The sequence below is a fragment of the Leifsonia virtsii genome (assembly GCF_030433675.1).
Lineage (GTDB): Bacteria > Actinomycetota > Actinomycetes > Actinomycetales > Microbacteriaceae > Leifsonia > Leifsonia virtsii.
On sequence record NZ_JAROCB010000001.1, the window covers coordinates 1 to 56563 of the forward strand.

Here is a 56563-nt window from a genome sequence, read left to right on the forward strand (position 1 = left end):
GGCAGAGTAAGCGCGAGGTCACAGTGTTTTTAGCTTCGAGCTTTGCGTAGGTTGGACGCTTGCTGCGGCGCGCGATGCAAGACGCCGATTCCCGGGCGCATCGAGTGAAGAGAGCAATCCTTACCGACGAGACCATTCACGAATCGGTCCTTCTCGCACGCCGACTGAGACGACGGTCCCGTTCCGCTCGACGACGACGCCGCCGGCGGCTGCGCCGGGCACGCGCTCTCTCCACCCTGGTGCTCGTCGCCGGACTCGCCGGGCTCGTCGCCGGCGCCGTGGTCGCCGCCGAGACCGGCGCGTGGCTGCTGGCCGGGCTGTCCGGCGCGGCCGTGCTGCTGTCCGGCTGGATGCTCGCGCGCCTCGCGCGCCCGCAGCGTGCGGCGGTCGCGGCGCAGCCGATCGTGCGCACCTCGCAGGTCTCGCCCGAGCTGTACGACGACGCTCAGCACGACGTGCCCGTGCAGGAGCGGCTCCGCCAGAGCTGGACGCCGCGACCGCTCCCGAAGCCCCTTCACCTCTCGCCGGGAACGGTCGCCGCGGCCGCCATGGCATCGGTGGATGCCGCCGCAGAGCTCCGCCGCGCCGCCGCGCGCGCCGAGTTCGAGCGCAAGGCGGCCGAGGTCGTCGCTCCCGCTCCTGCGCCCGTGCCGCTGCGGCCCGTGGCGCCGGTCGCTCCTGCAGCAGCGGTGGCGCCTGTCGCGTCCGTCGCGGCTGCTGCTCCTGTGGCCGAAACGGCCGCTCCCAGCCGCTACGCGAGCATGGGCGTGCTGGACGAGGTGGGCGCCTCCGGCATGGACCTGGACGCGGTCCTGCGCCGCCGCCGGGCCGCCAGCTGAGCCGCCCTCGATTTCGACTCGACCGCGGTCAGGTGCTATTGTTTCTAAGCAGTTCCCCGGGGCTATGGCGCAGTTGGTAGCGCGCTTCGTTCGCATCGAAGAGGTCAGGAGTTCGAATCTCCTTAGCTCCACCGGTACCGGAAAGGCCGCCCGCTCGGGCGGCCTTTCTGCTTGTCCGGCGCGACTCTCCCGCAGCGACTGCGCCCTCGCGGAACGTCCGCGGGTGCGCGATCGGCCGCATTCGTTCCGAACCGCCGCAGTCGCGGGCATCCACCGGTGTCAGAGCACCAGTAGGACGGCCAGCACCAGCATGAGCACGGCGATGCCGCCGTCGAGGATGCGCCACGCGACCGGCCTGGCGAACACCGGTGCGGCGAACCGTGCCCCGAAGCCCAGCAGCGAGAACCACAGCAGGCTCGCCGTGGCAGCACCGGCGCCGAACACCCAGCGGCCGGGATCGCCGTGAGAGGCGGACAGCGAGCCGAGCAGCAGGACCGTGTCCAGGTACACGTGCGGGTTCAGCCAGGTGATGGCAAGACATGTGCCGACCGCAGCAGCGAGCGAGCCTGCGACCGCGCCGGCCGCATTCAGCGCCTGCGGCCGGAACGCCCGCCGTGCGGCGAACACGGCGTAGCCGAGCAGGAACGCGAAGCCCGCCCAGCGGACGATCGTCAGAGCGACTGGAGCCTGCTTCACCAGCACGCCGATCCCTGCCACGCCCGCGGCGATGAGCACCGCGTCGCTCAGCACGCAGATCAGCACGACCGGGAGGACGTGCTCGCGGCGGAGCCCCTGGCGCAGCACGAACGCGTTCTGCGCGCCGATGGCGATGATGAGGGAGGCGGCCGAGCCGAGGCCCGTGACGAAAGTGGCGAACACCCTTCGACGCTAGGGACGCGTTCCCGCTAAGTACAGCTCATCTTTCTTACCGAGCATTAGGGTTGCTTAGGTGTCCGCCAACGCCGATCAGCTGCGCGCCCTCGCCGCCGTGGTGGACGCCGGGACCTTCGAGGCTGCGGCCGCAGCCCTGCACGTCACACCGTCCGCGGTGAGCCAGCGCATCAAGGCGCTGGAGGAGCAGAGCGGGCGCGTGCTGGTGCGGCGGAGCAAGCCGGTCGAGCCGACGGAGGCGGGCAGTGTGCTGCTGCGCCTCGCGCGTCAGCTGGCGCTGCTCGAGAGCGAGGCGGAGGCCGCGCTGGCGGGACAGCACGAAGCGGTCGGCGCGGTCGTGCCGCTCGTCGTCAACGCCGACTCGCTCGCGACCTGGGTGCTCCCGGCCCTGGCGCGTGTGGACGGCATCCGGTTCGAGCTCGTGCTCGACGATCAGGAGCACACGCTCGACCGGCTCCGCGACGGCACCGCCATGGCGGCGATCGGCTCCGACCCGGAGCCGGTGCAGGGCTGCATCGCCCGCCCGCTGGGCGAGATGGTCTACCGGGCGACGGCCGCCCCGGCGTTCGTCGAGCGGTTGTGCCCCGACGGCTGGACACCGGAGGCTGCGGCCGAGGCACCCGTGCTGGTGTTCGACCGCAAGGATGCGCTGCAGGACCGCTACCTGGACGGGTTCGCGCCCGGCGCGCGTCCGCCGCGGCACTACATCCCGGCGTCCACGCAGTTCGTCGACGCCGCCGTCCTCGGACTCGGCTGGGGGATGCTGCCCGACCTGCAGGCGGACCGGCTGGTGGCCGAGGGGCGGCTCGTCGTGCTCGACCCCGTCCGGGTGGAGCGGGTACCGCTGTACTGGCACCAGTGGTCGCTGCGGTCGGCGGCGCTCGACGCCGTCGCCGAGGCGATCGCGGCCGAGGCGGCGCGGGCGCTCGTGGCCCCGCCCGGCCCGGCGGCTACAGCGTCGCCAGCACCAGATCGAGGGCGTCCACGAAGCGGTCGGCGCTCTCGTGCGTGATGCACAGCGGCGGCTTGATCTTCAGCACGTTCTTGTAGTCGCCCGTCGGCTGCACGATGCAGCCCTCGGCGAGCATCCGGTCGCACACCAGCGCCGCCTCGGCCGTCGCCGGCTTCAGCGTCTCACGATCGAGCACCAGCTCCATGCCGAGGTAGAGGCCCATGCCGTGCACCGCGCCGACGAGGGGATGCCGGTCGCCCAGCTCCCGCAGCCGGGCGGCGAGGTGATCGCCGACGGTCGCCGCGTTCTCCTGCAGGTGCTCATCGCGCATCACGTCGAGCACCGTCAGGCCGACGACCGACGACACCGGGCTTCCGCCGGCGGAGGAGAAGAAGCTGCCCTCGGCCGCGAACGACTCCGCGATCTCCCGCCGGGTGATGACCGCGCCCAGCGGCTGCCCGTTGCCCATCGCCTTCGCGATCGTGATGACGTCGGGCACGGCGCCCTGCTGCTCGGTGCCCCAGAAGTAGTGGCCGAGACGGCCGTAGCCGACCTGCACCTCGTCGGCGATGCAGACGCCGCCACGGGCACGGATGCGCTCGTACACGCCGGCGAGGTAGCCGTCGGGCAGCATCAGTCCGCCCGCGTTGCCGAAGACCGGCTCGGCGATGTAGCCGGCCACCTCGGCGCCGGCGGCGTCGAGGGCGGCGAGGTCCGCATCCAGATCGGCCAGGTAGGCGGGCGCCGAATCGGGGCCGAGGTGCTTTCCGCGGAGGGAGTTGGGGGCGGCGACGAGCTTCACCCAGTCGGGACGCGTCTCCAGCGCCCGCGGGTTGTCGCCGAGGGAGGACGACACCGCATCGGAGGCCATCGTCCAGCCGTGGTAGGCCTCCGTCACCGCGAGGATCGTGCGCCGGCCGGTGTGGATCTGCGCCAGCCGCAGGGCGAGGTCGACCGCCTCGCTGCCGCTGTTGACCAGGAACACGGTGTCGAGTCCCTCCGGCGCCAGCTCCGCCAGGCGCTCGGTGAAGCGGGACAGCTCGTCGTAGTGGAACCGCGAGTTGGTGTTGAGCCGCGCCCACTGGTCGCGCACGGCCTCTACCAGGCGCGGGTGCCCGTGGCCGATCTGCGTGACGTTGTTGACCATGTCGATGTAGGTCTGCGCCCGGGTGTCGACGAGGTGGTGGCGCCAGCCGCGCTCGATGAGCGGTGGATGGGCGAAGTAGTGCTCCTGCACCTGAGCGAAGGTGGCGTCCCGCCGGGCGAGGGACGCCTCGGGGTCGGGCGCGGCCACGGCGAGGTCAGCTCCGAAGAGGGCCGACGGGTCGGGGGAGACGGCCGACCACGCGGAGAGCGGGAGGGCCGGGGTGACGAAGGCCGGCGGGCGGTGACCGGAGAGCGTGCTCAGCTGGGCGGTGAGCCGGACCGCGGTGCCGATGACCTCGCCGGCCGCGACGGTGGCGGTGGTGAGGGGACGGACGAGGCCGTCCAGCCAGAGCTCGGTGCGGGTGCTGCTGCCGGTTCCTCGCAGGAGCCATGAGCCCTCGACGAGGGCGAGTTCGCCCGCGAGCGGAGCCGTGACGTCGAGACCCGCGGGAACGTCGACCGTGACGGCCAGGGCGACCGTGGCGTCCGGGAGCGAGCGGTCGGTGGTGCTACGGGTCAGCCGGGCCTCGCCGTAGCGCGTGACGGCGTGACCGTGCTCGCGGCAGACGCGGGCGAGCACCACGTCTTCGGCATCCTCGCGCAGCCAGGCGCCGGCGTCGAGGTCGCGCGACTCCACGGAGAGGTCGGCGAGGTGGGCCGCAGTCGTGGTCAGCGGGACCAGGCGGCCGAGCGGTGTGGATGCGGGCGCCGGCGCGCTCGCCAGACGGGCGCGGATGAGCGTCTCGAACTCACCGGCGTCGAGCCGCCGGGCGACGTCGAAGGCGACCCACTCGTGGGCACGGTTCTCGTCGGCGTAGACGTTGTCCGCCTCGAGGGCGACCTGCTGCTCGCCGCTGACGACGAGTACCGCGCCCCGCAGCACGACCAGCGGCCAGAGCGCGGCCAGGTCGGCGTCGTCGAGCGGCGCCTCGGCGTGGAAGGCCTCGATCACGTCCAGCACGGCCAGCGGCTCGTCCGGAACGTGGTGCAGGGCGCTTGTGACCGTTGCGGCCAGCTCGGCGACGAGCCAGCCGTCGGACACGTCGCCGAAGTCGATCACGCCCGGTCCGTCATCGCCGAGCACGATGTTGTCGTCGGTGACGTCGCCGTGGACGGCCTGAACGCGGAGGCGCTGGCGCAGGGGCTCCAGCCGCGCGAGGGCCGCATCCGTCGCCTCGCGCACGATCCGGCGCTTCGCCGGCTGCTCGACGTGCTCCAGGAGCAGGTCGACGACCTCGCCGCCGATGCGGGCGTCCCACTGGGTGGTGCGGTCGAGGCCGGGATGCGTCAGCGCGGCCAGCCCTCCGGCGACGCGGCCTGCGAGGGCGCCGAGGGTGCGCAGCTGGTCGCGGGTCGGCCGGCCGACGCCTGTGAGCGGCTCGCCGTCGAGGTAGCGGAGCACGCGCGCGAGGAGCGTGCGGCCGGCGACCTCGACCTCCACCAGTTCGGCGCCGTCGACCGAGGCGACGACCTCGGGGATGCGGATGCCGGAGCCGGCGAGGGCCGCGAGGGCGGCGTTCTGCGCCAGGAGCTCGTCGGCGGAGAACACCGGGTTGGCGAGCTTCAGCACGAAGCGCTCTCCGCCGGTGTCGATGCGGAAGTTGCGATCCTGGTTGCTGCCCAGCTCGACGATGTCGCCCTCGAGCCCGAACCGGGCGGCCGCGATCGCCGCCGCGTGCTCCACCGTGACCTCGGGTCGGGGGAGCGCGGGCTGGGTGAGGAAGTCGAAGTTCGGCAACGGGGCTCCAGGGCTCGGCGGCGATTTCGAGGTCAGTCTAGTGAGCGGGCGCCGACGCCGTGTCGAACGGGGAGCGCATCTGTGGACAACCTGCCGATTGTGCATCACAGTCGGTATCAGCACGGCTTCCGCCCAGCGAACGTACGGGAGCCTCCGCGTAGCCTGGGGCGTGTGAAGCCTTGGAGGACCGCGCTCGTCGCCTTCGTCATCGACGCGGCCTTCGTGACCCTTTTCGTGCTGATCGGGCGTCGCAGTCACGGCGAGACCACGTCCGCCGCCGGAGTGCTCGACACGCTGTGGCCGTTCCTGGTCGCTCTCGTGGTCGGCTGGCTCGTGACCTGGGCGTGGCGGCGTCCGCTGGCCATCGTGTGGCCGGGCGTCCCGGTGTGGCTGATGACCGTTGCGCTGGGGATGCTGATCCGCACCTCCGCCGGTCAGGGCGTCGAGCCGTCGTTCATCGCCGTCGCGGCGGTGGTGCTCGGCGCGTTTCTGGTGGGATGGCGTCTGGTCGCCCTCCCGTTCGCCCGGCGGCGCCGGATCGCCCGGACGGCCGCGGCGGCGGCCGTCGCGGTCGACCGCAGCGTGCGGTAGCCGCTGCGTAGCCGCACCTCGGGCGGTCTCAGCCGACCAGGTGCAGCTCCCGGCTGGAGTTGTTGAGCCGGTGCGCGCCGTCCTCCGCCGCGACGACGATGTCCTCGATCCGGACGCCGAAACGGCCCGGCAGGTAGATGCCCGGCTCGATGGAGAAGCACATCCCCGCCTCGATCGGCTGCTCCTCTCCCTCGACCAGGTACGGCGGCTCGTGGGTGGTGACGCCGATACCATGGCCGACCCGGTGGATGAAGAACTCGCCGTAGCCGGCCTCGCGGATCACCCGGCGAGCCGCCCGGTCGATCTCCTGGCAGGGGACGCCGACCGCGACGGCCTCGAAGGCGGTCTGCTGCGCCTGCTTGACCACCTCGTACACCTCGTGCTCCTCGTCGGTGGGCTCGCCGACGTGGACGGTCCGGGTGGTGTCGGAGCCGTAGCCCGCCAGCAGGCCGCCGAAGTCGAGGACGACCGTGTCGCCCTCGGCGACGATCCGCTCGCCCGGCTCGTGGTGCGGGTCGGCGCCGTTCGGACCGGACGCGACGATCGTGAAGTCGACCTGTTCGTGACCGTGCTCGCGGAGGAGCCGGTCGAGCTCCGCCGCCAGCTGACGCTCGCTGCGACCGGCGAACGGCAGGCGGAGCACGTCTTCGAAGGTCGCATCGGCCGCGGCTCCCGCGGCCGCGAGACGATCGACCTCGTCGCCCGTCTTCACCGCCCGCAGCATCGGGAGCGCGTGCGAGAGGGCGGCGAATCGGGCGCTCGGTAGCTTCTGCTGGAGTCCGAGCAGATGCATCGCCCACGTCGCATCGGAGATCGCGTAGCGTCCCTCCGCACGGAGCAGCCGTGCGGCCGGGACGTATTCGTCCTGACCGTCGGCCCAGTCGACGAGCCGGATGGCCCCGGACGCCCGCGTCCCGGCCGCGCCGCCGTGCTCGAGCGCAGGCACCAGCATCGTCGGCTCGCCGTCCGCCGGGATCACCAGCATCGTGATCCGCTCGGTCGTGACGGGGAGGTAGTCGGCGAAGTAGGCGAGGTCGGGTCCCGGCGCGATGATGAGCCCGTCGAAGCCGGCCGCGCCGGCCTGCCGTGCGCCGCGCTCCAGCCGCTCGGCGAAATGCCGTGCCGTGATGTCCTGCATGTCCGCTGCCCTTCTCGTCGTGCCGTCTGCCTGCTGGGGGTCGCATCCCGGGTGCGGCCGCGATCACTCCTCGACGGGTCCCAGCCACGCGGTGGCGACGGTGTTGTGCGCCGACTCGGCGTCGGACGGGTGGAAGATTCCGGCGAGCACATCGCGGTATAGACGACCGAGCTCGCTGCCCGCGAAGAACGTCGAGCCGCCCGAGACCCGGACCGCCTGGTCGACCACGCGTCGCGCGGTCTCGGTCGCGCGGATCTTCAGCCCGACGAGCTTCGGGAACCACAGGCCGCCGTGCGACGCGAGGGTGTCGACGTCGCGGGCGAGCGCATCCAGCTGGGGGAGCAGGGCATCCTGCTCGATCGCGGCCTCGGCCACGCGCCACCGGATGTCGGGGTCGTTCGCGTAGCTCCGGCCGTCGTTCTTGAGGCTGGTGCGCCGGTGCGCGGCCTCGACGGCGAGCTCGAGCGCCCGCGCGCCGATACCGGTGTAGACGGCGGCGAGCAGGATCTCGAAGTTCGCGAAGATCGCGAACACCAGCGGGTCGGGGTTGGGCCCGGGGTCGAGCCGCCGGACCACCCGGTCGGCCGCCGCCCGTGCTCCGTCCAGCACGGTGGTGTTGCTCTGGGTCGCGCGCATCCCGAGCGTGTCCCAGTCCTCTCGGATCTCGAAGCCGCCGCCCGTGCGCTCGATGAAGCCGTACACGATCTTCGGCGCGTCGGGGCTGGTGCTGTCGAGGCCCATCGTGCCGAGCCGCGTCCACGCGGGAGAGAGGGAGGTGAAGATTTTGCGGCCGTGGAACCGGTACGAACCGTCGGGCTCCGGCCGCGCCTCGGTCGTCGAGCCGAACAGCACCAGGTCGTTGCCGGCCTCGCTGAGCCCGAACGCGAAGACCTCGCCGGCGCCGGCCTCGCGGAGCACGAACTCCAGCGAGTCGTCGCCGCGGTCGCGCAGCGTCTTGGCGATGCCGGTCCAGACCAGGTGCATGTTGACGGCGAGCGCGGTGGCCGGAGCAGCGCCCGCCAGCCGGACCTGAAGGCGCGCCGTCTGCTCCAGACTGAGGCCGAGACCCCCGAACTCCGTCGGCACCAGAGCCTTGAGGTACCCGCCGTCGGCGAGCTCGGCGAAGTCCTCCGTGAAGAAGCGGTTCTCGCGGTCGTACTCGGCGGCGCGCGAGCGGATGCGGGACAGCAGCTCGTCGTTCAGCGGGTCGGCGGGGGTGAGGTCGGCGGAGTGCGGGTCAGAGGCGGGGTCGTGCTCGGTCACGCTCCTCACACTAGGGGAGCGTGACCGGGCACGGGAGCCCTCACGGAAAGGTGTGGAAAGTCCCGCTTCTGTGGACGATCACTGGGCGGTGTAGCCGCCGTCGACCAAGTGGTAGCTGCCCGTGATGAAGCTGGCGGCGTCGGAGGCGAGGAACGCGACGAGCGCGGCTACCTCCTCGGGCTCGCCCAGGCGGCCGAGCGCGTGCTTGCCCTCCAGGAAGCTCAGCGTGTCGGCGTCGAGGTTCGAGGCGACCAGGGGCGTGCGGATGAAGCCGGGGCCGACCGCCGTGACGCGCACGTTCTTGCCGGCGTACTCCAGTGCGGCGTTCTGCGTCAGGCCGAGGAGCGCGTGCTTCGCCGTCACGTACGCGGACGAGTTCGCGAAGCCGACGCTGCCGAGGATGGAGGCCATGTTCACGATGGCACCCCCGCCGTTCGCGGCGATCGCGGCGAGCTGGGGCTGCATCCCGTAGAACACGGCGTTCAGGTTGACCTCGATGACCTTGCGCCACGAGTCGAGCGGGTACTCGCCGACCGGGGCGGACGCCCCACCGATGCCGGCGTTGTTGACGGCGATGCGCAGAGGTGCGAGCTGCGTCGCCGCAGCGACGCTGGCCTCGGCGAAGGACGGGTCGGTCACGTCGCCGGCGAGCGCCGCGGCCGTGCCGCCGGCCGCCTCGATCTCGGCGACGACCGCCTTGCCGTGCTCCTCGTTCAGGTCGGTGACGAGGACGGAGGCGCCGCTCGCCGCCAGGGTGAGGGCGATGGCGCGGCCGATGCCCGAGCCGCCTCCCGTCACGATCGCGGAACGGTCGGCGACGTCGTACTGAGCCATGAAGATCTCCTTTCGTTATCCGACAGCTGTCGGATAAGTCATTGTACGATCGTTCGGTGGATGCGAGGCAGCAGAAGACCTATGCCCGGCTGAGTGCGACGGTGCTCGACCTCGCGACCCGGGGGCCGGTGACCGAGATCACCGTGTCGGCGCTGGCCGCGGCCGCGGGCGTCCATCGATCGACCGTGTACGAGTACGCGACGTCGCCCGCCCACCTGCTGGAGCAGGTGCTTCGGGGCGAGCTCGACGACCTGCGCGCGCAGTACCTCGTCGACGTCGACCCGGCGGACGCGGCCGCCGCGGTGGTCGGCGTCACCCGCGCCGTCCTCCGGCACGTCGACGAGTACGACGCCGTGTACCGCAGGGGCCTCGGAGCAGAGAGCGGCGCCGCCAGCCTCCACGCGATGCTCAGCGAGCACTTCCAAGCGTCCATCGACCTGCTCCTCGACCAGCACAGCCTCGTCGTGCCCGCCGACGACGAGGTCGAGCGCCGGGCCGTCGCGCGCTACCTCGCCGACGGCACCATCGGAGCGATCGACGTCTGGCTCACCCGACCGCGCCCGCGCGACGTGGACGCCTTCCTCGCCCTGGTCGGCCGGCTCACCCCGGCGTGGTGGCCATGAGGCGACGCGGAGGGGCCCGCCACCGAGGCGTCGGCCGACCCGGCATAAGGTGGGCAGCATGGAACAGCGCATCCTCGGAGGGACCGGCCGCGAGGTCTCGGTCGTCGGACTCGGCACCTGGCAGCTCGGCGCGGACTGGGGCGACGTAACGGAGGGCGACGCCCTCGCCGTGCTCGAGGCCGCGGCGGAGTCGGGCGTCACCTTCTTCGACACGGCGGACGTGTACGGAGATGGCCGGAGCGAGCAGATCATCGGGCGGTTCGTGACCGAGCATCCCGAGCTGCCGCTGACCGTCGCCACGAAGATGGGGCGGCGCGAGGCTCAGGATCCGGCAAACTTCACGCTCGCGAAGTTCCGCGAGTGGACGGACCGCTCCCGCCGCAACCTCGGGGTCGACCGTCTGGACCTCGTGCAGCTGCACTGCCCTCCCACGCCCGTGTTCTCGAGCGACGCCGTCTACGACGCGCTGGACACGCTGGTCGAGGAGGGGGCGATCGAGAACTACGGCGTGAGCGTCGAGACGGTCGACGAGGCGCTTGCCGCGATCGCCCGGCCCGGCACGGCGACGGTGCAGATCATCCTGAACGCCTTCCGCCTCAAGCCTCTCGACCGGGTGCTTCCGGCCGCGCGGGAGGCCGGCGTCGGGATCATCGCGCGGGTGCCCCTCGCCTCCGGGCTGCTGAGTGGGCGCTACACCACCGACACGACCTTTGCGGCGGACGACCACCGCACCTACAACCGTCACGGCGAGGCCTTCGACGTCGGAGAGACCTTCTCGGGTGTCGACTTCGAGGAGGGCGTCGCCGCCGCGCGCGAGTTCGCGGAACTCGTGCCGGACGGCGTGACGCCGGCGCAGGCGGCCATCGCCTGGATCGTCGCACAGGACGGCGTCAGCACGGTCATCCCGGGCGCCCGCTCGCCGGAGCAGGCGCGCGCGAACGCCGCCGCAGGCGCCGTTCGCCTGCCCGCGGGCTTCGACGAGGCCGTCCACCGCATCTACGACACCCACTTCCGCGCCGCCGTCCACCCCCGCTGGTAGCCGCCCCGCCGAGTTGCACGTGTGGCGGCTATTCGGCGCGAGTAGCCGCCACCACGTGCAACCCGGCCAGTCATGAAAGACACAGGAGGCGGCGGAGACGACGCACGAGGGTTTCGGGATTCCGGAGGTCGGAGGCCGTGACCCGGACCATCCGCCATCCCAGATCCTCGACCTGCTCGCGGCGGCGGATGTCCTTCATCCAGGTGTACCGGTCCACGCGGTGGACGTCTCCCTCATACTCGAGCGCGACGCCGGCGGCCGGGTACGCCATGTCGACGCGCGCCACGAAATGGCCGGTTGCATCGCGCACGTCGAGGTTCAGCACAGGCTCGGGAAGTCCCGCGCTCACCAGAAGTAGGCGGAGCTGCGTCTCGCCCGGAGACTCCGATCCCACCCGCACCCGTTGGAGCGCCTCGCGCACGCGGGCGATCCCACGCCGTCCCTGCGATTGTGCGATCGCATCGCGAAGCTCGGCGGGCGTCGTGCGCCCGACCTTCGCCCCGACCAAATAGTCGGCGGCGACGATGAGCTCCGCCACCGACAGTAGGGGAGCAAGGTCGAGCCAGGTCTGCACCGGGGTCGTGACCGGCAGTCCGTCCACGTCGATCGTCTCCCAGCGCCGGAGCTGATGCCCGACGAATCCCCGGACAGCCGGCGCTCGCCCGGGCGCACGCACGCTGACGTGGATATCGGTCGGTGTGTTCAGGGGCAGCGGGATCCCGTGCAGTCGCGCCGCGGTGAAGTGGCTGAACGCGAAGTCCAACCGCCGGTGCATGGCGTAGGCGCGCAACCGTGCCATTAGGTCATCGTCGTCGCGGTGAACACGAAATCCGCGGAGAGGGCTGACGACGTCCGCCGCGCGCATCCGGCTCCGCGTCGCTCCATGGGCGCCGCCGGTTCGCGTTGAGAATGGCGCTCCTCGGAGCGCCGGATCGAGTGCCTCCAACTTTCGTCCCATGCCGACACCGTGCCGCACGTCTCGCCCGGCCGGCCCCTTATCCACAGGCTCATCTTCAGCGAGTTGCACGTTGAGGCGGCTATTCGGCCCGAATAGCCGCCACAACGTGCAACTCGGTCAGGAGGGCTGGACGGGGACGGGCTCGGTGTCGGGGATGGGGGAGGCGTCGCGGCCTCGCAGGTCGGGGTGGATGCGGTGCGCAAGGGCCGGGACGACGAAGCCCACCAGGGCGAACGCGCCGGCGACCCAGAACGCGCCGACCGGCCCGACGCCGTCGATGAGGAAGCCCGCGAGCGCGGAGCCGAGGGCGGCGCCGATGAGCTGGCCGGTTCCGACCCAGCCGTACGCCTCGGCGGTGTCGGAGAACTTCACGCTGGCGGAGACGATGGCGAACAGCACGGCGAGGGCCGGTGCGATGCCGACGCCGGCGATCAGCAGGGTGATGGAGAGGCCCCACCACGACCACAGCATGAACGTCGAGAGCACGACGCCGACGAAGACGATGAGCATGCGCCGCGCCGTCGCCCAGGGCCCGATCGGGATGTGGCCGAGCGCGAGGCCGCCGACCAGCGATCCGAGCGACCAGATGGCGAGCACGATCCCGGCGAGCGGCGACCCCTCGCCGAAGGTGGCGACGACACCGGCCTCGACAGCCGAGCACGAGCCGATCAGCAGGAAGCCGACGACCGTCGCGAGCAGCACGGGAGGCCGCGTCAGCACCGTCCCGAACCGCCGCTTGCTGCGGGGGATGCGCACCCGGCCGACCTCGGGGGAGGAGATGAACCAGCAGCCGCCCGCCAGCATGATGGCGACCGACATGAGGATGCCCTCGACCGTGCCGATCTGGGTGGAGACGAACGTGATGGCGACGGGGCCGGCGATCCAGATGATCTCCTGCGCGGAAGCGTCGAGCGAGAACAGCGGGGTCAGCTGCCGCGAGTTGACCATCTTGGGGTAGATGGTGCGCACGGCGGGCTGGATGGGCGGCATGCTGAGGCCGGCGAAGAACGCGATGGCCATGGTGACCGGCACCGGCATGACGAACAGGCCGATGGCCGCGACGGCCGCGGAGCAGAGGGCGAGCGTCGTCCAGAGCACCGTGCGCATGCCGAGCACACCCATCAGCCGGCTCGTCATCGGGCCGGCGATCGCCTGGCCGATGCTCATCGCGCCGAGCACGAGACCGGCCGCGCCGTAGGAGTGGTGGACGCGCTCGATGTGGAGCAGGAAGGCGAGCGAGAGCATGCCGAAGGGGAAGCGCGCGGTGAGCTGAGCGGCGATGATGCGGGCGACGCCCGGCGTCTTCAGAAGGCTCGAATACGTGCTCACAACAGTCAACACTAGTGGTCCTGAGGGGCTCGTCCAGAGGTCTCCACAGCGGCTCGTGACGTGTTCGGGGGGGTGTGGAAACTGTGCATAACTTCTCCCCATCTGTGGACGACACGCCCACTAGATGTGGGGGGATGGAAATGTCGGACCCCCGCTATATAGTGGTCGAGCACGAAGGGCCGGACGAGCGTCTCAGACGCCCGACGTCGCGGTTCCGTGGGGTTTTCCGCCGTCTGATCGGCACATCGAAGAGGGAGAGACAGTGGGTATCACAGTCGTCAAGCGCAACGGCGAGCGGGAGCCGTACGACGCCAACAAGATCAACCTGGCCATCGAGAACGCGGCCCAGGGTCTTGACGAGAACATCACGTGGGTGACGCAGATCGCGAGCGAGCTCGAGCTCACGCTGTTCGACGGCATCACGACGCAGCAGCTCGACGAGGCGGTCATCCAGGTCGCGCTCCAGAACGTCAAGGACGACCCGGCGTTCGACACTGTCGCCGCGCGCCTGCTGCTCAAGACGATCTACAAGCGCGTCCTCGGCGACTACCAGTCCCACGACGAGCTGGTGAGCCTGCACGCGGAGCGCTTCCGCCCCTACATCGAGCGCGGCGTCGCCGAGACCCTGCTCGACGGCCGCTTCACCACCGCCTTCGACCTCGACCGCCTCGCGGGCTACCTCGACCCCTCGCGCGACGAACTTCTGAAGTACATCGGCGTCGTCACCCTCAACAACCGCTACGGCATCAAGGCGCGCAACGGCGACTCGCTCGAGGTGCCCCAGTTCTTCTGGATGCGCATCGCGATGGGCCTCTCCCTCAACGAGGCCGACCCCACCAGCCACGCCATCGCGTTCTACGACAAGATGTCGAAGCTCGAGTACCTCGCCGCCGGCTCCACGCTGGTCAACGCGGGCACCGCATACCCGCAGCTCTCCAACTGCTTCGTCATGGAGATGCAGGACGACATCGAGCACATCGCGAAGAGCGTGCGCGATGTCATGTGGCTCACCAAGGGCACCGGCGGCATCGGCCTGTCGGTCACGAAGCTCCGTGCACAGGGCTCGCCCATCCGCTCGAACAACACGACCTCGACCGGCCCGATCCCGTTCATGCACACGATCGACTCGGTGCTCCGCGCGGTCAGCCGCGGCGGCAAGAAGTTCGGCGCCCTCTGCTTCTACATGGAGAACTGGCACATGGACTTCCCGGAGTTCCTGGACCTGCGCCAGAACTCGGGCGACCCGTACCGCCGCACCCGCACCGCCAACACCGCGGTGTGGATCAGCGACGAGTTCATGAAGCGCGTCCAGAACGACGAGGACTGGTACCTCTTCGACCCGCTGGAGGTCGCCGACCTCAACGAGCTGTACGGCAAGGCGTTCTCGGAGCGCTACGCGCACTACGTCGCCGAGGCCGAGGCCGGCAACCTCAAGATGTTCAAGAAGATCAGCGCCCGCGCGCAGTTCAAGGACATCCTGATGAGCCTGCAGACCACCAGCCACCCGTGGCTGACCTGGAAGGACACGATCAACAACCGTGCCCTCAACAACAACACCGGCACGATCCACCTCTCCAACCTCTGCACGGAGATCACGCTGCCGCAGGACCGCGACAACGTCTCGGTCTGCAACCTGGCCTCGATCAACCTGAGCCGTCACCTGATCGACGGCAAGATGGACTGGGAGCGCATCGAGGCGAGCGCCCGCCAGGCGGTCCGCCAGCTCGACAACCTCATCGACATCACCGTGTCGAGCGTGCCGGAGGCCGACTACTCCAACCAGCAGAACCGCGCCATCGGCCTGGGCGTCATGGGCTTCACCGACATCGTCGAGAAGCTCGGCCTGAGCTACGAGAGCGAGGAGGCGTACGCCCTGATCGACGAGATCATGGAGCACGTCTCGTACGCCGCGATCGACGAGAGCGCCGACCTGGCCCAGGAGCGCGGCGCATACCCGAACTTCGAGGGCTCGCGCTGGTCGAAGGGCCTCGTGCCCTACGACTCGATCGCGCTGACCGAGGCCGACCGCGGCACCCCGATCACGGTGGACCGCACCATCCGCCTCGACTGGGACCGCCTGCGCGAGAAGGTCAAGGGCGGCATGCGCAACGCGACGCTCATGGCCATCGCGCCGACCGCGTCCATCGGCCTCGTCGCCGGCACCACGCCCGGCTTCGACCCGCAGTTCTCGCAGATCTTCAGCCGGTCGACCTCGTCGGGCAAGTTCCTCGAGGTCAACCGCAACCTGGTCGAGACGCTGCAGGAGCGCGGCATCTGGCAGGACGTCCGCGAGGCGATCCTGCGCTCGCAGGGCGACATCCAGAACATCGCGGAGATCCCGGACGAGGTGAAGGCCACGTTCAAGACGAGCTTCCAGCTCTCGCCGTACGCCTTCATCGAGGTCGCGGCCCGCGCCCAGAAGTGGATCGACCAGGCGATCAGCCGCAACATGTACCTCGAGACCCGCGACCTCGGCGACATGATGGACATCTACTACGCGGCCTGGGAGAAGGGCGTCAAGACGACGTACTACCTCCACATGAAGCCGCGTCACCAGGCCGAGCAGTCGACCGTCAAGGTCAACAAGGCCGAGGAGATCTCGGGCGGCCGCAAGGGCTTCGCGTCCGTCGGCGCCGGCGCTCCGGCCGCCGCACCCGCGGTCACCGAGACGGCACCGGCCGCCGCCCCCGCCCGCCGTGGCTTCGGCTTCGGCGGCCTCACCTCGAACAACGCCGCGGGTGGTGAGAACAAGTGAACAGCACCAAGATCGAGGACTACTACGTGCCGGTCGACCCGATGGACGACCTGCAGTGCGAGTCCTGCCAGTAACCCGGCCCTAGAAGCAACGAGGAGAACGACACCATGGGGATTCTGGGCACCGGAATCGAAGAAGGGCTTCTGCTCAAGCCCGTGAAGTACCAGTGGGCGATGGACCTGTACGACCAGGCCGTGGCCAACACGTGGTTCCCGAACGAGATCCAGCTCGGCGAGGACATCGCCGACTTCAAGAAGATGACGGACGAGGAGCGCCACGCCGTCACCTTCCTGATGAGCTACTTCAACCCGAACGAGCTGCTGGTCAACAAGGCGCTGGCCTTCGGCGTCTACCCCTACATCAACGCGGCCGAGGCGCACCTCTACCTCGCGAAGCAGATGTGGGAGGAGGCGAACCACTGCATGTCGTTCGAGTACGTCCTCGAGACGTTCCCGATCGACCGCGAGCAGGCGTACAACTCCCACGTCGACGTGCCGTCGATGGCGAAGAAGGAGGAGTTCGAGGTCCGCTTCATCAAGCGGATGACCGAGCAGGCGCTCGACATCACGACGACCGAGGGCAAGCAGGACTTCATCCGCAACCTGGTGGCGTACAACGTCATCCTCGAGGGGATCTGGTTCTACTCGGGCTTCATGGTGGCGCTGTCCTTCCGCCAGCGGAACCTGCTGCGCAACTTCGGCTCGCTGATCGACTGGGTGGTGCGCGACGAGTCGCTGCACCTGAAGTTCGGCATCAACCTCATCCTGACGGTGCTCGAAGAGAACCCCGACCTGCAGACGCCGGAGTTCGCGAACGAGATCCGCCAGATGATCCTGGACGCCGTCGAGATGGAGGAGCAGTACAACCGCGACCTGCTCCCCGGCGGCATCCTGGGGCTCAACGCCAACTACATCAACCAGTACGTGAAGTACCTGGCCGACCGCCGTCTGGAGGAGCTGGGCTTCGAGGCCGAGTACAAGGTCGCGAACCCGGCCAAGTGGATGGCGACGGCCAACGACACGCTGGAGCTGGTGAACTTCTTCGAGTCCACCAACACCTCCTACGAGTCGAACGCCAAGGCGTCCACCGGACGCTGAGATGACCTCGGAGGCTTCTCCGCTGATCACCGCCGCCGCGCTGGATGTCGCTCTCGGGGCCGAGTCCCTGTGGAGCGGCGCCGGCCGGCGGCGTTCGGCGTGGCGCGTGCTCGATGTCCGCTGGAAGCTGGGCGGCCCGCCCGGCCGTGAGGAGTTCGAGCGCGGCCACATCCCGGGCGCCGTCTACGTGGACCTCGACACCGAGCTCGCCGGCCACGGCGAGCCCACCGACGGACGGCACCCGCTGCCGAGCGAGCAGGACTTCCAGGAGGCCGCGCGCCGCTGGGGCCTCGACGACGGCGACGCCGTGGTCGTCTACGACGACGCGTCCGGCACGTCCGCCGCGCGGGCCTGGTGGCTGCTGCGCCACGCAGGCGTGCGCGACGTCCGTGTGCTCGACGGCGGTATCGCGGCCTGGCGCGACGCCCGGCTGCCCCTCGCGACCGGCCCGGCGCCGGCCCCCATCCCCGGCGGCCTGCACGTACGCTTCGGCGAGCTGCCGACGCTCGACGCCGATGCGGCGGCCTCCCTGGCCGCCGACCCGGGCGCCGTCCTGCTCGACGCGCGCGCGGGGGAGCGCTTCCGCGGCGAGGTCGAGCCGGTGGATCCGCGACCGGGACACATCCCGGGCGCCGTCAGTGCTCCGACCACCGGCAACCTCGACGACACCGGCCGGATGCTCCCGCCCGCCGACCTGCGAGACCGGTTCGACGCGCTCGGTGTCGGCTCCGACACGCCCGTCGGCGTCTACTGCGGATCCGGCGTGACCGCGGCCCACGAGGCGCTCGCGATGGTCGCCGCCGGCCTCCCGATGCCGTCCCTGTACGCCGGCTCCTACTCGGCCTGGTCCAACGACCCAGCGCGGGCCGTGGCGACCGGGAACCGATAGCCAAACGAGACCCGCGCGCTCCGGCCTCCCCACGGCCTCCCGTTCCGCCGCCAGAACGGCGTCGAACGGTGGATTTCGCCGTCCAGGCGGCCGAAATCTTCCGGAAACCTCCGCGAAAAACGCTGTTCCCTGCGCGAATTAGTGTTGAGGGGCGGCCACGCCGCTGGGGTATCCTCCCCTTACCCTTGCTATACGCAGACACCATTCCTGCACCAGGAAGAAGGACAACGACAACATGCGCATCCGAACCGTGGCCCCCGTCGCCGCAGTCGCCGCCGTCGCAGCGCTCGCGCTCGCCGGTTGTGTCGACAACTCCACCCCCTCGTCCAGCTCAACGTCGAGCGCTTCGGACGTGAAGAAGGACGACGCCCTCGCCAAGCAGCTCCCGCAGAGCATCAAGGACTCCGGCAAGATCGTCGTCGGCATGGACAACACCTACCCGCCGAACGAGTTCAAGGACGACAACCAGCAGCCCGTCGGCTGGGAGGTCGACCTCGCCAACGCCATCGCCGCCAAGCTCGGCGTGAAGACGAGCTTCGCCATCGCGAAGTTCGACAACATCATCCCGAGCATCACCGGCGGCAAGGACGACTACGGCATGTCGTCGTTCACCGACACCACCGAGCGCGAGCAGCAGGTCGACTTCGTCAACTACTACTCCGCCGGCATCCTGTGGGCCGCCCAGAAGGGCAAGAACATCGACCCGGACAACGCCTGCGGCCTGAAGGTCGCCGTCCAGTCGACCACCTACGAGGACACCGACGAGGTCCCGGCCAAGTCGAAGAAGTGCACGGACGCGGGCAAGCCCGCCATCCAGGCGCTCCGCTACGACACGCAGGACGACGCGACCAACGCGGTCGTCCTCGGCAAGGCCGACGCGCTCAGCGCCGACTCGCCCGTCACCCTGTACGCGATCTCGAAGGCGGACGGCAAGCTCGAGGCGGCCGGCAAGACCTTCGACGAGGCGCCGTACGGCCTCCCGGTCAAGAAGGGCTCCGAGCTCGGCCCGCTGCTGCAGAAGACGGTCCAGGCCCTGATCGACGACGGCACGTACAAGAAGATCCTCGACAAGTGGGGCGTCGCCGACGGCGCGGTCGACAAGGCCGAGATCAACGCGGCCTCGAAGGGCTGACCTTCATGTCCCAGAGCAACACCGCTCGGCCGGCGACGGGATCCGTCCCGTCGCCGGCGGGCTCCCGCTCCGAGCCGATCAAGGCGATCAAGCTCAAGCACCCGTGGCGGATCGTCTTCGCCGTCATCCTGATCCTGCTGCTGGTGTGGTTCATCGTCGACGCCGCCCAGCGCTCCGCGTACGGCTGGCAGTACGTCGGCAAGTACGTCTTCGACAAGCGCATCAGCGCCGCTGCGCTCGTGACCCTCGAACTCACCGTCTTCTCGATGATCATCGGCGTCATCCTGGGCCTCATCCTCGCGGTGATGCGCCAGTCGCCGAACCCGGTCGTGAAGTCGGTCGCGTGGGTGTACCTGTGGATTTTCCGCGGGACCCCGGTCTACGTGCAGCTGGTCTTCTGGGGCCTGTTCTCGCTGATCTACCCGCAGATCTTCCTCGGCGTGCCGTGGACGAACATCGGGGTGGACCTCAACCTCGGGTTCATGCAGAACGCGTTCGTCATCGCGATCGTCGGCCTCGCGCTCAACGAGGCGGCGTACATGGCGGAGATCGTGCGCGCCGGCCTGCTCTCGGTCGACAAGGGCCAGGAGGAGGCGGCGACCGCGCTCGGCATGTCGTGGGGCCAGACGATGCGCCGCATTGTCATCCCGCAGGCCATGCGGGTGATCATCCCGCCGACGGGCAACGAGGTCATCTCGATGCTGAAGACCACGTCGCTGGTGGCGGCCATCCCGCTCACCACCGACCTTTACGGTGTCGCGCGCGACATCTCGGCGGTCACGTACACGCCCATCCCGCTGCTCATCGTGGCGTCGCTCTGGTACCTGCTGTTCACGTCCATCCTGATGGTCGGGCAGTACTTCCTGGAGAAGCGCTTCTCGCGCGGCGTCAACGCGCGGCGGCCCGACCGCACCGAAGCGGCGCTCGCGACCGGGGCACTGCCCGCCGCGGGCGCGCCCGACGGAAACGACCTCGGAGGCAAGGGATGACCGACACCACGACCACCCCCATGGTGCTGGCGGAGGGCGTCTCGAAGAGCTTCGGCTCGAACGAGGTGCTCAAGAGCATCGACCTCAAGGTGAACCAGGGCGAGGTGCTGTGCATCATCGGCCCGTCCGGCTCCGGCAAGTCGACGTTCCTGCGCTGCATCAACCACCTGGAGCGCGTCGACGCCGGCCGGCTCTCCGTCGACGGCGAGGTCGTCGGCTACCGCCAGCACGGCGACAAGCTGTACGAGCTGAAGCCGAAGGAGGCCGCCCGTCAGCGCCGTGAGATCGGGATGGTGTTCCAGCGGTTCAACCTGTTCCCGCACATGACGGCGCTGGAGAACATCATCGAGGCGCCCATCCGCGTGAAGGGCCTCTCGAAGGCCAAGGCAGTGGAACGCGCGAACGAGCTGCTCGCCCGCGTCGGCCTGTCCGACAAGGGCGACCACTACCCGTCGCAGCTGTCCGGCGGGCAGCAGCAGCGCGTGGCGATCGCCCGGGCGCTCGCGATGGACCCGAAGCTGATGCTGTTCGACGAGCCCACCTCGGCGCTCGACCCCGAGCTCGTCGGCGAGGTGCTCGACGTGATGAAGGGCCTGGCGGCGAGCGGCATGACCATGGTGGTCGTGACGCACGAGATGGGCTTCGCCCGCGAGGTCGCCGACGAGCTGGTCTTCATGGACGGCGGCGTCGTCGTCGAGTCCGGCGACCCGCGCGAGGTGCTGAGCAACCCGCAGCACCAGCGGACGCAGGCGTTCCTGTCGAAGGTGCTCTAGCCGCCGCAGGCTCTGCCAGGATGAGGGGATGACCGAACAGCGTCGTCCCCTCGTCCTGGTGACCGGCGTCGGCCGGCCGAACGCGATCGGGACGGGCATCGTCCGGCGGCTCGGCGCGGACGGGTTCGACGTCGCGTTCGCCGACCTGGAACCCGATCCCGGCTTCCATGAGGCTCTGGCTGCGGAGGTCGAGGCGGCGGGTGGACGGGCGCTCGGTTTCACCGCCGACCTCTCGGACGCGGAGGGACCCGCCGACCTCGTCGGCCGTGTCGCCGAGCTGCTCGGACCCATCCAGGCGCTTGTCGCCAGCCACGCCTACTCGGTCGACAGCGGACTGCTCGACACCGGCCTGGAGGCGTTCGACCGGCACTTCGCCGTGAACACGCGCGGTTCCTGGCTGCTGATCCGCGCGTTCGCCGAGCAGTTCCCGGCCGAGGCCGCGGGGCGGGGACGCATCGTCGCGCTGACCAGCGACCACACCGCCCACAACCTGCCGTACGGGGCGAGCAAGGGCGCCCTCGACCGCATCGTCATCGCGGCGGCGGTCGAACTCGCGCACCTCGGCATCACGGCGAACCTGATCAACCCCGGCCCGATCGACACGGGGTGGATGACGCCCGACCTGGCCGAGGCTCTCGCCGCCGAGACGGCCCTCGGCCGCCTGGGCACGCCGCGCGACACCGCCGACCTCGTGTCGTTCCTCCTGTCCGCCTCCGGCGGCTGGATCAACGGCCAGCTCCTCCACTCCAACGGCGGCTTCCACCTCCCCGTCTGACCCGCCCCAAGCCATCAGCTCCTGACTTCTTCGAGCGAATCGCCGCAGGAAAGTCGAAAAACTCAGGAGCTGACGGCTGGGGCGTCAGGGGGTGGCGAGGACCTTGCGCAGGCGCTGGAGCGAGACGGACTCGGCGGTGCCGAGGGACTGCGCGAAGAGGGAGACACGGAACTCCTCGAGCATCCAGCGGGCGTGCACCAGGGCGGGCGACGACCCGGGAGCGAGCGGGATGCGGCCCCCGGCGTCCGTGTAGAGCGCGACGGCCGTCTCCACCTGTGTCTGCCAGGCACGGTCGCGGCCCGGGTTCGTCGGCAGCGCCTGCATCCGCTGCGAGATCCCGGCGAGGTAGCGGGGGAGGTGCCGCAGCTGGTCGAGCCCGGTCGCCGACACGAAGCCCGGATAGACCAGGCCGGCCAGCTGACCCTTTGCGTCGTTGAGCGCGGGCAGGTACGTGAGCGCCGTCACCCCCGAGATCGCCTTCTCCGCCGCTCGCGCGGCCGTGAGGATGCGCGTGACCAGTGCGACCGTCTCGAACATGGAGTCCATCACGATTCCGGAGACCCGATCGCGCACGGCCTCGAACTCGGCGCGCATGAAGACCTGGCCGTCCGGCTTCATCCGGTAGAGCACGGAGTCGACGACGGCGAGCAGACAGTCGTCGAAGAGCGCCTTCGTGTTCGGGTAGGGGCTCGCCGCGAGGGTCAGCTTCTCGTTCGACGTCAGGTGCTGCTGCACGTAGGCGACCGGCGACGGAACGCTGGCGAGCAGCAGCCGCCGCACCCCGCCCGGCATCGCGCGCGCCTGCTCGGCAGGAGTGCCCATCAGGCGGATGCTCACCGACGACCCGTCGTCGATGAGCGCCGGGTAGGCGCGGACGACGTTCTTGGTGCCGCCCGGGCCTGTGTGCTCCGAGTCGACGAACCGGGGGAGCTCATCGAGATCCCAGGCGGTGATGCCCGACCGCTCGATGGCGTTCGGCGTCCGGGCCTCGGCCACTTTGGCGACCGAGTCGCGGGCGCGCGACCGCAGCCGGTCCTGCAGCGCCCCCAGGTCTTTGCCGGCCGCGAGCGGCCGCCCGCGTTCGCCGACCACCTGGAAGGTGGGACGCAGGTGCGGCGGGAGCCGGTCGAGGTCGAAGTCGGTGCCGCTGACTCGCGACCCGGTGAGCCGCGAGATCGTCGCCGCGAGGGTGTCGGCGAGCGTTCCGGCCGGGCGCTCGCCCTCGTGCGCGCGCATCCCGGCGGTGCCGGAGAGCTCGCCGAGCAGGCGCTGCGCCCAGTCGGCGGCCGGGACGACCTGGCGGCGGATCGCCTTCGGCAGCGACTTGATCATCGCGGTGACCAGCTCGTGACGGAGCCCCGGCACCTGCCAGTCGAAGCCGTCGGGCAGGAGCCCGGCGAGGAGTGGCAGAGGCACCTGCACGGTCACGCCGTCGTCCTCCGCCCCCGGCTCGAACCGGTAGCGCAGGGTGAGCCGCTGGTCGCCCTGCCGCCAGACCGGAGGGAAGGCCTCCTCATCGACCTCGGCCGCATCCTCGTCGAGGAGCGCCTCCGGCGTCATCGTCAGGAGGTCCGGTGTCTCCTGCCACGCCCTCTTCCACCAGCCCTCGAACGAGCGCGTCGACACCACGTCGGCCGGGATGCGCTTGTCGTAGAACTCGAAGACGGCCTCGTCGTCGTTCAGGATGTCGCGCCGCCGCGTCCGCTCCTCCAGCTCGCGCAGCTCGGCCCGCAGCTTCCGGTTGGCGCGGTCGAACGCCTGGTGCGAGTCCCACTCGCCGTCGACGAGCGCGTGCCGGATGAACAGCTCGCGCGACAGCTCCGCGTCGATGCGCGCGTACTGCACCCGGCGGCGCGGGATGATCGGGACGCCGAACAGCGTGACGCGCTCGTAGGCGACGACCGCGCCCTGGTTCTTCTCCCAGTGCGGTTCGCTGTACTGCCGCTTGCACAGCTCGCCCGCGATCGGCTCGGCCCACGCCGGGTCGATGGCCGCGTTCATCCGCGCGAACAGGCGGGAGGTCTCCACCAGTTCGGCGCTCATCACCGCGTTCGGCTGCTTCTTGGCCAGGGTCGAGCCGGGGAAGATCACGAACCGGGTCTGGCGCGCGCCGAGGTACTCCGACTGGCGCGATCGCGGCCCGCCGCCCTTGGCGCCGGCGCCGCCGCGCGGGTTCGACCCCGTGTCGCGCGCATCCTTGAGTCCGATGTGCGAGAGCAGTCCGGCGAGCAGCGAACGGTGGATGCCGTCCGGGTTCACCGACGGCTCTCCGATCGTGAGCCCCAGGGGCTTCGCGAGCTGCCGGAGCTGACGGTAGACGTCCTGCCACTCGCGCACCCGCAGGAAGTTGAGGTACTCGGCCTTGCACAGCCGGCGAAAGGCGCTCGACGAGAGCTCCCGCTGCTGCTCCTCCAGGTAGTTCCAGAGGTTCAGCAAGGTAAGGAAGTCGCTGGTCGGGTCGGCGAAGCGCGCGTGCTTCTCGTCGGCGCTGCCCCGCTTTTCGACGGGACGCTCGCGCGGGTCCTGGATGGTGAGTCCCGCGACGATCGCCATGACCTCGCGTGAGGTGCCGTGACGCTTCGACTCGACCACCATCCGGGCGAACCGCGGGTCGATCGGCAGCTGCGCCAGCTGGCGGCCGACGCTGGTGAGTTTCGTCTCCCCTTTCGCGGACGTGATCGCGCCGAGTTCCGTCAGTAGGTCGAGGCCGTCCTTGATGCCGCGCGAGTCCGGCGGGGTGAGGAACGGGAACGCCGCGATGTCGCCCAGCCCGAGCGAGATCATCTGCAGGATGACGGCCGCGAGGTTGGTGCGCAGGATCTCCGGCTCGGTGAACTCCGGGCGCTTGGCGAAGTCCTCCTCCGAGTAAAGGCGGATGGCGATGCCGTCGCTGGTGCGGCCGGAACGGCCCGAGCGCTGGTTGGCGCTCGCCTGCGAGATGGCCTCGATCGGCAGCCGCTGCACCTTGGCGCGCGTGCTGTAGCGGCTGATGCGGGCCGTTCCGGCATCCACCACGTACTTGATGCCGGGGACGGTGAGGCTCGTCTCGGCGACGTTGGTCGCCAGCACCACGCGGCGGCGGATGCCGGGGGTCGTGGAGCGCTGGAACACCCGGTGCTGTTCGGCCGCCGACAGCCGGCCGTAGAGCGGGAGCACCTCGGTTCCGGGCAGATTGCGGCCGCGGATCGCATCGGCGGCATCCCGGATCTCGTTCTCACCGGAGAGGAACACGAGCACGTCTCCCGGCGCCTCGCGGGCGAGCTCGTCGAGGGCGTCGTTGATGCCCTGCAGGTAGTCGCGGTCGGCGGTGGGCACCGGGTCCGGATCGTCGTCGTCCTCCTCCAGCGCCTCGGCGACGAGCGGACGGTAGCGCAGCTCGACCGGGTAGGTGCGGCCCGACACCTCGACGATCGGCGCCGGGGTGCCGTCGGCCGAGGCGAAGTGGGCGGCGAAGCTCTCCGGGTCGATGGTGGCCGAGGTGATGATGAGCTTGAGGTCGGGACGCTGGGGCAGCAGCTGCTTGAGGTACCCCAGCAGGAAGTCGATGTTGAGGCTGCGCTCGTGCGCCTCGTCGACGATGATCGTGTCGTAGGCGCGCAGCATCCGGTCGCGCCGCAGCTCGTTGAGCAGGATGCCGTCGGTCATCAGCTTGATGCGCGTCTGCCTCGAGACGCGGTCGGTGAAGCGCACCTGGTAGCCGACGAGCTCGCCGACCTGCTGGTCCAGCTCCTCGGCGATGCGCTCGGCGATCGTCCGCGCCGCGAGGCGCCGCGGCTGGGTGTGGCCGATGCTCTCGCGGCCGAGCTCGAGTGCGATCTTCGGCAGCTGCGTCGTCTTGCCGGAGCCGGTCGCGCCCGCGACGATGACCACCTGGTTGTCGCGGATGGCGCGCGCGATGTCGTCCCGCTTGCGGCTGACGGGCAGCTCGGGCGGGAACGTGATGCGGGGGAGGATGCCGGCGGAGGACATGAGCCCTCCAGTCTACCCGCGGCGCGCCCCGCACGAGGGCGTTGCCCCGACGCGCAAGAGGACGTAGGTTCGCCTCAACCCGGATCGGTTCCGGCGTCGACGAGGACGAGGAGAACCCATGAGTCACGGCTATGCCACCATGTCGGTCGCGAGCATCCTGGCGGAGACGGCGCACAGGATGCCCGACAACGTCGCACTGATCTTCGCCGGCCGCGAGATCCGGTACGGCGAGCTGTGGGACCAGACCCGTTCGTATGCCGGCGCCCTGCGCGACCTCGGCGTGGGCCCGGGGGACCGGGTGGCGCTGATGCTCCCGAACGTCCCCGACTTCCCGCGCGCCTACTACGCGGTGCTCGCCCTCGGCGCCATCGTCGTGCCCATCCACGCGCTGCTGAAGGCCGAGGAGATCGCGTACGTGCTGCGCGACTCGGGCTCCGAGCTGCTGATCTGCGCGGCGCCGCTGCTCGCCGAGGGGGCGCGCGGTGCGGGGCTCGCGGGCGTCCCGACCGTGTCGGTGCTGGTGCCGGACGAGCTGGTCGAGCAGCTGCCGTTCCCGCGGCTGGAGGAGCTCTCCGCCGCCGCGGAGCCGATCACCACCTACGAGCCGCGCGAGCCGCTCGACACGGCGACCATCCTGTACACCAGCGGCACCACCGGAAAGCCGAAGGGCGCCGAGGGCTGTCACTTCTCGCTGGTCGAGCAGGTGAACGTGCTGCTCGCCGGCACCCTCGACATCGAGCCGACCGACCGGATCCTCGGCTGCCTCCCGCTGTTCCACACCTTCGGGCAGACCTGCGTGATGAACATGGGCTTCCGCGCGGGCGCCGCCGTGGTGCTGGTGCCGAAGTTCGACGGCGCGACCGCGCTGCAGCTGCTCAACGAGCACGCCTGCACGATCATGACCGGCGTGCCGACCATGTACGTCGCGCTGCTGGAGGCCGCGAAGAGCAACCCGGAGCGGCCGCCTCTGCGCTACGGGATGAGCGGCGGCGCGGCCATCCCCGTCGCGGTCATCGAGCGGATGAAGGAGGTGTACGGCATCGACGTGCACGAGGGCTACGGGCTGACCGAGACCTCGCCCGTCGCCTCGTTCAATCACCGCGGCCGGCCCACGCGGGTCGGCACGGTCGGCCAGCCGATCTGGGGCGTGGACGTGGAGATCGCCGACGCCGAGGTCGACGACCGCATCGTGCTGCTGCCGCGCGGCGAGCTCGGCGAGATCGTGGTGCGCGGTCACAACCTGATGAAGGGCTACCTCAACCTGCCGGAGGCGAACGCGGAGGCGGTGGTCGACGGCTGGTTCCGCACCGGCGACCTGGGCACGAAGAGCGACGACGACTACATCACGATCGTGGACCGCAAGAAGGACATGATCGTCCGCAACGGCTACAACGTGTACCCGCGCGAGGTCGAGGAGGTGCTGTCGGCGCATCCCGCGGTCGCGATGGTCGCGGTCTTCGGCGTCGCGCACGAGACCCACGGCCAGGAGGTCATGGCCGCGGTCACGCTCATGCCGGGGGCGGAGGCCGAGGGGGAGGAGCTGGTCGGCTACGCACGCGAGCGCGTGGCGGCCTACAAGTTCCCTCGCCGGGTGGTGATCGTGGAGGCGCTGCCGCTCGGGCCGAGCGGCAAGGTGCTGAAGCGGGAGCTGGTGGCCGTGTTCGAGGCGGAGGCGACGACCGCATCCTGACGCTGGTACCGTGAAGGATATGGTTGCAAACGCAAATACTCCGCTTCTGACCCTGAACAACGGGACCACCATCCCCCAGCTCGGCTTCGGCGTCTTCAAGGTCGACCCGGCCGAGACGACCCGCATCGTCACTGACGCCCTGGAGGTCGGCTACCGCCACATCGACACGGCCGCCATCTACGGCAACGAGGAGGGCGTGGGCCGCGCGATCGCGGATGCGGGCATCCCGCGCGAGGAGCTGTTCGTCACCACCAAGCTGTGGAACGACCGCCAGACCGACGCGGAGGCCGCGTTCGAGGAGTCCCTCGGCAAGCTCGGCCTCGATTACGTCGACCTGTACCTGATCCACTGGCCGACCCCGCAGAAGGACACCTTCGTGCAGGCCTGGAAGTCGCTGGAGAAGATCTACGCGTCCGGCCGCGCCAAGGCGATCGGCGTCTCCAACTTCCTCGTGCCGCACCTCGAGAAGCTGCTCGCGAACACCGACGTGGTGCCCGCGGTCAACCAGATCGAGCTGCACCCGGCGCACCAGCAGCCGGAGGTGACCGCGTTCTCGCGCGAGCACGGCATCCAGATCGAGGCGTGGGGCCCGCTCGGCCAGGGCAAGTACCCGCTGTTCGAGCTGCCGGAGGTCGCCGGCGCCGCCGAGGCGCACGGCAAGACGCCGGCGCAGGTCGTCATCCGCTGGCACCTGCAGACCGGGAACATCGTCTTCCCGAAGTCGAACCGCCGCGAGCGCATGGCCGAGAACTTCGACGTGTTCGACTTCGAGCTGACCGCCGACGAGGTCGCCGCCATCAGCTCGCTGGAGCGCGAGGGCCGCGTCAGCGCGCACCCGGACGAGGTCAACTGATCCCCGGCGCCGACTGATCGGGCCGGGAGGTGCGGCGCGCGCTGCCGCACCTCCCGGCTAGGCTCGTCGCGTGCGCATCACGACGATCACCGGCAAGATCAGCTACATCGTGGGTGTCTTCGCGCTCATCCTGGTGCTCAACGTCTTCCTGTTCGCCCGCTTCCTGAACCCGACGTTCGACGTGCTCGTGGTCGCCGTCCTCAACGTGGCGTACGTCATCGTCGGCGTGCGCATCTTCCGTGGGGCGGGCGAGAACCGCGCCGACCCGCGACCCTGGTGGCGGGCGACGGCCCGGCCCGCTGCGGGGTTCTGGATCGGCGGACTGCTCGCCGCACTCGCCTTCGTCTCCGGGGTGGGCGCGTTCGGCAGCGACCCCGAGAACGCGTTCGTGCCCGCGGTCGCCTGCCTCATCTACGCGACGCTCGCGGTGTTCTACCTGCACTCGTCCGTGCGGCTACAGGGGATGGACACGGCGGGCTGACACCGGCCGGCCGTGCGGGGGTTCCCCTCGCGCACCGGGGTCGTAGGGTGAGCGCATGGCGAATCGGCTGGGCGACGCGATCAGCCCCTACCTGCGCGCGCACGCGGACAACCCGGTCGACTGGTTCCCCTGGGGGCCCGCGGCGTTCGCCGAGGCCCGGCGGCGCGACGTCCCGATCCTGGTCTCGATCGGCTACGCCACCTGCCACTGGTGCCACGTCATGGCGCGGGAGAGCTTCAGCGACCCGGTCACCGCCGAGGAGCTGAACCGGCGGTTCGTGGCCGTCAAGGTCGACCGGGAGGAGCATCCCGACGTGGATGCCGCCTACCTCTCGGCGGCGAGCGCTTTCACCGGCAACCTGGGCTGGCCGCTGACCGTCTTCGCGACCCCGGAGGGCCGCGCGTTCTTCGCCGGTACCTACTTCCCGCCGCAGCCCGTCGCCGGCCGCGCGTCGTTCCGGCAGGTGCTCGACGCGGTGTGGGACGCCTGGACCTCCCGCCGCGACCAGGTCGAGTCGGATGCGGGCAAGGTGCGCGAGGCGCTCGCCGCAGCGGCCGAGGCGGCGACGGCCGTCTCCGAGCTGCCGACCGGGCCGCAACTGGACGGCGCGGTCGCGCTGCTGGCGCAGGCGGAGGACGCGGAGTTCGGCGGGTTCGGCGGCGCGCCCAAGTTCCCGGTCGCACCGACCCTCGACTTCCTGCTCACCCGGCCGGCCGGTCAGGAACTCGCCGTCCGGACGCTGGAGCGCATGGCGGCCTCCCCGTTGCGCGACGCGGTCGACGGCGGCTTCTTCCGCTACGCGACCCGGCGCGACTGGAGCGAGCCGCACTACGAGCGGATGCTGTACGACAACGCGCTGCTGCTCGACACGTACGCCCGGGCGTGGCGGCTGACGGGCGAGGAGTGGGCCGAGCGCACCGCCGACGGCGTCGCGTCGTTCCTGCTCGGGGTGCTGCGGCAGCCCTCCGGCGGGTTCGCGTCGGCGCAGGACTCGGAGAGCACGATCGACGGCGCCCGGGTGGAGGGGACGTACTACACGCTCCCGCCGGCGGAGCGGGCCCGGCTGGAGCCGCCGCCGCTCGACGCGAAGGTGCTGACCGGGTGGAACGGGTTCGCGATCGGTGCGCTCGCGCGGGCGGGCCGCATCCTCGACCGTCCGGCCTGGATCGCCGCGGCGGGAGAGGCGGCCGACGCGGTGCTGACGCGCCACCGGCGCGACGACGGGACGCTGCTGCGCGCCTCCCTCGGCGACCGGCGCTCGGAGGCAGGCGCGACGCTGGAGGACTACGGCGGGCTCGCGGCCGGGCTGCTGGAGCTGGCCCTGGCCGACGGCGACCCGCGCACCGCGGCCGCGGCCCGCGACCTGGTCGACCTGTGCCTGGATGCAGCGGGCGAGGGGACCTGCCCGTTCGAGACGCCCGGCGGCGGCGACCCGGTGCTGCAGTCGACGGGACTGGCGGTGCGGGTGAACCCGTCGGAGGGTGCCTACCCGTCGGGCCTGTCGTCGATGAGCCGCGCGGCGCACACCCTCTACCTGATGACGGGCGAGCGCCGCTACGAGCGGGCGGCCCGGGAGGGGATGCGGCTGGTCGCGGCCCAGGCGCTGCAGGTGCCGAGCGCATTCGGGACGGCGCTGGCGCTCATGTCGGAGCTCGCGGGCGAGGTGGAGCAGCTGGTGGTCGTGCTGCCGGCGGCCGGGGCGACGGGCGAGTTGACGGCGGCCGCGCGGCGGCATCCGGCGCCGCTGGTCGCGTTCGCGACCGAGACGCAGGCGGCCGGGTTCGCGAGCGACGGGTTCGAGCTGTTCGAGGGCCGCACCACGCGAGACGGCCGTGCGACCGCTTACCTCTGCCGCGACTTCGTCTGCCGGCTGCCCGTCACGGAGGCCGCCGCGCTCTAACGCAGCACGCGATAGCTGAGGTGGGCGACCTCGGGGGTGACGCGCTGGCGGATCAGCTCCAGGTCGAGCGGCGGCACGCGGTCGAAGACGCGCTCGCCCCCGCCGAGGGTGAGCGGCACGATGTGCAGGCGCAGCTCGTCCACGATGCCGGCCCACAGCGCCTGATTGAGCGTCTCCGCGCCGCCCGCGATCGCCACGTCGGCGTCGCCCGCGTGCTCGCGCGCCTGATCCACCGCCGAGTGGATGCCGTCGGTCACGAAGTGGAACGTCGTCCCGACGGTCTCCAGCGGCTCCCGGGCGTAGTGCGTCAGCACGAACACCGGCGCGTGGTACGGCGGCTCGTCGCCCCACCAGCCGTGCCAGTCATCGAACGGCTCGCCCGGCGCGGGCCACTCGTCGCGCACCGGGCCGAACATGTTCCGGCCCATGACGTAGGCACCGGCGGAGGTGATCGCCGCGATCTCGTCGGTGTGCTCGTCCGCGAAGGCGAACATCCACGTGTGCAGGCGCTCGGTGTCGCCCTCGCCGAGCGGATGCTCCAGCGACTGGTTAGGCCCGGCGGCGAAGCCGTCGAGCGAGATCCCGATGTCGGCGGTGACGATTCCCATGCCCGCAGGGTAGTCCCGCGGGCCGGTCAGGCGCGCTCGACCTTGTCGAGCATCCCCCAGACCGCCTCGCTGAGCTCCGGATGCTCGAGCGCGATCCGCCGCAGCACGCCGTACTCGAAGCGCGCGAAGACGTCGCGGCCTGCCGCGGGGTGGTGCGCCCTGGACTGCTCCTCGGCGAGGTCGAACGCCTCGATCGCGCCCGCACGCAGTGAGATGACGACCTGCTCGTCGACGCTCGGGAGGTCGGGGATGAACTGCCACGGATCCTCGCCCGCGCGGCAGCGGTGCTCGATGATCGCGGAGAGCTCGTCGCGTGCCTGCTGGCGCAGCAGCTCGATGCTGCGGGGCACTGGTTCGGTCATCTCGCACCCTCCTTCCCCGGGGTCGTGGACACGCTTCGCACCGTGCTCCGGGCTCCCTCGCCCGCGCGGTGGGTTCAGCCTAGGCGCTGGGGCCGACAGCCGCGAATCCGGGTGTAACGGTCGGTCTGCGGCTCACTCGGTGCGCGCGAGCAGGTACGCGTTGAGGTCCGCGGTGAGGGCCGCATCCACCGGGTACTCGCGGCCGTCGAGGTGCGTGACGGGCGCGGCCTGCCGGACGCTGGAGACCAGCCAGAGCGCGTCGGAGGCGACCACCTCGTCGAGGGTGAGCGGCGCGAACTCGGTGCGCAGGCCGCGGGCGGTGAAGAAGTCGAACACGGCCGCCTGGGTCGTGCCGGCGAGGATGCCCTGGTCGGTGTTCGGGGTGCGGACCACGCCGTCGGTGAGGGTGACGACGTTGGAGGTCGGCCCCTCCAGCGCGTAGCCGTCGCTGCTGACGAACAGCACGTCGTCGGCGCCGCGACGCACCGCCTCGCGCTGCGCCGCCCGGTTGACCGCGTACGACAGCGTCTTCGCGCCGGCGAGCAGCCACGGGGAGGTCTCGGCGACGTCGTGGCGCAGGCCGCGGTCGAGCGTGACCACGCGGATGCCGAGCCGTGCCTGCGAGAAGTCCTCGCCCGCGTCCACGAACAGCCAGCCGCTCGGGCGCCCCTCACCCTCCACTCCGCGGGTGTAGATCAGCTTCGCGAACAGCTCGGCGTCGGCGCCGCCGTTGCGGGTCAGGTAGTCGGCGACGCCCGCGCGCACCGCCTCCCGCCACACGTCGACGGCCGGGGCGGGCAGGTCGAGCAGAGCGGCGGAGTGCGCCAGCCGGGCGAGGTGCGGCTCCAGCGCCTGCGGGTGCCCGGCGATCACGGCGATCGTCTCGAACACGCCGTCGCCGCGGGTGACCGACAGGTCGGTGATGCGCACCTGCGGCGCGGCGAAGTCGGCGACGACGTAGCCGGGGTCGCCCGGCTCGGGGGTTCCGGTGGGCGAGGTGATGGTCAGCAGGGTCGCACGCGTCATGCGACCATTCTCCACGCCGCCGGGTTATCCAGCCGCCGGGTCAGGCCGTCTCGTGGATGCGGAACGCGTCGTCGTCGCCGCGCGTCTCCTCCTCCGAGATGGTCACGCTCTCGACGCTCGCACCCGGGGGACCCGCCCGCAGCCAGTCGAGCATGCGCTCAACCTGCTCCGGCTCGCCCTCGACCTCGGCCTCCACGGTGCCGTCCCTGCGGTTGCGCGCCCAGCCGGTCACGCCGAGGCGCTGCGCGGCCTCCCGCGCACCCCAGCGGAACCCGACACCCTGCACGTCGCCGGCGACGATCGCTCTCCTGCGGATCACGGTCCCATTCTGCTCCTGCTTCAATGAAAGGCATGAGCGAACCCGCCGACCGCATCCCCGACCTCCGCGCCGACCTGATCGCCGCGGGCCTAGCCGTCGACCGCCTGACCGGGCTGTGGGGGCAGGAGGCGGCGGAGGCGCTGCACCGCGGGCAGCGGGTCCCGGCCGAGCGGGCGCTCGCGCGGCGGGAGCCGTCGGCGCTCGCGACGCTGGCCCGGCTGTTCGTGCTCGGGCGCCCGGTCGCACGCGCCGAGGCCGAGTCGGCGCTCCCGCGGCTCGGGGTCGCCGGGGCGCAGACGCTCGGCCTGGTCGCGGCCGGCGACGGGGACACCGTCACCGCCGCGGTCGACCTCCGCCCGTACAGCTTCGTGGACGCGGCGGGCCCGGCCGACTGGTGGATCGTCTCCGACCTGGGCGAGCTCGCCCTCGGCCACGCGCTGCCGGAGGACCACGTGCTCGGCGTCGGCGGCGCCTCCCTGACCCTGAGCGGACTGATGCTGCAGCGCACGGTCGACAGTGCGCTCGACCTCGGCACGGGATGCGGCATCCAGGCCATGCACGCGGCGCGCCACGCCCGGCGCGTGGTGGCGACCGACATCTCCGAGCGCGCCCTGCGGCTCGCCGCCCTCAACCTGGCGCTCAACGAGATCGACGGGGTCGAGCTGCGCCTCGGGAGCATGTTCGAGCCGGTCGCGGGGGAGAGGTTCGACCACATCGTCTCCAACCCGCCGTTCGTGATCACCCCGCGTGCCGAGGGCGTGCCGGCGTACGAGTACCGGGACGGCGGGATGGTCGGCGACGGGCTGGTCGCGTCGTTCGTCCGCGGCTGCGCGGAGCACCTCACCGAGGGCGGGGTCGCGCAGCTGCTCGGCAACTGGGAGTACCGCGGTGCCGGCGACGGCCTGGAGCGCGTGCGGGAGTGGGTGGACGCGTCCCCCGAGCCGCTGGACGCGTGGGTGATCGAGCGCGACGTCGAGGACGACATCCGCTACGCCGAGACGTGGATCCGGGACGGCGGCACGGGGCCCGGCACGGCCGACTTCGAGCGGCTGCTCGGTGCGTGGCTCGACGACTTCGCCGAGCGGGACGTGCGCGCCGTCGGCTTCGGCTACCTGCTGCTGCGCCGCACGGCCGGCGTGCCGACCCTGCGGCGGTTCGAGCGGCTGCACGGCTCGCTCGGCGCCAACGAGGCGGGCCTCGGCGTGCACCTCGGGGAGGCGCTCGCCGCCCACGACCTGCAGGCCGCCCTCGACGACGACGAGCTGGCGCGGCTGCGGCCCGTGGTGGCAGGCGACGTGACCGAGGAGCGGCACCTGTGGCCGGGGGCGGACGCGCCGACCGCGATCCTGCTGCGGCAGGGCGGCGGCTTCGGCCGGGTCGTCTCCGCCGACACCGGGCTCGCGGCCCTCGTCGGAGCGTGCGACGGCGAGCTGGCGGTGGGCGCGATCGTCGCCGCGCTCGCGCAGCTGCTCGAGGTCGACGAGCCCGCCCTCCGCGCGGACCTCCTCCCCGCCACCCGCACCCTCCTCACCGACGGCTTCCTGCGCGCCTGACCCCCCGCCCGGATCCCCCCACCGTCGAGTACACGAAGACTGCACGCTCCCACGGCGTGTCGCGTGCAGTATTCGTGGACTCGACGGTGGGGGTCAGCGGGTGGGGGTCAGCGGGTGGGGGAGACGTGGCGGGCGGGGCGACGGAGGAGCGCGGGTGCGCGGCGGGTGTAGTGCTGGTGCCGCGCTGCGGCCTCGCGGCGCAGGGTGACGGCGCCGGCGGCGGCACCGATCACGCAGCAGAGTCCGGCGAGCGCCAGCGCGCCGCCCAGCACCGGGTCGGCGCCGGCCGGGGTCGCCGCGAGACGCGTGACCCGCAGCGCCAGCCAGATCCCGGTCAGGCCGATCCCGAGCGCGAGGAGGGTGACCGTCCCCGCCCACGCGGACGCCGTCCCGCCGCCGCCGATCCGCCTGCGCCGCATCCCCATGTCGCCACCCCGCCCGTGTCGTCGCAGGGCAAGGGTGCTCCCGGCGGCGCCGGAGGCGAAAGACAGTTCAGGTGGACCTATCCACCGGGACCAGCGCGACCGCGCCGAGCCGGCCGTCCACGATCTCGGCGGTCAGGTAGGTGCACACGGGCTGGCGGCGGCGGTCGGTCGGCGACCCCGGGTTCAGCAGGCGCAGCCCGCCGGGCGCGACGGTGTCCCACGGGATGTGCGAGTGGCCGAAGACGAGCACGTCCGTCTCCGGGAAGGCCTGCTCGCAGCGCGCCTCCCGCCCCGCCGCCGGACCCGTCTCGTGGACCACGGCGACGCGCACCCCGTCGAGCTCCACCCGGGCGACCTCCGGCAGGCGGCGACGCAGCTCGGTCCCGTCGTTGTTGCCCCACACGCCGACCAGGCGGCGCGAGCGGGACTCCAGCAGGTCGAGCGTCGCGGCGTCCACCCAGTCGCCCGCGTGGATGACGACATCCGCCGCCTCCACCGCCGCGAGCAGCTGCGCGGGCAGGGCGCGTGCCCGCTTCGGGACGTGCGTGTCGGACATCAGCAGCAGCTTCACGAGCCACCACAGTACGCAAAGGGCCGGGAGGGGGCTACGGTCGCACTCATGCAGCTACGGAACCTCGGAAACAGCGGGACGATCGTGTCGGAGTTCGCCCTCGGCACCATGACCTTCGGCGCGGAGGCGGACGAGGCGACCTCGCACGCCATCCTGGAGCGCTACCTCGACGCGGGCGGCAACCTCGTCGACACCGCCGACGTGTACTCGTCCGGAGCGTCGGAGTCGATCATCGGGCGCTGGCTCTCGCGCCACCCCGGCCGCCGCGACGGCATCGTCGTCGCCACGAAGGGCCGCTTCCCGATGGGCGCGGGCCCGAACGACCTGGGCCTGTCCCGCACCCATCTGCGGACGGCTCTCGACGCGTCCCTCCGCCGGCTCGGAGTGGACCACATCGACCTGTACCAGCTCCACGCGTGGGATGCGCTGACGCCGCTCGAGGAGACCCTGCGGTTCCTCGACGACGCGGTCCGGGCGGGCAAGATCTCGTACTACGGCTTCTCCAACTACCTCGGCTGGCAGCTGACGAAGGCCGTGCAGCTGGCGCGCGCGAACGGCTGGGCGGCGCCGGTGACGCTGCAGCCGCAGTACAGCCTCATCGTGCGCGGCATCGAGCACGAGATCGTGCCGGCGGCGCTGGACGCCGGTGTCGGCCTGCTGCCCTGGTCGCCGCTCGCGGGCGGCTGGCTGAGCGGCAAGTACCATCGCGACGAGCCGCCGACCGGCGCGACGCGCCTCGGCGAGAACCCGACCCGCGGCATGGAGGCGTGGGAGGCGCGCAACGCCGACCCGCGCACGTGGGAGATCATCGACGCGGTGGATGCGGTGGCGCGCGAGTCCGGAGCGTCGCCCTCGCAGGTCTCGCTCGCGTGGCTGTCGGGCCGGCCGGCGGTCACCTCCGTCATCCTGGGCGCGCGGACGGTCGAGCAGCTGGGGGACAACCTCGGCGCCGCGGACCTGTCCCTCTCCGACGACCAGCGCTCCCGCCTCGATCGGGCGAGCACGCCCCGCGCCGACATCTACCCGTACGGCGAGCAGGCCATCCAGCAGCGGCACCGCAAGCGCGAGGGCGGTCGCTGACCGGGCCCGCGATTCGTCACGAATGCGCGCGATTCTTCACGAATCGCGCGCATTCGTGACGAACGGCGGGGTCAGGGGAGGGCGTCGAGCTCGGCGAGGAGGTCGCGCGCGGCGGCGACGAGGTGATCCTGCGGGGCACGGAGGCCGACCACGACGTCGGTCGTGCCCGGACCGTCCGCGTGCATGCGCAGCAGGGCGATGCGCAGCTCGACCGTCCCGCCCGGGATGCGGTGACCGCTCAACGAGAGGGCGTTCGCCTCGAAGGTGAGCGACGTCCACTCGTCGGCCGCGGCGGTCGTGTCCTCCGCGATCCCGGCCAGCCACGCCGCCAGATCGCGCGCCTCCGCATGGGTGAGGCACGCCTCGGTCAGCGACCAGTGCCGTTCGCCGTCGTCCACGAGCGCCTCGACGACGACCCGCTCGCCGTCGTCCTCGTCCGCGGCCGGCCGCAGCTCGACGCTGCGGTCGCCGCCCTCGTCCTGCAGTCTCACGGCGCGCTCGGAACCACCGTGAGGACGCGCTCGATGTACTCGAAGAAGGAGTTCATGTAGCCGCGGAGGAACTCCTCGGTGCCGGGGTCGGTGACCGTGCCGTCCTCCTCGATCAGGCCCGGCCGCATCCAGATGTAGGCCTCCGGCGCGTTCATCTGCGGCGCCTGCAGGAAGCTCAGGATGCTGCGCAGGTGCTGCTGCCCGACGGCCGTGCCGATCTGGCCGGGGGAGCCTCCGATGACCGCCGTGGCCTTGCGCGCGATCACGTTCTCGCCGTACGGCCGACTCGCCCAGTCGATCGCGTTCTTGAGCGCGCCGGGAATCGACCGGTTGTACTCGGGCGTGATGAACAGCAGGGCGTCCTGGGCCGCGATCGTCGCCTTGAACTCGCGCGCGGATGCCGGGTAGTCGCCGTCGAGGTCGCGGTTGTAGAGGGGGAGGTCGCCGATGCGGATCTCGGTGAACACCAGGTCGGAGGGCGCGAGCCGGAGCAGCGCCTTCGAGAGGGTGCGGTTGACGGACTGGGTGGAGAGGCTCCCCACGAAGTAGCCGACTTTGTACGGGGGCTGGAGCTCGTTGATCGTCGCCATGAGGCCATGCTGCCCCCGGCGCGCGGCCGAGTGAACCCCTTACCGGACGGACGCGGCGCAGGAATAGGGCATTCGCCCGATGCTGCCGGGGTGCCTTAGCGAGAAGGGTGGAGTGCAGGAAGAAACGGACGAGGGGAACGAGAAGATGCTGATCGACGAGTTCGTGGACCTGCGGGTGCGGGCGGGGGAGACGGATCGGCTGGAGCGCGAGCGGGAGCACGCGCGCCGGGCCGGGGAGCGGGAGAACTGGCTGCGGTCGCTGACCGGGCGCAGCCGGGCGCACGAGCGTCGCGGAGCGGCGGGTGCGACGCATGTCTCGGTCGCTCCGGCGGCGAGTCTCGCCGAGACGGCGGAGGGCGACGCGATCGCCGCCGCTCGGCCGGAGCGCGAGCTCGCGCACGCCGCTCGGTGAGCGGCGCCCGGCCGGCGCTGTCTGCTCTCCGCGAAGCCGCCACGGACGAGGCCCCGGATGTCGGTGGTCGGTGGCACGATGAAGCCATGCGAGCACCGGCGTCGAGCACAACGCTGGTCGGGCGGGAGTCCGACCTGGCGGCGCTGCGCGACGAGTTCGCGACGGCGTCGCGGGGCGAGCTGCGGGCCGTCGTGATCGGCGGCGAGGCGGGCATCGGCAAGTCCCGCCTGCTCGACGAGTTCCTGGGCGAGCAGGAGCAGTCGGCGACCGTTCTGCTCGGCCGCTGCGTCGATCTCGGCGACGACGGGGCGCCGTACGCGCCGTTCGCGGCGGTGCTACGCCGGCTCATCCAGACCGTCGGTCTGGAGCGGGTGCTGGAGGCCGCGGGCCCGGGTGCGGGCGTGCTGTCGGCCCTCCTGCCCGAGCTGGCGGACGATTCCGCCGTGCCGCCGCGCACGGGCGCCGAGCGGCTCTACGAGCTGGTCACGGTGCTGCTGGAGCGCGTCTCGGCGGAGCGTCCCGTCATACTGGCGATCGAAGACCTGCACTGGGCCGACCGCTCCACGCTAGAGTTGCTGCGCTTCATCGTGCGCATGGCCGAGAGCGGCCGGCTGCTCGTGCTGCTCACGTACCGCAGCGACGAGGTGCCGCGCGGTCACGTGCTGCGCTCGTGGCTGCCGGAGTTGGAGCGCACACGGCGCGTGACCCGCTGGGAGCTGGCGAGGCTCGGCGACGAGCAGGTCGCCGAGCTGGTCGAGGAGCTGCTCGGCCGCGTGCCCGACGACGGCTCGCTGGAGCGGGTCACCGAGTTGAGCGAGGGCGTCCCGTTCTTCGTGGAGGAGCTGGTCGGCATCGACGGCTTGCGGTCGGGCGACGACCTGCCGGAGACGCTGCGCGAGCTCGTCCTCGCCCGATACGAACGGCTGAGCGAGCCGGCGCAGCGGCTGCTGCGGGTGCTCGCGGCCGGGGGCGTGTGCGTCACCCACGAGCTGCTCGCCGCGGTGTTCGACGGGACGCCGGACGAGCTCGACGCCGCCGCCCGCGAGGCCGTGACCGCCAACCTGCTGGCGGCCGACTCCACGGAGTATCTGTTCCGGCACGCGCTCGTGCGCGAGGCCATCCACGCCGACCTGCTGCCGGGGGAGCGCACCCGCTACCACGCGCGCTATGCCGAGGCACTCGAGGTCAGCCCGCAGCGCTCGGCCGTGCAGCTGTCGGCGCACTGGCTGGCGGCGCACGACGTGCGGCGCGCGTTCCTGGCGTCGCTGGAGGCGATGGAGGAGGCCAAGCGCTCCTACGCCTATGCGACGGTCGCTGCCATGGGCGACCGCGTGCTCGAACTGTGGGACGGCGTGCCCGACGCCGAGGTGCTGAGCGGCAGCGACCGCGTGGCGGTGCTCGCCCAGACGGCGTCCGCGCTGCGCAACGCGGGCAACAACGAGCGCGCCCTCGCACTGGTCGAGGCCGCCCTCGCCGAGGCCGACGAGCTGCCGCCGTCGCGCCGGGCGCGGCTGCTGCGCGACAAAGGCCAGTACCTCGGCAACCTCAACCGGCCGGGCAGCGCACAGCTCCTGGAGCAGGCGCTCGCCACCGTCCCGCCCGGCGCACTGCCGTCCGGCGACCCGCTGCGTCCGCACCTGATGACCGAGCTCGCCGCCCAGCGGATGCTCGCCGGTCACTTCGACGCCGCCATCGAGACCGCACGCGGCGCGATCGCCGAGGCGCAGGAGTCGCCCGCCCGGATGCGCTCGATCGCGCACAACATCCTCGCCGCATCGCTCGTCGAGTCGGGCCGGATCGACGAGGGCTTCGCCGAGTTCGAGATCGCGGGCACCCTCGCCGCCGGAGACGCCGGTGCGACCCTCCGCTACCTGGTGAACGCGTCCGACGCCCTGAACTCGGTGGGCCGCTACGCCGAGGCCGTCCGCATGGCCGAAGAGGGCGTCGCGCGGGCACGCGAGCGCGGCGTGGAGCGCACGTCCGGCATCTGGCTCGCGGCCAACACCGCCGAGCCGCTCATCGCGCTCGGCCGGTACGAGCAGGCCGCGGCCATGCTCCGCGTCGCCCTCGGCTTCGACGACCGCACGGGCGTGACCGCGCAGCTGCAGCGCGTGCGCCTGTGGGTCTGGCACGGCGAGCCGAAACGCGCCGACGACCTTCTGCGGCGCCTCCGGTCCCCGCTCCGTGCTCTCGCCGAGCTGGAGCAGCAGACCCGGCTCGCCCTCGCACGCGCCTCCGGAGAGGTCGCGATCGCGCTCGGCGACTACGACCGGGCGTGGCTCGAGACCCGCGGCATCGGCGCGCCGCCCTTCTGCTCGCTGCCCGGGTACGACCTCCCGGTGCTGGCGGTCGCCTCGCGTGCGCTGGCGGAACTCGCCGGCGCGGCGGATCCGGTCCGCTCGGTCGGCGTACTGGCCGGCGGCGGTGCCGGGAGCGGACCGGAGAGCGGACCGGAGAGCGGCAGGCCGGCCGCGGCCGAGGCCGCCCTCACCGCGGCCGTCCTGGCCGAGGCGCGTCGGCTGGAGTCCGTGCTCGAGCCGCTACGCACATGGCCGACCGCGGCCGCGTGGGCACCACTGATCGAGGCCGAACTCACCACGTCACGCGCGGCCGTCTCACCGACCGCCGACCGCACCGAGCGGTACGCCGGCGCGGCGGCGGCCTGGGAGCAGGCGGCCTCCGCAGCCGAGCATCCGCTCGCCCCCGCACAACTGCTCCCGTACGCCCTGCTGCGCGCCGCGCGGGTCGCCCAGCTGTCGGGCGACCGCTCCCGCGCCGACCGGCTCGTGACGCAGGGCCGGGAGCTCGCGGAGGCCGGCGGCGTGGCGATGCTCGTCAGGGCGGCCGACGCGATCGGCGCCCAGCCGCCGGCCCGCGCTGCCGCGGCCGCGAGCGCCCAGGGGCAGCCGCTGACCGAGCGCGAGGAGCAGGTGCTCGCCCTCATCGAGCAGGGCCTGAGCAACAAGCAGATCGGCGAGCGGCTCTACATCAGCGCCAAGACGGCGAGCGTCCACGTGTCGAGCATCCTGCGGAAGACCGGCGCGTCGAGCCGCACGGAGGCCGTGTACCTGGCATCGCGCCCTGTGACCTAGCGGGCGGGCGCTCAGCTCTCGACGGCCACCGCGCACCGGATGCACAGCTCGGCGGTCGGACGCGCGCGGAGCCGGTCGACCCCGATCGGCTCGCCGCAGCGGACGCACACGCCGTAGGTGCCGATCCGCAGCCGGTCGAGCGCCGCATCCACCGCGACGATGTCGTGCGCGGCGTCCGAGCGCAACGCCTGCAGCCGGCTCCACTCCGACGACAGGGTCGGGCCCTCCGGGTCGTGCTCGTCGTCCGCGGTCGACTCCGACCGTGACGAGAGCAGCACCCCCAGCGACTCGGCCATCCGCTGCGCCTCGGCGATGTCCGTCTCGCGGCGCTCCCGCAGCAACGCGGCGAGCTCCTCCCGCTCCGCGTCGTCGAGGACGTCCTCGTCCGCCGACCGCACCCGGTCATTCATTCGCACCTCCTGCACCAGAGCACCCCTTCCGTTCCCCCGAACGTCTCTCTGACCGGGTCAGCGTACGCCTGCCGCGCCGCATCCGCCCATTCGACGCGCGTAGGCTCGGCGGGTGCCCTCCTTCCGCGTGATCGTCGCCGTCGGCCGCCTTCGACCCGCCGTGGACCCGCGCGATGTCGAACCGGGGGCGGCCGCGGCGGCGCGCGAACTGGCCGTCGTCGAGGCGACGAGCGTGGATGTGGTGTCCGGCGAGGCGCGCATCACGGTCCGGTTCACCGAGGACAACGCCCGCACGGCGCTCCGCGTCGCCGAGCACACCGTGGCCCGGCTCCGGACGCTCGCCGAGGTCGGTCCGTGGCGGCTCACCGAGCGCGTCGGCGGCCGCTGGTACCGGCGAGCCTGAACGCGCTGAGAGCCTGACCGGCGTCAGGCTGCGGCGGGCAGCGACTGCTCGATCAGCGCGACGATCGCCGGGTCGTCCGGCTCGGTCTGCGGGCGGAAGCGGTGCACCGCGCCGTCCGGCGTCACGACGAACTTCTCGAAGTTCCACTTGACGCGGCCGGCCTTGCCCTCCGCGTCCTGCGCCTTCGTGAGCTCCTGGTAGAGCGGGTGGGCGTTGCGCCCGTTCACCCGTACCTTCTCGGCCATCGGGAACGTCACGCCCCACGTGGTCGAGCAGTACTCCTTGATGGCGTCGGTCGAGCTCAGCTCCTGCAGGAACTGGTTGCTCGGGAACCCGACGACGGTGAAGCCACGGTCGCCGTAGGTCTCCTGCAGCTTCTCGAGCTTCTCGTACTGGGGCGCGAGCCCGCAGCGCGACGCGACGTTGACGACGAGGATGACCTTGCCCGCGAACGCGTTCAGCGAGGTCTCGTCGCCGTCGATGGTGTGGAAGGGGATGTCCATCACGGTCATGTCTGCACCCTAGTGCCGCCGCCTTCGAACCGGCTCGGAGAATGCGTGGGCCGCTCGATCCGCCCCGCTCAGGCGGCGGACGCGAGCGGCGCGGCCGGGTCGGCCGTCCACTCGCCGAGGGAGCCGTCGTAGAGCAGCACGTCGTCGCGGCCGAGCAGGGCGAGCGCGAGGGCGTCGGCGGCCGCCGCGATCCCGGCGCCGCAGTACACGACCACCGGGCCGGGCGCCGCCAGCACGTCGGCGAGCACCTCGCGCAGCTCCGGGACGGGGAGGAACGCGTTCGTCTCCCGGTCGAGCAGCCGCGCCACCGGGGCGCTCGTGCTGCCCGGGATGTGGCGTGCGGCGAAGTCGCGCGCCGACGTCCCGCACACGAGAGCGCCGGGCCGCGTGCCGTCGACGATCGCCGCGACCTCCTCGGTGCCGACCCAGAACCCGGGCCGCTCGGTCGCGGGCAGGGGAGTCGTGGCGCTCGCGAGCTGGGCCGCGGGCACGTCTCCGGCCTCCACCGGACGGCCCTCCGCCGTCCACTTCGGCAGGCCGCCGTCGAGCAGCGCGACACGGTCGTGCCCGAAAGCGCGGAAGAGGTACCACAGCCGCGAGGCCCACTGGCCGAGCGCGGTGTCGTACACGACGACGGTCGTCTCGGGGCCGACGCCGACCGCCGCCGCGGCGCGCGCGAAGGCGTCGGAGCCCGGTCGCGTGAACGCGAACGGCGCCTCCGCGTCGCTGAACGCGTCGACCAGATCGGCGAACGCGGAGCCCGGGATGCGGCTCTCGGCGAACGCCGGCCGCCCGCTGACGTACACGGCGCGCCCGTCGGCATCCCGCGACGCGACGGCGGTGGCGTCGAGCACGACGAGCCCCTCGGCGCCGAGGTGGTCGGCGAGCCACTGGGTCGAGACCAGAGGGCCGTCGAGCGCGGAGGCCAGCGCGGTCGTGGCGGCGGGCTGGACGGGGAGCGAGGTAGTTTCTGTCACCCGATCACGCTAGCCAGGACCACCGACGCCCGAAATGCACTGCGCAACGTGCCGTAATGCACGCGTTAGCGCGTCAGCACTCGATGACGTTGACGGCCAGCCCGCCCTCGCTCGTCTCCTTGTACTTGGTGGACATGTCCAGCCCGGTCTGGCGCATCGTCTCGATCACCGTGTCCAGCGACACCAGGTGCGAGCCGTCGCCGTGCAGGGCCAGCCGGGCCGCCGAGACCGCCGTCGACGAGGCGATGGCGTTCCGTTCGATGCAGGGGATCTGCACCAGCCCGCCGACCGGGTCGCAGGTGAGGCCGAGGTGGTGCTCCATCGCGATCTCTGCCGCGTTCTCGACCTGCTTCGGCGTGCCGCCGAGCACCGCGCACAGCGCGCCCGCGGCCATGGCGCAGGCGGAGCCGACCTCGGCCTGGCAGCCGCCCTCCGCGCCCGAGATGGAGGCGTTCGCCTTGAACAGCGAGCCGATGGCGGTCGCGGTGAGCAGGTACTGCCGGATGCCCTCCAGTGAGGCGCCCGGCACGAACCGCAGGTAGTAGTGGGCGACGGCGGGGACGATCCCGGCCGCGCCGTTGGTCGGCGCCGTGACGACGCGGCCTCCCGAGGCGTTCTCCTCGTTGACCGCGAGCGCGAACGCGTGCAGCCACTCCAGGGCCGTTGCACGGCCCGGGTCGTCCTGCACCGCCTCCAGGTGCTCCCGCATCCTGGCCGCGCGGCGCCAGACGCCCAAGCCGCCGGGCAGCGTCCCCTCGCCGGAGAGCCCGCGGGCGACGCACTCGGCCATCGCCTCCCAGATCAGGTCGAGCCGTTCGCGCGTGGCCTCCTCGCCGTGCAGCGCCACCTCGTTGCGGCGCGCGACCTCGCAGATCGGGATGCCGTCCCGCTCGCAGATCGCCAGCAGCTCGGCGGCGCTGGCGAAGGGGAGCGGGTGCGCGTGCCGGGCGGCGAGCGCCGCCTCCTCGCCGTCGCGGCGGATGAAGCCGCCGCCGATCGAGTAGTACGTCTCCTCCAGCAGCGGCAACGGCGACCGGCCGCCCGCGGCGTCGCGTCCCCAGGCCCGCAGGGTCAGCGCGTTCGGGTGGCCGGGCAGGCGGGTGCGCGGCTCGAACGCGATGTCGTCCCGGTCGATCGGGATGCGGCGCCGGCCCGCGAGCAGCAGCGTCGCGCCGGGCTCGAGCGCCGACCAGGCGCCGCGCACGTCCTCCGGGCGGCAGGTCTCCGGCTGGAGGCCGCGGAGCCCGGCGATCACCGCGTCGGGCGTCCCGTGGCCGATGCCGGTGGAGCCGAGGGATCCGTACAGCGTGCAGGTGACCTCGTCGACGCGGTCGAGGATCCCGTCGTCGTCGAGCCGGGAGGCGAAGGCGGCCGCCGCCCGGAGGGGGCCGACGGTGTGCGAGCTCGAGGGGCCGATGCCGATCGAGAACAGGTCGAAGGCCGAGACGTACGCTGTCACTTCTCCAGTGTATGTCGGCCTGAGCGCGTGAATCCCGCGTCCGGGCGCGCATCCGCGCAGCGATCGTGCGCAGAGCCGGGATGAAGCGGGGCACGACGAAGCGGCCGCCGCGTCCCTCCGCAGGACGCGACGGCCGCCGTCTGTGCGACCGGATCCGCCGGTCAGGCCTTGCGCATGTACGCCCGGACCGTGAGCGGGGCGAACACCGCGACGATCACCGCGGCGCCGGCCAGTGCGATCCACCCGTCGGCACCGAAGGAACCGTTGTTGGCGAGGTCGCGGACGGCCGTGACCAGATGCGAGACCGGGTTGATGTTCACGAACCACTCCAGCCAGCTCGGCAGCGTGCTCGGCGACACGAAGGCGTTCGAGAAGAACGTCAGCGGGAACAGGATCAGGAACGAGATGCCCTGCACCGACCCGGCCGTGCGGGCGATCACGCCGAAGAAGGCGAAGATCCAGCTGATCGCCCAGGCGCAGACGACGACGAGGAGGCCGCCCAGGGCCGCGAAGCCGAACCCGGCGCCCGGGCGGTAGCCCATGGCGAAACCGACGATGAAGGTGATCGTCGTGGCGATCGCGTACCGCAGGGTGTCTGCGAGCAGCGCGCCCGAGAGCGGGGCGATGCGCGCGATCGGAAGCGACTTGAAGCGGTCGAACACGCCCTTGTCCATGTCCTCGCGCAGCTGGACGCCGGTCACCACCGAGGCGGTGATGACGGTCTGCACCAGGATGCCGGGGATGAGCTGGGGCAGGTACGCGTCGACGCTTCCGGCGATCGCGCCGCCGAACAGCCAGGCGAACATGACGGTGAAGATGATCGGCTGCAGCGTCACGTCGAACAGCTGCTCGGGGGTGCGCCGCACCTTCAGGATGCCGCGTCGGGCCATCGTCAGGGTGTTCGCCAGCGTCTGGCGCAGGCTGACGTGGTTCTTCAACTGCCGCTCCGAGGGCGGCGTGATGGTGGCGATGGCGCTCATGCGTTCACCTTCTCTTCCTCTGCGGACGCCTCGTCCGCCTTCTCGTCCTCGACGCCGTGGCCGGTGAGGGTCAGGAACACCTCGTCCAGCGTCGGCTTCTGCACGGACATCTCCGACAGGTGGATGCCCGCCTCGCGGAACGTCACGAACAGGTCGGTGACCGTGTCGGCGTTGCGCATGGGGGCCGTGATGCGGGAGCCCTCGGGCGACACCACCGCATCCACACCGAGCACGGTCTGGATGGCGCGGCGGGCGTCCTCGATGTCGGCCGGGTCGGTGAGGCGCAGCTGCAGCGACGACTCGCCGACCGACGCCTTCAGCTCGTCCGCCGTGCCCTCGGCGACCACCCGGCCGCGGTCGATGACGGCGATGCGGTCGGCGAGCTGGTCCGCTTCGTCCAGGTACTGCGTGGTCAGCAGCACGGTGGAGCCGGTGGAGACCAGGCGGCGGATGGTGTCCCACATCTGCGAGCGGGTGCGCGGGTCGAGGCCGGTGGTCGGCTCGTCGAGGAAGATCAGCGGCGGCTGCGCGATCAGGCTGGCGGCGAGGTCGAGGCGACGGCGCATGCCGCCGGAGAACTTCTTCAGCGGACGCTTCGCGGCCTCGCTCAGCCCGAACTCCTCGAGCAGCTCGGTGGTCTTGGCGCGCGCCTCGCGGCCGGAGAGGCCGAGCAGGCGGGAGAAGATCATCAGGTTCTCGCTGGCCGACAGGGTCTCGTCGACGGAGGCGAACTGGGCGGTGACGCCGATGAGCTGGCGGACGACCTGCTGCTCGCGGCGGATGTCGTGGCCGAAGATGAAGGCCTCGCCGGCGTCCGGCTTCAGCAGGGTGGCGAGCATGGAGATGGTGGTGGTCTTGCCGGCGCCGTTGGGGCCGAGGACGCCGTAGACGGCGCCGGCGCGCACGGTCAGGTCGACTCCGTCGACCGCCCGGTTGTCGCCGAAGACCTTGACCAGCCCGTGGGCCTCGACGGCCCACTCCGAGCTGCGAGTCATGGTGTGTCCTTTCCTTGTGGATCGGTGATGTCCCGATCCTGCGCGCCCCCGCTTACGCGGCGCTTACGCACCGCTTACACACGCCTCGCGGCCGTGTAAGCGGAGCGTCAGGACGCGCGGCGGGCGGAGGCGAGGAGGGCCCGGGGGTCGACGCCGGCGAGGGCGACGGCCCGCGGGACGGTGCCCAGCTCCAGACCGAGCAGGGCGGCGAGCAGCTGGAACTGGTCCATCCGCTGCCGGTGGTGGGCTCCGGCGATGCGGTGCGCCCGGGTGAGCGCCTCTCTCGCCGACGCGCCCCAGCGCGGGCGGGTGAGGCTGGGTGCGGCGAGCAGGCGCTCGGCGGGCAGCGGGCTGACCCCTGCGACGCGCAGGCTGGCCGCGCGTTCGGCATCCAGGGCCGCCGCAAGCCCGTCGTGGTCGAACCCCACGGAGGCGAGCGCCTCCCGGACGGGTACGCTGCCGTCGCGCGAGAGGGCGAGCAGCAGGTGCTCGGCCTCGACGGCCGGGGAGTGGCGCTCCTGCGCCTCGACGATGGAGCGGATGACGATCGGTCGCAGCGTGCGCGACAGCGGCTGCCCCGGCAGGTTGCTGACGGATCCGGGCGGGATGTCAGACATTGCGCCTCCTCAGTTCGATGCCTGCGGCGGCGACCCGGCGCAGGTGCTTCTTGTGGACCGCCTGGCGGGTCACGCCGAGTGCGTCGGCGATCTGCGTCCAGCTCCACCCGTCGCGGAGCGCGCGTTCGACCTCGGCGTCTTCGAGCCGGTCGGCGAGTTCGCGCAGGGCGACCACGGCGGCCAGGCCGTCGGCGACGCCGCCGACGGGATCGGGATAGGGTGCGGCGTTCATGTAAGCAACCATAGTTGCTTATCCGGATTTGTCAACTAAAGTTGCTAAACGATGGGACGCGACATGCCGTTATGCGCGCGCCGAAACGGCGTGTTGCGCCCCATGGATGCGGCGGCGGTCAGGCGCGGACGGAGGAGAGGAGCGCGAGGCCGCGCGTGATGGCCTCCTCCGGGCCGAGGCCGGCGACCGGCGCGAGCGCGGCGTCCAGCCGGTCGCGGCCCCACGCTGCGACCAGGCGCTCGGCGACGGCGTCGCGGTGCAGGCTCGCGACGTCCTGGCGGGAGTTCGCCCGGCCGGCCAGGGCGAACAGGGACAGGCCCGTCTTCAGCCACGCGTCGTCGCCGTGCACCTCCACGGTGTGCGGGTCGAGCATCCACACCGCGTAGCCGAGCAGACCGGAGCCGATCACGGGGCGGTCCAGGTACGGCGGGCTGAGCCGCGCGCTCACCAGGATGCGCGTGCGCAGCGATGCGGCGGCGACGTCGGTCTCCGCCCGGTCGAGCAGGCCGTCCACCGTGGCGTGCGCGCGCAGCCGCGCCGTGAGCGCGGCCGCGCTGAGCATGATGAGCCACGGGTTCAGGGAGCCGGCGCGCCCGCTCGGCGGGTCGCCGAACGCGTCGAGGGCCTGGCCGTAGAGCCGCACCGCCTCGGGCACATCGCCCTCCGCCAGCGCGATCTCCGCCATCCCGGCGAAGCCGATCGCGTAGTAGTCGGCGTAGTCGAAGCCGCTCCTGTCCACCTCCACGGCCAGGTACCGCTCCAGCAGCTGCCTGCCGCGGGCGGTGTCGCCGCTGGAGATGGCGTTGATGGCGATCAGCCAGTCCAGCTGGTGCATGTCGCCGTCCGCCTGCAGCTGGGCCATGTGGTCGTACGCGCGCTGCGCCCACGCCAGGGCCTCGGCGGGATGCGCGAGCTGGCTGTGCGACTGCGCGAGCGACTGCGCCGCCGAGGCCAACGACCACGTGTCTCCCGCCCGCTCCGCGTTCTCCCAAGCCCGCATGCCGGCGGCGAGGGCCCGGTCGAGCTCGGCCCCGTTCTCGTACAGCTGCGCCCGAAGGAGATTGCCCAGCGCCGCGCGCTCCGGGTCGTTCGACGAGGCGTACTGCTCGAGCAGTTCGAGCCCCTCCTCCGTGCGCCCGGCATGCAGCACCAGGTCGGCCAGGCCGTCCAGCCGCGGATCGGAGAGCGGGCCGCTGCCGCGCAGCCGCCGCAACCGCGAGATCGCGCGGGCGGAGGTGCGCAGGTCGATGAAGAGGAAGGTGCCGCCGATGACCGTGAAGCAGGCGGCGACGGCGTCGCGGGCCGTCGGCGGCGGATCCCAGCGGAGGAGCGCCGCGAGCACCGCGGACCCGAAGCTGATCACCTCGGAGTGCGCGCTGCGCAGCGACCAGTAGTACGACAGCGCGGCGAAGACGACGGCGGTCGTCTCGTGGCGCTCGCCGTCGAGGGCCGCCCGCAGCACGGTGACGAGGTTGTCCTGCTCGGCGGTGATGCGCTGGAAGGTGGGGAGCTGCTCCGGGCCGTGCATGCCGGCCAGCGCGGTCCGGCAGAAGGCGACGGCCCAGGCGTCCATGCCGGCGGAGACCTCGTCCTCCTCGCCGGCCGCGATCAGCTCCCTGTCGCCGAACTCGCGGACGGTCTCCAGCATCCGGTAGCGCAGCAGGCCGGTCGTCCGGTCCTCGGTCACCGTCACGAGCGACTGCGCGACCAGCGCGTCCAGGTCGTCGATCACGGTCGAGGCGCCCGGGCCCGCGACGGCCTCCGCCGCCTCGGTGCTGAAGCCGTCCGGGAAGCGCGACAGCCGACGCAGCAGCGTCTGCTCCGACGAGTGGAGCAGGTTCCAGCTCCACTCGATCACGGCGAGCAGCGTGCGGTGCCGCTCCGGGGCGGTGCGCTCGCCGCCGGTCAGCAGCGCGAATCGGTTGCCCAGCCGCCGCTCGATCTCGTCGACCGACAGCGACCGGGTGCGCGCCGCCGCCAGCTCGATGGCGAGCGGGAGTCCGTCGAGCCGGTCGCAGAGGCGCGCGACGACCCCGAGCGGGAGCACGACGCCGGGACGTGCGGCACGGGCGCGCTCCAGGAAGAGGGCGACGGCGGGCCCGTACTCGCCCGGGACGTCCGCTCCGCCGTGGCCGTCGGTGCTCTTCAGCGAGTCGAGCGGGTAGACCCGTTCGGCGCCGATCGCGAGCGGTGCCCGGCTGGTCGCCAGCACCCGGACGCTCGTCGTGGCGTCCAGGATGTCCTGCACGTAGGCGGCCACCGCATCCACGATGTGCTCGCAGTTGTCGACGACGAGAAGGGTCTCGCGCTCGGCCAGGACGCCGAGGATGCGCGAACGCAGGTCGAGCTGGGCTCCAGGATCGGTGGGCCGCGCGGCCCGCGCCTCCCGGATGCCGAGGGTGGAGGCGAAGGCGAGCTCCACATCCTCCCCGGTGCGGACGCTGGCCAGCTCGACCACGATGACGGCGGGTGTGTGGACGGCGCGATTGCCGACCTCCTGCGCCAGGCGCGTCTTGCCGAGGCCGCCAGGGCCGAGGATCGTCGTCAGCCGCGAGGTCGCGATGAGGTCTTCGACGGCCTGCAGGTCGTACTCACGGCCGACCAGGGCGTTCGGCGCGGCGCGGAGGCCGATCCGGATGCGGTGGGGCGCGGTCGGCCGCCGCTGATCGTCGTCGGAGAGCAGCTCGGCGTTGAGGGCGACCAGTTCGGGGCCGGGACGCGTGCCCAGCCGGTCGAGCAACGCCTCCTTCAGCTCCGCGAAGGCCAGCAGCGCGTCGCTGCGGCGGCCGGCGCCGGCGAGGGCGCGCAGTTGCACCAGCCGCAGGGCCTCATCGAGCGGGCGGCGCGCGAGCAGAGGCTGCAGGTCGTCGAGGGCGCCGGTGTGGTCTCCGGTGGCGAGGCGCGCGCGGGCGCGCAGCAGCAGGAGGTCGTCGTGCAGGGCGTCCGCCGTCTGCCGCAGTTCGTCGGCGAGCGGGCTGCCGCCGAGTTCGGCGCCCGGCTCGCCGCGCCAGAGCGCCAGCGCCGCGGTCGCCTGCGCGACGGCGTCCTCCGGATCGCCGTGCTGGAGCGCGGCCTCCGACCGGTCGAGCGCGCGGCGGGCGAGGCCGAGGTCGGTCTCCTCGGGGGAGACGGCGAGCGTGTAGCCGCTCGGGGTGGACTCCAGCAGGCCGTCGGCGCTCACCGTCCGTACGCGCGAGACGAGGGTCTGCAGGGCGGCGCGCTCCTGGCGCGGGGGTGCGTCGTCCCACAGGTCGTCGACGAGGGAGGGGACGCTCGCGGCACCGCGCGCGAGCACCAGCGCGACGATCAGGCTCTTGCCGAGCAGCCCCGACGGCTCGCTCAGCTCGCCGGCCCGGTCCTCCACCAGAACCGGCCCGAGCACGGCGACGCGGGGCGAAGAGGGCACGGGCCCGATCCTACCCATCGTGCCCGCGCGCGTCCCGCCGTCGAGTCCGCAAAGACTGCACGCGACACGCCGTCGGCGCGTGCAGTCTTTGCGGACTCGACGGTGGGGTGGCGGGCACGCGTAGGCTCGCGGCATGGCGTTCGATTGGTCGCAGTTCTACGAGGAGCAGGGCGGACGCGGGGTGCGCCCGACGTTCCAGAGCGCGATGGCCGCGTGGGAGGGGGCGCCCGGCGAGGCGATCGACCTCGGCTGCGGCGACGGGGTCGAGACGCGGCACCTGGCCGAGCACGGCTGGCGGGTGCTCGCGGTGGATGCGGACCCCGGCGTCCAGGAGCGCGTCGCGGCCGGCCTGTCGCCGGAGGCGGCGGAGCGGGTGACGGTGCGGCAGGCGACCTTCGAGACACTGGGGCAGCTGCCGGCGGCGGACCTCGTCTATGCCGGCTTCGCGCTGCCGTTCTGCGACGAGACGCACTTCGCCTATCTCTGGGCCGACATCCGCGAGTCGCTCCGCCCCGGCGGCCTGTTCGCGGGGGAGCTGTTCGGCCCGCACGACGAGTGGGTCGGGCGCCAGGGCATGAGCTTCCACGACCGCGCCCAGGTGGAGGGGATGCTGACCGGCATGGAGGTGCTCCAACTGGTCGAGGACGACCGCCGCGGGATGTCGTTCGAGGGCCCGAAGCACTGGCACGTCTTCCACATCGTCGCCCGCGCCTGACCCGCCCGCGCCTGACCCGCCTCGCGCGGAGTGGGGCCGGCTAGCGCAGGGTCTTGCGGGCGGTGATCTGGCCCGTGTCGAAGCCGAGCAGGTGCAGGCCGCCGTGGAAGCGGGCGTGCTCGATCTTGATGCAGCGGTCCATGACGACCGTGAGGCCCTTCGACTCGCCGTACTCGGCGGCCTCCTGGTTCCAGATGCCGAGCTGCACCCACACCGTGGGGGCGCCGACGGCGAGCACCTCGTCGATGACGGCGGGGATGTCGGAGGGCTTGCGGAACACGTCCACGATGTCCGGCACCTCCGGCAGCGACGCCAGGTCGGGGTACGCCTTCTCGCCGAGAATCGTGTCGGCGTTCGGGTTGACGAAGTACACCCGGTAGTCGCTCGACTGCTGCAGGTACGTGCCGACGAAGTACGACGACCGCGCCGGATTCGGCGAGGCGCCGACGATCGCGACCGACTTCGCGCCGCGGAGGATCTGGAGCCGTTCCTTGGCGTCCGGCCCGACCCAGGTGCGCTGCGACTTCAGCAGCTTCGCCAGCGGCGAGTCGGCCGGGACCGCGCAGCTCAGCCCGTTGGCGAGCTGGACCTCGGTGGTGTCCTCCGTTGTCGCGGTGGTCATGCGGCCTTCGCCTCCTCGACGGCGATCGTGAGCGCCTGATCCAGATCGTAGATGATGTCCTCCACGTCTTCGATGCCGACGCTGATGCGCACGACGCCGGGAAGCACGCCCGCGTCGAGCAGCTGCTGCTCCGTGAGCTGGGCGTGGGTGGTGGACGCGGGATGGATCACCAGCGTCTTTGCGTCGCCGATGTTCGCGAGGTGGCTGGCCAGGTTCACCGACTCGATGAACTTCTGCCCGACCTCCCGGCCGCCCTTCACGACGAAGCTGAACACGCTGCCCGGGCCCTTCGGCAGGTACTTCAGCGCACGTTCGTGGTGCGGGTGCTCGGGCAGGCCGGCCCAGAACACCTTCTCGATGCGCGGGTCGGCGTCGAGCCACTCGGCGACGGCCCGGGCGTTGTCCACGTGCGCCTGGACGCGGTACGGCAGCGTCTCGACGCCCTGAGCGAGCAGGAACGCCGAGTGCGGCGCGAGCACCGGGCCGATGTCGCGCAGCTGCTCCGCGCGCAGCCGGGTGAGGAACGCGTACTCGCCGAAGTTGCCCGACCACTGCAGCCCGCCGTACGACGGCACCGGCTCGCCGAACAGCGGGAACTTCGACGAGTGCCAGTCGAACCGGCCGCTCTCGACCACCACCCCGCCGAGGGTGGTGCCGTGCCCGCCGAGGAACTTGGTGGCCGAGTGGATGACGATGTCGGCGCCCCACTCGATGGGTCGGTTGAGGTACGGGGTGGCGATCGTCGAGTCGATCGCGAGCGGGATTCCGGCGGCGTGCGCGACGTCGGCGAGGCCGGCGATGTCGGCGATCTCGCCGGATGGGTTCGCGATGGTCTCCGCGAACAGGATCTTGGTCTTGTCGGTGATCGCCGCGGCGTAGTCGGCCGGGTCGGAGCTCTGCACGAACGTGGTGTCGACGCCGAACCGGCGGAGGGTCACATCCAGCTGGGTGATGGAGCCGCCGTACAGGTTGGCGGAGGCGACGATGTGGTCGCCCGCGCCCACGAGCGAGGCGAAGGTGATGTACTGCGCGCTCAGGCCGGACGCCGTGGCGACCGCGCCGAGGCCGCCCTCGAGGCTGGCGACGCGCTCCTCGAACGAGGCGACCGTCGGGTTGGCCAGACGCGAGTAGATGTTGCCGTACTTCTGCAGAGCGAACCGGGCCGCGGCGTCTGCGGTGTCGTCGAAGACGAAGGCGCTGGTCTGGTAGATCGGGAGGGCGCGCGCCCCCGTCACCGGATCGGGGATGTTGCCCGCGTGGATCGCACGCGTGCGGAAGCCGTACTCACGATCTGCCATGGGCTCACGCTACCCGAACCGGCCGACACCGCCTCCCGAGGGCCGTAACAGACCGCAACCGGCGCTTGCTACCCTGGAGGCAGGCCCCGATCGGGGCCCCGGACGACGGTTCAGTACCCGGTGAGCGACAAGACTGGCCAAGGAGTCGGACCGTGTCCTGGATCGTCCTCGTTCTCTCCGGTGTGCTCGAAGCCGTCTGGGCGACGGCCCTCGGCAAGTCGGAGGGGTTCACCCGCCTCTGGCCGACGGTGGTCTTCGTCGCAGCCCTGCTCGCGTCGATGGGCGGCCTCGCCTTCGCCATGCGCGGGATCTCGACGGGCACCGCATACGCCGTGTGGGTCGGCATCGGCGCCGCGCTGACGGTGCTGTACGCGATGGTGTTCGGCGGCGACGGCTTCTCGCCGGTGAAGGCGCTGCTGATCGTCGGCCTGGTCGGCTGCGTCGTGGGGCTGAAGCTGGTCGAATGAACCCGGGTCAGGCCGCGCTGACCCAGACCGCGCCGAGCGCGAGCGCCGCGATGAGCACCCAGGAGGCGAGTCCCGTCACCAGCGCCCGCCAGCCGGTGCCCACGAGCGTGCGGAGGCGGACCGCCGTGCCCAGGCCGAACAGCGCCATCGCCAGCAGGACCGTCTGCAGGGTGTCCGCGCCGTCGGTGACCGCGGGCGGCAGCGGGACGAAGGTGCGCACCAGCACGGCGACGAGGAAGCCGGCGACGAACAGCGGCACGATCGCCGGGCGCTTCGCCGCCGGGTCCCCCTCCACGTGCCTGCGCCGCTCCACGACCGCGGCGACGGCGACGATCGGGGCGAGCATGAGCACACGGGTCAGCTTCACGACGACCGCCACCGCGAGGGCCGCGGCCCCGGCGATCTGCGCCGTCGCGACCACCTGGCCGACGTCGTGCACGCCCGCTCCGACCCAGTGCCCGAACTGCTGCGCGTCGAGGCCGAGTTGATGCCACAGCAGCGGCAGCACGAAGATCGCGAGCGTCCCGCACAGCGTGACCAGCGCGACGGGAGTGGCGGCCTCCTCGTCCTTGGGCTTGACCACGCCGCTCATGGCGCCGATCGCGGAGGCGCCGCAGATCGAGAACCCGGTGGCGATGAGCAGCGGCTGGTGGCCGGGCAGGCCGAGCAGCCGCCCGATCCAGAACGTGCCGGCGAACGAGACGAGCACGACGGCGACGGTCGTCAGGATGGCGACCCAGCCGAGCCCGGCGATGTCGCCCAGGCTGAGCTTCAGGCCGAGGAGCACGACGCCGATGCGCATCAGCCGCTTCGCGCTGAGCGAGAGGCCGGGCGCGAGCACGCCCGTGACGGCGGGGCGCGCAGCCGGGAGCTGGCCGACCACGATGCCGAGCACGACCGCCGCGGTGAGCAGCGGCACCGCCGGCGCCAGCCAGTGCACACCCCACGCCGCCGCGGCCGCCAGGGCGCAGACGATGAGCCCCGGGAGCCAGGGGAGCGGTCTGCGGACGGCGGCCGGGGAGGAGGTCACCGATCCATTCTGCTGCCCTCGCGGTCAGAGGGCCGACAGCAGCGTGGTGCCGTTCGGCACGCCGAGGCCGGTGCAGGCGTCCCACCCGGCCGTCGCGGCGAAGGCCCCGTTGTCGCCGACCGTGATGTCGCGGAAGCCCGCCGCGACCTGGCCGGAGCGGACGGAGTCGTACAGGGCCGGCTGCGCGAGCCCGAGCGGTTTGCCGGTCGACTGCACGAGCCGGGCGACCAGGGCGGCCCAGAGGGGAGCCACGGCGCTGGTGCCGCCGATCACGGTGTCCTGACCGTCGACCCGGATGCGGTAGCCCGTCTGCGGGTCGGCCACCGCGGACACGTCGGGCACGCCGCGCCCGCCCGGGCCGTTCGTGGAGCCGCCCGCATCGGTGCCGTCGGCGCCGCTCGGCACCCCGACGCCCCTCTGCCAGGAGGGAAGCGGGAAGACCGCGCTCACCCCTCCGCCGGTCGCGCCGCCGCCGGTTCCGTTGTTCCACACCGTCTCGGACCGTACGGCCCCGGTGGAGGCGTCCGCCTCCAGCCGCGTGCCGCCGCAGGCCAGCGCATGCGGAGACGACGCCGGGAAATCGACATGCGGACGGCCGTCGCCGACGCGGTCGCTGCTGCCGTCGTCCCCGGCCGCGACCGTGGTGGTCACGCCGAGTGCGGCGGCGTCCTGCAGCGCCTGGTCGAACGCGGTACGCGCCTGCGGCGTCCACTGGTCCTCCGACTGGCCCCAGCTGATGCTGATGGCCGCCGGCGTCGGGTCGGCGTGCGCGGCCGTCGAGACCGCGTCCAGGAACCCGGCGTCCGTGTTCGGGGCGAAGTACACGACGATGGATGCCTTGGGCGCGAGCGCGCCCGCGACCTCGATGTCGAGCATGACCTCGCCGTCGGCGCCGTTGGGGTTGCCGTCCGGGGCGTTTGAGCCGCCGTCCACCCCGACCGCGGTGACCGAGGGGGTCGGGATGCCGAGGCCCGCGAAGTACGTGTCGAGGTCGGACTGCACGTACCCACCGCCGAGCTCGATGATCGCGATGGTCTGCCCGCTGCCGTCGGTGCCCTCGGGGAAGGAGTACACCGTCCCGAGCTGGGGCGGCGTGTAGCTCGTGTTCACGGCCGCCGCGGGCACGTAGCGGAACTGCGTCCGCGCCTGCGGCCGGTCGTCGAGGCCGAGGACGGCGGTGACGACGCCGTCGAGGGCGGCGGGGATGCTCAGGCCCCCGGTGCGCTGACGGTACGTCGGCGCGTTCTGCCCGTCGTCCTCCGGGGTG

52 protein-coding genes, 1 tRNA gene and 1 riboswitch (1 of these 54 cut by a window edge) are annotated in these 56563 nt (G+C 71.9%); of the genes, 24 read left to right on the forward strand and 29 right to left on the reverse strand.

Annotated features, from left to right (window positions below; translation table 11 throughout):
• Window positions 1-239 precede the first annotated feature (239 nt).
• Window positions 240-839, forward strand: coding sequence for a hypothetical protein (locus tag P5G59_RS00005; RefSeq protein ID WP_301214787.1), 600 nt, complete (start codon window positions 240-242; stop codon window positions 837-839).
• Between the two features lie 58 nt (window positions 840-897).
• Window positions 898-970 (forward strand) — tRNA-Ala (locus tag P5G59_RS00010).
• 148 nt (window positions 971-1118) lie between these two features.
• Here P5G59_RS00010 and P5G59_RS00015 read toward each other — a convergent pair.
• Complete coding sequence (locus P5G59_RS00015; RefSeq protein WP_301214788.1) at window positions 1119-1718, reverse strand: LysE/ArgO family amino acid transporter; 600 nt, start codon at window positions 1716-1718, stop codon at window positions 1119-1121.
• Window positions 1719-1788: 70 nt separating this feature from the next.
• On the opposite strand from P5G59_RS00015, the gene P5G59_RS00020 reads away from it, so the two are divergent.
• Window positions 1789-2742 carry a LysR family transcriptional regulator ArgP gene (locus tag P5G59_RS00020; RefSeq protein ID WP_301214789.1) on the forward strand — a complete coding sequence of 318 codons (954 nt, stop codon included), beginning with the start codon at window positions 1789-1791 and terminating at the stop codon, window positions 2740-2742.
• Here the strand turns inward: P5G59_RS00020 and P5G59_RS00025 are convergent.
• On the reverse strand, window positions 2681-5566 hold the full coding sequence (locus P5G59_RS00025) for an aminotransferase (RefSeq protein ID WP_301214790.1): 2886 nt from the start codon (window positions 5564-5566) through the stop codon (window positions 2681-2683). The two genes, P5G59_RS00020 and P5G59_RS00025, sit on opposite strands and share 62 nt — an antisense overlap.
• Before the next feature lie 171 nt (window positions 5567-5737).
• Between P5G59_RS00025 and P5G59_RS00030 the strand changes: the two genes are divergently transcribed.
• On the forward strand, window positions 5738-6157 hold the full coding sequence (locus P5G59_RS00030; RefSeq protein ID WP_301214791.1) for a DUF3054 domain-containing protein: 420 nt from the start codon (window positions 5738-5740) through the stop codon (window positions 6155-6157).
• A gap of 28 nt (window positions 6158-6185) precedes the next feature.
• Here P5G59_RS00030 and P5G59_RS00035 read toward each other — a convergent pair whose 3' ends face one another.
• From P5G59_RS00035 to P5G59_RS00045, 3 genes are all read right to left on the reverse strand, one after another.
• Window positions 6186-7295 (reverse strand): aminopeptidase P family protein, encoded by a 1110-nt coding sequence (locus P5G59_RS00035; protein WP_301214793.1) that lies wholly within the window; start codon window positions 7293-7295, stop codon window positions 6186-6188.
• 63 nt (window positions 7296-7358) lie between these two features.
• Entirely contained in the window at window positions 7359-8558 is a 1200-nt protein-coding gene (locus tag P5G59_RS00040) for an acyl-CoA dehydrogenase family protein (RefSeq protein ID WP_301214795.1), read from the reverse strand.
• Window positions 8559-8636: 78 nt separating this feature from the next.
• Entirely contained in the window at window positions 8637-9392 is a 756-nt protein-coding gene (locus tag P5G59_RS00045) for an SDR family NAD(P)-dependent oxidoreductase (RefSeq protein ID WP_301214797.1), read from the reverse strand.
• 56 nt (window positions 9393-9448) lie between these two features.
• On the opposite strand from P5G59_RS00045, the gene P5G59_RS00050 reads away from it, so the two are divergent.
• Together P5G59_RS00050 and P5G59_RS00055 are read left to right on the forward strand one after the other, a co-directional pair.
• Window positions 9449-10015, forward strand: a complete 567-nt coding sequence (locus tag P5G59_RS00050) for a TetR/AcrR family transcriptional regulator (RefSeq protein WP_301214799.1) — start codon at window positions 9449-9451, stop codon at window positions 10013-10015.
• Window positions 10016-10073: 58 nt separating this feature from the next.
• The gene (locus P5G59_RS00055; RefSeq protein ID WP_301214801.1) at window positions 10074-11054 is read left to right on the forward strand and encodes an aldo/keto reductase; all 981 of its coding nucleotides are present in this window, start codon (window positions 10074-10076) and stop codon (window positions 11052-11054) included.
• 70 nt (window positions 11055-11124) lie between these two features.
• On the opposite strand, the gene P5G59_RS00060 is transcribed toward P5G59_RS00055, so the two are convergent.
• Both P5G59_RS00060 and P5G59_RS00065 read right to left on the reverse strand, forming a co-directional pair.
• Window positions 11125-11919: a hypothetical protein gene (locus P5G59_RS00060; protein ID WP_301214803.1), complete on the reverse strand. Its 795-nt coding sequence runs from the start codon at window positions 11917-11919 to the stop codon at window positions 11125-11127.
• 210 nt (window positions 11920-12129) lie between these two features.
• Window positions 12130-13341: an MFS transporter gene (locus tag P5G59_RS00065; protein WP_301214805.1), complete on the reverse strand. Its 1212-nt coding sequence runs from the start codon at window positions 13339-13341 to the stop codon at window positions 12130-12132.
• Between the two features lie 262 nt (window positions 13342-13603).
• Here P5G59_RS00065 and P5G59_RS00070 point away from each other — a divergent pair, with 262 nt between their 5' ends.
• From P5G59_RS00070 to P5G59_RS00100, 7 genes are all read left to right on the forward strand, one after another.
• Entirely contained in the window at window positions 13604-16096 is a 2493-nt protein-coding gene (locus tag P5G59_RS00070) for a ribonucleoside-diphosphate reductase subunit alpha (RefSeq protein WP_301214807.1), read from the forward strand.
• 107 nt (window positions 16097-16203) lie between these two features.
• Window positions 16204-17193: a ribonucleotide-diphosphate reductase subunit beta gene (locus P5G59_RS00075; RefSeq protein ID WP_301214809.1), complete on the forward strand. Its 990-nt coding sequence runs from the start codon at window positions 16204-16206 to the stop codon at window positions 17191-17193.
• A 1-nt stretch (window position 17194) separates the two neighbouring features.
• On the forward strand, window positions 17195-18082 hold the full coding sequence (locus tag P5G59_RS00080) for a sulfurtransferase (protein ID WP_301214811.1): 888 nt from the start codon (window positions 17195-17197) through the stop codon (window positions 18080-18082).
• Window positions 18083-18317: 235 nt separating this feature from the next.
• Window positions 18318-19214, forward strand: a complete 897-nt coding sequence (locus P5G59_RS00085; RefSeq protein WP_301214813.1) for an ABC transporter substrate-binding protein — start codon at window positions 18318-18320, stop codon at window positions 19212-19214.
• 5 nt (window positions 19215-19219) lie between these two features.
• The gene (locus tag P5G59_RS00090) at window positions 19220-20203 is read left to right on the forward strand and encodes an amino acid ABC transporter permease (protein WP_301214815.1); all 984 of its coding nucleotides are present in this window, start codon (window positions 19220-19222) and stop codon (window positions 20201-20203) included.
• The gene (locus P5G59_RS00095; protein WP_301214817.1) at window positions 20200-20976 is read left to right on the forward strand and encodes an amino acid ABC transporter ATP-binding protein; all 777 of its coding nucleotides are present in this window, start codon (window positions 20200-20202) and stop codon (window positions 20974-20976) included. The genes P5G59_RS00090 and P5G59_RS00095 overlap by 4 nt, the downstream gene beginning before the upstream one ends.
• Window positions 20977-21004: 28 nt before the next feature.
• The gene (locus tag P5G59_RS00100; protein ID WP_301214819.1) at window positions 21005-21751 is read left to right on the forward strand and encodes an SDR family oxidoreductase; all 747 of its coding nucleotides are present in this window, start codon (window positions 21005-21007) and stop codon (window positions 21749-21751) included.
• 84 nt (window positions 21752-21835) lie between these two features.
• On the opposite strand, the gene hrpA is transcribed toward P5G59_RS00100, so the two are convergent.
• The gene (gene hrpA / locus P5G59_RS00105; protein ID WP_301214821.1) at window positions 21836-25720 is read right to left on the reverse strand and encodes an ATP-dependent RNA helicase HrpA; all 3885 of its coding nucleotides are present in this window, start codon (window positions 25718-25720) and stop codon (window positions 21836-21838) included.
• Between the two features lie 118 nt (window positions 25721-25838).
• Between hrpA and P5G59_RS00110 the strand changes: the two genes are divergently transcribed.
• The 4 genes from P5G59_RS00110 to P5G59_RS00125 all read left to right on the forward strand — a co-directional run bounded on the left by P5G59_RS00110 (window position 25839) and on the right by P5G59_RS00125 (window position 30644).
• Complete coding sequence (locus P5G59_RS00110; RefSeq protein ID WP_301214823.1) at window positions 25839-27410, forward strand: long-chain-fatty-acid--CoA ligase; 1572 nt, start codon at window positions 25839-25841, stop codon at window positions 27408-27410.
• A gap of 19 nt (window positions 27411-27429) precedes the next feature.
• Complete coding sequence (locus tag P5G59_RS00115; RefSeq protein ID WP_301214825.1) at window positions 27430-28263, forward strand: aldo/keto reductase; 834 nt, start codon at window positions 27430-27432, stop codon at window positions 28261-28263.
• A 70-nt stretch (window positions 28264-28333) separates the two neighbouring features.
• Window positions 28334-28744 (forward strand): hypothetical protein, encoded by a 411-nt coding sequence (locus tag P5G59_RS00120; RefSeq protein ID WP_301214827.1) that lies wholly within the window; start codon window positions 28334-28336, stop codon window positions 28742-28744.
• A 55-nt stretch (window positions 28745-28799) separates the two neighbouring features.
• Window positions 28800-30644 (forward strand): thioredoxin domain-containing protein, encoded by a 1845-nt coding sequence (locus P5G59_RS00125; protein ID WP_301214829.1) that lies wholly within the window; start codon window positions 28800-28802, stop codon window positions 30642-30644.
• Here P5G59_RS00125 and P5G59_RS00130 read toward each other — a convergent pair.
• The 4 genes from P5G59_RS00130 to P5G59_RS00145 all read right to left on the reverse strand — a co-directional run bounded on the left by P5G59_RS00130 (window position 30641) and on the right by P5G59_RS00145 (window position 32959).
• Window positions 30641-31252, reverse strand: a complete 612-nt coding sequence (locus P5G59_RS00130) for a dihydrofolate reductase family protein (protein ID WP_301214831.1) — start codon at window positions 31250-31252, stop codon at window positions 30641-30643. The two genes, P5G59_RS00125 and P5G59_RS00130, sit on opposite strands and share 4 nt — an antisense overlap.
• Before the next feature lie 26 nt (window positions 31253-31278).
• Window positions 31279-31614 carry a hypothetical protein gene (locus P5G59_RS00135; protein WP_301214833.1) on the reverse strand — a complete coding sequence of 112 codons (336 nt, stop codon included), beginning with the start codon at window positions 31612-31614 and terminating at the stop codon, window positions 31279-31281.
• Window positions 31615-31746: 132 nt separating this feature from the next.
• Window positions 31747-32640 (reverse strand): aminodeoxychorismate lyase, encoded by an 894-nt coding sequence (locus P5G59_RS00140; RefSeq protein WP_301214835.1) that lies wholly within the window; start codon window positions 32638-32640, stop codon window positions 31747-31749.
• A 40-nt stretch (window positions 32641-32680) separates the two neighbouring features.
• Entirely contained in the window at window positions 32681-32959 is a 279-nt protein-coding gene (locus P5G59_RS00145) for an acylphosphatase (RefSeq protein WP_301214837.1), read from the reverse strand.
• A 32-nt stretch (window positions 32960-32991) separates the two neighbouring features.
• Between P5G59_RS00145 and P5G59_RS00150 the strand changes: the two genes are divergently transcribed.
• Window positions 32992-34512: a DUF7059 domain-containing protein gene (locus tag P5G59_RS00150; RefSeq protein ID WP_301214839.1), complete on the forward strand. Its 1521-nt coding sequence runs from the start codon at window positions 32992-32994 to the stop codon at window positions 34510-34512.
• A 107-nt stretch (window positions 34513-34619) separates the two neighbouring features.
• Here P5G59_RS00150 and P5G59_RS00155 read toward each other — a convergent pair whose 3' ends face one another.
• Window positions 34620-34931 carry a hypothetical protein gene (locus P5G59_RS00155; protein ID WP_301214840.1) on the reverse strand — a complete coding sequence of 104 codons (312 nt, stop codon included), beginning with the start codon at window positions 34929-34931 and terminating at the stop codon, window positions 34620-34622.
• 73 nt (window positions 34932-35004) lie between these two features.
• Window positions 35005-35493 (reverse strand): metallophosphoesterase family protein, encoded by a 489-nt coding sequence (locus P5G59_RS00160; RefSeq protein WP_435871239.1) that lies wholly within the window; start codon window positions 35491-35493, stop codon window positions 35005-35007.
• A 63-nt stretch (window positions 35494-35556) separates the two neighbouring features.
• On the opposite strand from P5G59_RS00160, the gene P5G59_RS00165 reads away from it, so the two are divergent.
• Window positions 35557-36588 carry an aldo/keto reductase gene (locus P5G59_RS00165; RefSeq protein WP_301214844.1) on the forward strand — a complete coding sequence of 344 codons (1032 nt, stop codon included), beginning with the start codon at window positions 35557-35559 and terminating at the stop codon, window positions 36586-36588.
• 71 nt (window positions 36589-36659) lie between these two features.
• On the opposite strand, the gene P5G59_RS00170 is transcribed toward P5G59_RS00165, so the two are convergent.
• Together P5G59_RS00170 and P5G59_RS00175 are read right to left on the reverse strand one after the other, a co-directional pair.
• Window positions 36660-37079, reverse strand: coding sequence for a WapI family immunity protein (locus tag P5G59_RS00170; protein ID WP_301214847.1), 420 nt, complete (start codon window positions 37077-37079; stop codon window positions 36660-36662).
• Window positions 37076-37669: an NADPH-dependent FMN reductase gene (locus tag P5G59_RS00175; protein ID WP_301214849.1), complete on the reverse strand. Its 594-nt coding sequence runs from the start codon at window positions 37667-37669 to the stop codon at window positions 37076-37078. The genes P5G59_RS00170 and P5G59_RS00175 overlap by 4 nt, the downstream gene beginning before the upstream one ends.
• A gap of 112 nt (window positions 37670-37781) precedes the next feature.
• On the opposite strand from P5G59_RS00175, the gene P5G59_RS00180 reads away from it, so the two are divergent.
• Entirely contained in the window at window positions 37782-38081 is a 300-nt protein-coding gene (locus P5G59_RS00180) for a hypothetical protein (protein WP_301214851.1), read from the forward strand.
• 86 nt (window positions 38082-38167) lie between these two features.
• On the forward strand, window positions 38168-41173 hold the full coding sequence (locus tag P5G59_RS00185; RefSeq protein WP_301214853.1) for a helix-turn-helix transcriptional regulator: 3006 nt from the start codon (window positions 38168-38170) through the stop codon (window positions 41171-41173).
• Window positions 41174-41184: 11 nt separating this feature from the next.
• Here P5G59_RS00185 and P5G59_RS00190 read toward each other — a convergent pair whose 3' ends face one another.
• Entirely contained in the window at window positions 41185-41583 is a 399-nt protein-coding gene (locus P5G59_RS00190; RefSeq protein WP_301214855.1) for a TraR/DksA family transcriptional regulator, read from the reverse strand.
• 112 nt (window positions 41584-41695) lie between these two features.
• Between P5G59_RS00190 and P5G59_RS00195 the strand changes: the two genes are divergently transcribed.
• Window positions 41696-41986 (forward strand): hypothetical protein, encoded by a 291-nt coding sequence (locus P5G59_RS00195; protein WP_301214857.1) that lies wholly within the window; start codon window positions 41696-41698, stop codon window positions 41984-41986.
• 23 nt (window positions 41987-42009) lie between these two features.
• On the opposite strand, the gene P5G59_RS00200 is transcribed toward P5G59_RS00195, so the two are convergent.
• The 8 genes from P5G59_RS00200 to P5G59_RS00235 form a co-directional block, all read right to left on the reverse strand.
• A complete protein-coding gene (locus P5G59_RS00200) occupies window positions 42010-42498 on the reverse strand; it encodes a glutathione peroxidase (protein ID WP_301214859.1) in 489 nt (162 codons plus the stop codon).
• Window positions 42499-42566: 68 nt separating this feature from the next.
• Window positions 42567-43475, reverse strand: coding sequence for a sulfurtransferase (locus tag P5G59_RS00205; protein WP_301214861.1), 909 nt, complete (start codon window positions 43473-43475; stop codon window positions 42567-42569).
• Between the two features lie 73 nt (window positions 43476-43548).
• Entirely contained in the window at window positions 43549-44934 is a 1386-nt protein-coding gene (locus P5G59_RS00210; RefSeq protein ID WP_301214863.1) for an L-serine ammonia-lyase, read from the reverse strand.
• 161 nt (window positions 44935-45095) lie between these two features.
• Window positions 45096-45914, reverse strand: a complete 819-nt coding sequence (locus tag P5G59_RS00215) for an ABC transporter permease (protein ID WP_301214865.1) — start codon at window positions 45912-45914, stop codon at window positions 45096-45098.
• The gene (locus P5G59_RS00220) at window positions 45911-46909 is read right to left on the reverse strand and encodes an ATP-binding cassette domain-containing protein (RefSeq protein ID WP_301214866.1); all 999 of its coding nucleotides are present in this window, start codon (window positions 46907-46909) and stop codon (window positions 45911-45913) included. Before P5G59_RS00220 ends, P5G59_RS00215 begins: the two co-directional genes overlap by 4 nt.
• Before the next feature lie 107 nt (window positions 46910-47016).
• A complete protein-coding gene (locus P5G59_RS00225) occupies window positions 47017-47526 on the reverse strand; it encodes a Clp protease N-terminal domain-containing protein (RefSeq protein WP_301214867.1) in 510 nt (169 codons plus the stop codon).
• Entirely contained in the window at window positions 47519-47758 is a 240-nt protein-coding gene (locus tag P5G59_RS00230; protein ID WP_175338137.1) for a helix-turn-helix domain-containing protein, read from the reverse strand. The genes P5G59_RS00225 and P5G59_RS00230 overlap by 8 nt, the downstream gene beginning before the upstream one ends.
• A gap of 118 nt (window positions 47759-47876) precedes the next feature.
• Complete coding sequence (locus tag P5G59_RS00235) at window positions 47877-51164, reverse strand: ATP-binding protein (protein WP_301214871.1); 3288 nt, start codon at window positions 51162-51164, stop codon at window positions 47877-47879.
• 133 nt (window positions 51165-51297) lie between these two features.
• Here P5G59_RS00235 and P5G59_RS00240 point away from each other — a divergent pair, with 133 nt between their 5' ends.
• The gene (locus P5G59_RS00240) at window positions 51298-51879 is read left to right on the forward strand and encodes a class I SAM-dependent methyltransferase (RefSeq protein WP_301214872.1); all 582 of its coding nucleotides are present in this window, start codon (window positions 51298-51300) and stop codon (window positions 51877-51879) included.
• A gap of 40 nt (window positions 51880-51919) precedes the next feature.
• On the opposite strand, the gene P5G59_RS00245 is transcribed toward P5G59_RS00240, so the two are convergent.
• Window positions 51920-52501 (reverse strand): CoA-binding protein, encoded by a 582-nt coding sequence (locus tag P5G59_RS00245; protein ID WP_301214874.1) that lies wholly within the window; start codon window positions 52499-52501, stop codon window positions 51920-51922.
• Window positions 52498-53799, reverse strand: a complete 1302-nt coding sequence (locus tag P5G59_RS00250) for an O-acetylhomoserine aminocarboxypropyltransferase/cysteine synthase family protein (RefSeq protein ID WP_301214876.1) — start codon at window positions 53797-53799, stop codon at window positions 52498-52500. The genes P5G59_RS00245 and P5G59_RS00250 overlap by 4 nt, the downstream gene beginning before the upstream one ends.
• 78 nt (window positions 53800-53877) lie before the next feature.
• Window positions 53878-53941, forward strand: a riboswitch (guanidine-III (ykkC-III) riboswitch).
• 10 nt (window positions 53942-53951) lie between these two features.
• On the opposite strand from P5G59_RS00250, the gene P5G59_RS00255 reads away from it, so the two are divergent.
• The gene (locus P5G59_RS00255; RefSeq protein ID WP_301214878.1) at window positions 53952-54266 is read left to right on the forward strand and encodes a DMT family transporter; all 315 of its coding nucleotides are present in this window, start codon (window positions 53952-53954) and stop codon (window positions 54264-54266) included.
• Between the two features lie 7 nt (window positions 54267-54273).
• Here P5G59_RS00255 and P5G59_RS00260 read toward each other — a convergent pair whose 3' ends face one another.
• Both P5G59_RS00260 and P5G59_RS00265 read right to left on the reverse strand, forming a co-directional pair.
• On the reverse strand, window positions 54274-55296 hold the full coding sequence (locus P5G59_RS00260) for a YeiH family protein (protein ID WP_301214880.1): 1023 nt from the start codon (window positions 55294-55296) through the stop codon (window positions 54274-54276).
• A gap of 24 nt (window positions 55297-55320) precedes the next feature.
• On the reverse strand, window positions 55321-56563 hold the 3' portion of the coding sequence (locus tag P5G59_RS00265) for a S53 family peptidase (protein ID WP_301214882.1). It continues 350 nt past the right edge of the window; 1243 of the gene's 1593 nt are visible here — the last part of the coding sequence; its start codon lies off the right edge, out of view; the stop codon is at window positions 55321-55323.

Excerpts from the sequence above, each read along its gene's own strand:
- P5G59_RS00035 (WP_301214793.1), bottom strand. The coding sequence starts at position 7,295 with ATGCAGGACATCACGGCACGGCATTTCGCCGAGCGGCTGGAGCGCGGC.
- P5G59_RS00045 (WP_301214797.1), bottom strand. The coding sequence starts at position 9,392 with ATGGCTCAGTACGACGTCGCCGACCGTTCCGCGATCGTGACGGGAGGC.
- P5G59_RS00055 (WP_301214801.1), top strand. The coding sequence starts at position 10,074 with ATGGAACAGCGCATCCTCGGAGGGACCGGCCGCGAGGTCTCGGTCGTC.
- P5G59_RS00060 (WP_301214803.1), bottom strand. The coding sequence starts at position 11,919 with ATGCGCGCGGCGGACGTCGTCAGCCCTCTCCGCGGATTTCGTGTTCAC.
- P5G59_RS00075 (WP_301214809.1), top strand. The coding sequence starts at position 16,204 with ATGGGGATTCTGGGCACCGGAATCGAAGAAGGGCTTCTGCTCAAGCCC.
- P5G59_RS00080 (WP_301214811.1), top strand. The coding sequence starts at position 17,195 with ATGACCTCGGAGGCTTCTCCGCTGATCACCGCCGCCGCGCTGGATGTC.
- P5G59_RS00085 (WP_301214813.1), top strand. The coding sequence starts at position 18,318 with ATGCGCATCCGAACCGTGGCCCCCGTCGCCGCAGTCGCCGCCGTCGCA.
- P5G59_RS00090 (WP_301214815.1), top strand. The coding sequence starts at position 19,220 with ATGTCCCAGAGCAACACCGCTCGGCCGGCGACGGGATCCGTCCCGTCG.
- P5G59_RS00095 (WP_301214817.1), top strand. The coding sequence starts at position 20,200 with ATGACCGACACCACGACCACCCCCATGGTGCTGGCGGAGGGCGTCTCG.
- P5G59_RS00100 (WP_301214819.1), top strand. The coding sequence starts at position 21,005 with ATGACCGAACAGCGTCGTCCCCTCGTCCTGGTGACCGGCGTCGGCCGG.
- hrpA (WP_301214821.1), bottom strand. The coding sequence starts at position 25,720 with ATGTCCTCCGCCGGCATCCTCCCCCGCATCACGTTCCCGCCCGAGCTG.
- P5G59_RS00110 (WP_301214823.1), top strand. The coding sequence starts at position 25,839 with ATGAGTCACGGCTATGCCACCATGTCGGTCGCGAGCATCCTGGCGGAG.
- P5G59_RS00115 (WP_301214825.1), top strand. The coding sequence starts at position 27,430 with ATGGTTGCAAACGCAAATACTCCGCTTCTGACCCTGAACAACGGGACC.
- P5G59_RS00125 (WP_301214829.1), top strand. The coding sequence starts at position 28,800 with ATGGCGAATCGGCTGGGCGACGCGATCAGCCCCTACCTGCGCGCGCAC.
- P5G59_RS00130 (WP_301214831.1), bottom strand. The coding sequence starts at position 31,252 with ATGGGAATCGTCACCGCCGACATCGGGATCTCGCTCGACGGCTTCGCC.
- P5G59_RS00135 (WP_301214833.1), bottom strand. The coding sequence starts at position 31,614 with ATGACCGAACCAGTGCCCCGCAGCATCGAGCTGCTGCGCCAGCAGGCA.
- P5G59_RS00140 (WP_301214835.1), bottom strand. The coding sequence starts at position 32,640 with ATGACGCGTGCGACCCTGCTGACCATCACCTCGCCCACCGGAACCCCC.
- P5G59_RS00150 (WP_301214839.1), top strand. The coding sequence starts at position 32,992 with ATGAGCGAACCCGCCGACCGCATCCCCGACCTCCGCGCCGACCTGATC.
- P5G59_RS00155 (WP_301214840.1), bottom strand. The coding sequence starts at position 34,931 with ATGCGGCGCAGGCGGATCGGCGGCGGCGGGACGGCGTCCGCGTGGGCG.
- P5G59_RS00160 (WP_435871239.1), bottom strand. The coding sequence starts at position 35,493 with ATGTCCGACACGCACGTCCCGAAGCGGGCACGCGCCCTGCCCGCGCAG.
- P5G59_RS00165 (WP_301214844.1), top strand. The coding sequence starts at position 35,557 with ATGCAGCTACGGAACCTCGGAAACAGCGGGACGATCGTGTCGGAGTTC.
- P5G59_RS00175 (WP_301214849.1), bottom strand. The coding sequence starts at position 37,669 with ATGGCGACGATCAACGAGCTCCAGCCCCCGTACAAAGTCGGCTACTTC.
- P5G59_RS00185 (WP_301214853.1), top strand. The coding sequence starts at position 38,168 with ATGCGAGCACCGGCGTCGAGCACAACGCTGGTCGGGCGGGAGTCCGAC.
- P5G59_RS00190 (WP_301214855.1), bottom strand. The coding sequence starts at position 41,583 with ATGAATGACCGGGTGCGGTCGGCGGACGAGGACGTCCTCGACGACGCG.
- P5G59_RS00200 (WP_301214859.1), bottom strand. The coding sequence starts at position 42,498 with ATGACCGTGATGGACATCCCCTTCCACACCATCGACGGCGACGAGACC.
- P5G59_RS00215 (WP_301214865.1), bottom strand. The coding sequence starts at position 45,914 with ATGAGCGCCATCGCCACCATCACGCCGCCCTCGGAGCGGCAGTTGAAG.
- P5G59_RS00220 (WP_301214866.1), bottom strand. The coding sequence starts at position 46,909 with ATGACTCGCAGCTCGGAGTGGGCCGTCGAGGCCCACGGGCTGGTCAAG.
- P5G59_RS00225 (WP_301214867.1), bottom strand. The coding sequence starts at position 47,526 with ATGTCTGACATCCCGCCCGGATCCGTCAGCAACCTGCCGGGGCAGCCG.
- P5G59_RS00230 (WP_175338137.1), bottom strand. The coding sequence starts at position 47,758 with ATGAACGCCGCACCCTATCCCGATCCCGTCGGCGGCGTCGCCGACGGC.
- P5G59_RS00240 (WP_301214872.1), top strand. The coding sequence starts at position 51,298 with ATGGCGTTCGATTGGTCGCAGTTCTACGAGGAGCAGGGCGGACGCGGG.
- P5G59_RS00245 (WP_301214874.1), bottom strand. The coding sequence starts at position 52,501 with ATGACCACCGCGACAACGGAGGACACCACCGAGGTCCAGCTCGCCAAC.
- P5G59_RS00250 (WP_301214876.1), bottom strand. The coding sequence starts at position 53,799 with ATGGCAGATCGTGAGTACGGCTTCCGCACGCGTGCGATCCACGCGGGC.